A 54308-nucleotide genomic window follows, 5' to 3' on the forward strand; every position below is an offset into this window, starting at 1 on the left:
CGAAAAAAGCCATCGGACCGAAAAGTGGTTTCCGGTTTTCGGGCCATCCGATGCGCGAAAAAAGCCATCGGACCGAAAAGTGGTTTCCGGTTTTCAGAGGTATAAGATGCCGGTCCAAGAAACGAAAGCGGGTGCGCTTTCCTATCCGCAAGCGCACTTCCATTCCTTTTCCGCGTCAACTGACGGACAGTCGCCATGAACTTTTCCGCCTGGTCCATCCGCAATCCGGTTGCTCCGCTTCTCGGTTTCTTTCTATTGATGGTTCTGGGCATCCAGTCCTTCAACAAGCTGCCGATCACCCGCTTTCCGAATATCGATGTGCCCAGCGTGTCCATCACTGTGAAGCAGAGTGGTGCTTCGCCTTCCGAGCTGGAAATGCAGGTGACAAAGGAGATCGAGGATGCAGTGGCCTCGATCAACGGGGTGGATGAAATTCAGTCTATCGTGACCGATGGCGTATCGACCACTGCGGTCGTCTTCCGGTTGGAAGTCCCCACCGAACAGGCGGTTCAGGATGTGAAGGACGCCATCGACAAGATCCGCGGCAATCTTCCCGCCGATGTCGATGAACCCATTGTCTCAAAGGTGAATGTCGAGGGGCAGGCCATCCAGACCTATGCTGTGACCGCACCCAGCATGTCACTGGAGGAGCTGTCCTGGTTCGTGGACGACACCATCAAGCGCGCGCTTCAGGGCGAACGCGGCATTGGCCGCATCACCCGTATTGGCGGGGCCGACCGCGAGGTGCGGGTGGAGCTGGACAGCGACCGGCTGAACTCCTACGGCATCACCGCCGCCGATGTCTCGCAGCAATTGCGCGGCACCAATGTGGATATAGGCTCAGGCCGCGGCCAGATTGCCGGGGCCGAACAGGCCATTCGCATTCTGGGCGATGCCCGCGACGTGCGCACGCTTGGCGACACCACGATTGCGCTGAAGAATGGCCGTTTCGTCAGGCTGGCCGATCTTGGCCGCATCTACGATACCTATGAGGAGCAAGAATCTTTTGCGAACTTCAACGGCCAGCCCGTCGTGACCTTCGCCGTGTTCCGCGCCAAGGGCGCATCGGAAGTCTCGGTGGCCGAAACCGTCACCCAGACGCTTGACAAAATACGGGCCGACAATCCCGAAGTCGGTATAAGCCTGATTACCGATGCCGTCTATTTCACCCACGGCAATTACGAGGCCGCCATCGATACGCTGCTGGAAGGCGCGATCCTTGCGGTGATCGTGGTGTTTCTCTTCCTGCGCAATTGGCGGGCCACGCTGATCTCGGCTATTGCGCTGCCGCTTTCGGCCATTCCCACCTTCTGGATCATGGACCAGATCGGCTTTTCGCTGAACCTCGTCAGTTTTCTCGCGCTGACGCTGGCCACCGGCATTCTGGTGGATGACGCCATTGTCGAGATCGAAAACATCGCCCGCCATATCAAGATGGGCAAGACGCCCTACCGCGCCGCCATCGAGGCAGCCGACGAAATCGGGCTGGCGGTGATTGCCACGACATTTACCATCATCGCGGTATTCGTGCCGGTCTCCTTCATGCCGGGCATTCCGGGGCAGTATTTCATCCAGTTCGGCCTGACGGTCGCCTTCTCGGTTTTCTTCTCGCTGGCCGTCGCACGGCTCATCACGCCGCTCATGGCAGCCTATCTCATGCGGGCGGAAGATGCCGCCGGCGACCACGAGCATGACGATGGCCGCTTCATGCGCGGTTATAACCGGCTGGTGGCCATGACCACCCGCCGCCGGTCTGCGCGCTATCTCACGCTTGCAGGCGCCTTTGCCTTTCTCATCGGCTCGGTCATGCTGCTGGCGCAGGTGCCCGGCAGCTTCCTGCCGCCGGAAGATGCCGGACGCATCGTGCTGAACGTCGAACTGCCGCCCAATGCCACACTTGAGGAAACCGACAGGCGCACTACAGCTATTTATGAGGCGGTCAAGGATCTCGACGGCGTGGAAAGCGTGTTCGTTCTGGGCGGGGTCTCTGCCAAGGGCGATCCCGAATTGCGCCGTGCAACCGTCACCCTCAATCTGGTGAAGATCGAGCATTCGCTCGTCAAGACCCTGGTCAATTCTACGGTCAACGCCATTCCGCTGCTTGGGACCCATCTGCCGAAACTGCCGGTGCATGGCCGCACGCGCCCGCAATGGGCGGTGGAGGGCGATGTCTTTAACCGCTTGCAGCATATTCCCGATATTCGCGTTCAGAAGCTCAATGATCGCGGCGAGCGGGATCTCACCTTCAACTTCCTGTCAAAAAATACCGATGACCTGAACGAAGCAGCCAGCCTGCTGGTTGCAAAACTGAACACTCGCCCGGAACTGGCCCATGTCCGCTCCGACGGTTCACTGCCGCGCCCGGAACTGCAAATCCGGCCGAAGGGAGATGAAATGGCGCGTCTCGGCATCACGCCGCAGCAGGTTTCCCAGACTGTGCGTGTCGCAACGATTGGCGATAACGATGCGCAATTGCCAAAAATCTCGCTGGACGACCGGCTGATCCCGATTCGCGTACAACTTTCGCTGGATGTACGGCGCGATCTTGCCGCAATCAGGGCATTGAAGATCCAGACCGCCAGCGGCGCGACCGTGCCGCTCTCCACCATTGCCGACATCGATTACACCGAAGGCGTCAGCTCGATCAATCGTAACAATCGCAACCGGGTGGTGTCCATCGGCGCGGATCTGCCCCAGGGTGGCGCTCTCGATACCGCCACCGCCGCCTTCCGTCAAACAGTGGCCGAAGCCAATCTGCCCCCGACGGTGAAGCTCGCCGAAAGCGGCGACACCAAGATCCAGAACGAAATGCAGCAAAGCTTCGTGAACGCCATGATCATGGGGCTGTTGCTGGTGCTGACCGTGCTGATCCTGCTGTTCAAGGACGTCATTCAGCCCTTCACCATCCTGTTTTCGCTACCGCTGGCCATTGGCGGCGTGGCGGTCGGGCTGATCGTCACCAACAACCCGCTCTCCATGCCGGTGCTGATCGGCATTCTGATGCTGATGGGCATCGTGACCAAAAATGCCATTCTGCTGGTGGATTTCGCCATCGAAATGCGCCGTCACGGCATGGACCGGGTGGAGGCGATGATCGAGGCCGGCCGCAAGCGCGCCCGCCCGATCATCATGACCTCCATTGCCATGTCGGCGGGCATGTTGCCCTCGGCGCTGGGCGTGGGCGAAGGCGGTTCATTCCGCTCGCCCATGGCCATTGCCGTCATTGGCGGCATCATCGTTTCCACCATCATGAGCCTGATCGTCGTGCCCGCCTTCTTCCTCATCATGGACGATTTGTCACGGCTGCTTGGCTTCCTGTTCAGCCGCTTCGTGGGTAAGAAGGAGGAGGAGCCCGAAACCCTCGACAGACCGGAACTGACGGCACTTGCCAGAGAAAATGCCCACCGGATCGACAGGATCGACCAAAAGCTGCGCAAGCTGAACGAAAAGGGCATCCGCCCCGGCGCGGCAGCCGAATAGAGGATTTCCAGAAAAAGTGGAAGCCAGCCCCTATACTGGCAGGCTCGCCCGTGTGTTTTTTTTAGAAAATCATTCATTTTGCATGGTGCGTTGATCGAAATCAACGCACCATAAAGGGCTGCTTGTAGGCTAACCTCGTCGAACAGGCGGCGAAACCGGAAATCGGGCATTGAGCAGGACTGTCAGGGAAGAGTGCTCCACCAGGCGCGGTTTCAGGTATTCCGGCAGGTTTTCCTACCGGAAAGGCCGTCTGGTCGGCAACGGTCTTGAAGCGTGATACGCTTGCAAATGGACCGTCGGTCACAGGCATTCCGGAAAAGGGAGGATGACTTTCCGCCGGAGCCCAAACGGAAAACGAAGCCTCCGCCACAGATCAGCACGGAGGATCCGAAAGGAGCTGGCAAGCCGTGAACAAGGTTTTGAACTTTAACATGCGTGATCGCAACACTCTCATTCGATCGCCGCTCGTCTCCTGCCTCAGCCCCAATTCCATGGCGCGCATGATGGAGCTGGCGACGGTGTTGAACTTCGAGTCGCGGGATATTCTCTTTCGCGAGGGTGAACGCGCCGATTTCTTCTATTGTGTGCTCACCGGCTATGTTCGTCTTTACCGGCTGAACCGCGAGGGCCGCGAAGCCGACATCCGGGTTTGCGGCAGCGGCGATACCTTTGCCGAATCGCTTCTGGCCGTGGGCGGCACCTATCATTACAACGCACAAGCAGCCGAAAACGTGACTTTGGCCCGCTTCGACCTGCAAAAGGTGCGCGCGCTGGCCGAAAAGGAACATGACGTCGCCAACGCCATCATCCAGTGCCTCTCGGCCTGCCTGCGCAGCACCATGGATTGCGTGGCCAATGACCGGCTGCAAACGGCGCCGCAGCGGGTGGCGCAATATCTGCTGGACAATTGTCAGGAGGGTGCCGGAACCGCCTCCCTTCGCCTGCCCTTCCAGAAAAGCCTGCTGGCCGGCAAGCTGGGGCTTGCACCCGAAGCCTTGTCACGCGCCTTTTCCACGCTCCGAACCTGCGGCGTGACGGTTCGCGGACGCATGATCCAGATCAGCGACGTCAGCGCCCTGCGCCAGATCTGAGCATGGCCCTATGACTGTGAAGTGGCGCAAGAATGGGCCGCTTCACAGTCATTTTACAATCCGCCATTTTGCCGGAGGAAGGCAACGACCTCCGCCACGCCATCGCCGCGCTTGAGGTCGGTGAAAACATGCGGCTGGCCAGCGCGCATCCGGTTGGCGTCGCGCTCCATGATCTCCACATCCACACCGACATGCGGGGCGAGATCCTTCTTGTTGATAATCAGCAAATCCGATCTGGTAATGCCCGGACCACCCTTGCGCGGAATTTCCTCCCCCTGACAGCAGGAAATCACATAGATCGTCAGATCGGCCAGATCGGGGGAAAAGGTCGCGGCGAGATTGTCACCGCCCGATTCGATGAACACGACATCGAGATCGGGAATGCGGGCGGTAAGGTCGGCAATCGCCTGAAGGTTGATCGAGGCATCCTCGCGAATGGCCGTATGCGGACAGCCGCCCGTTTCAACGCCGACGATCCTGTCCGAGGTCAGCGCCTGCATCCGGATCAGCGCATCGGCATCCTCGCGGGTGTAAATGTCGTTGGTGACGACGGCCACCGAATAATCATCCCGCATGGCCTTGCACAGCTTTTCCGTCAACGCCGTCTTTCCGGAGCCGACAGGTCCGCCAATCCCCACCCGAAGCGGTCCATGTGCCGATTTCATCTTGCCTTCCTTTTCCTTGCTCACGAGCGAAAAAGCCGCGTCGCCTGCGTTTCATGCCGTGCCGATACCATGTCGGCCATGACCGTTGCGCTGCCGAGAGCGTCCAGAGTGGTTGTAGCCGCCCGCTCAGCCATGCGCCCCATGTCATTTTCCAGCCCCGCCAGCACGGCAAGACCTTGCCTCTGCCCCATCACGCCAAGCCTGATGGCGGCAGACACCATCTGTGAAACAGCCGCATGAAGATAGGCGGCAATGGTGGCCGCAACCTCGATGCCGTTCAACGCGGCAACAGCCCCGACCGCGACCGGATAGGCCAGCCGAAGGGGCAGCCCCTCCAGTCCCGCCACCGGCCAGGCGCAAGCCGCATCGCGAAACGCCATGCCAAGCCCCATGGTTTCCTGATGCCGCTCCTTCGAGCCCGAAAGCGCTTCGGCAAGCTCGGCAATGGCGGCAAGCTGTGCCGGACTTCGAGCGCTGCGATGGGCTTGCGCCAAAAGCACGGCATCGTTCCACAACAGGCCATGACAAAGCGCGGTTTGGGCCCAGGCGTGAAGGTCCTGCGCCCTCACGACAAGGCCATCATGCACGGCGCGCTCCAGCCCGCCCGACCAGGCAAATCCGCCCACCGGAAAAGCAGGGGAAAGCCAGGCCATCAGGCGAAGCAAGGCGTGATGATGAGGGGCCGTGGACGACATTGCGCCGCCGTCAGTGGGCGTGGCCATGATAGGCGCCGCGAACCGGCTGGAATGGCTCGCTGACCTCACGAACCGCCGCGCCCAGACCCTCCAGCATGGCCCGAATGACCGGGTCACGGGGAATGAGCAAGCGTTCCGCCGCAATCTGCGCGGGAAGATGGCGATTGCCCAGATGCCAGGCAAGCTCAAGCAGATGCAGCCCGTCGCGGCCCTCCACGGCGTAGAGTTTCTCTTCTGCCGCCTTTACCTCGATGAGATCACCGTTTTCGAGAACCAGCCGGTCGCCATCTGTCAGTGTCACCGTCTGGGCGAGGTCCAGCATGATCATCTCGCCATTGTCGAGATGCAGCAGCTTTCGGCGCAGATGGCGCAAATCATGGGGAAGCACGACACGATCGACCGGCGGATCGGATGGCTCGCCGACGGGCAGGACAGAAAGGACGCGTAGCATATGCACTCCAAAATAGCTGCTGGAGACATTGCACAAAATGGCGGCATTTCGCAAGCTGCGAATTGCCGCGAACCTCTCTTCATCGGCCCGCCTGGGCGCGGCAGGGCCACTCTTTCACGTCATCCTCATGCACCACGAGATTCCGGCCTGCCGCCTTGGCCCGGTAGAGGGCGCGGTCGGCGGCTGCATAGACGCTTTCCATGCGGCGATCCTTCTCGAATTCCGCAACGCCTGCCGAAATCGTCACACCGATGCTCTGGTTGTCGTAATGCAGCGGCAGGCTGGCAACACGGTTGCGCACCGCCTCAATAACCTGAAGACGCTCCTTGCGCGCTCCACCGTGCAGCAGCACACCAAACTCCTCGCCGCCCAGTCGCGCACAGACATGGCCGGCGCGACACAGCTCCTCCAGCACGGCGGAAACGGCGCGGATCACAAAATCGCCCGCACCATGGCCATGACAGTCATTCACCGACTTGAAATGATCGAGATCGATGATGGCAAGGCTGGCCTGCCCCCTGGTTTCGTCCAGCACCTCGGAGAATGCCCGCCTGTTCAGCAGGCCGGTCAGACCATCGACGCGACTGAGATGCTCGTAGCGCGCCTTGGCCACGGCAAGACTGCGCACCTGCGAGCCGACACCCGCCCCGACCACCGCCGACACGAAGCCACAGATCAGCCAGGACATGGCAACGCCCAGCTTGAAGGCTTCTCCCAGCGGCATGTCGAGCAGGCCCAACGCGCGACAGACCGGAATGGCAAGCAGCTGAAGCATCAAAGCGAGCGAAATGGACAGGAACATCAATCGCAAGACAAAGTTAAAGACATTCCCGCGCCGGGCAAGGTCTTCAAACCCCTGGCGCAGACCAAGCCAGTCTTTCAATCGAATCACCATCGCCCCCTGCGTTATTAACCATTGGGATAGGGGGATTTTCTTGGTGCATTGCTAAAATGATAGTTAGAAATCTCTTAAAATTAGAAGGAATGCGGGCAGCCGTCGAAAACGGAAGATTGTGCCCGAGCTACATCAGACTCAAAACCCGGCGATTTTCCGCAAAAATACGCAGACCCAAAGCGCTTGAACGGCTGATCCGCACTGAAAATCCCGCCACCGGACCGAAATGCGCAAGTCGATGCTGCATCCAATTGTCGCGACTGAAATTATTGGGCTCACATCAAGTTGATGGCCCGCATTGCGACACGCAGGCGTTTATCAGGCGAAGACGGAAAATAATTACTCAACCATAAGTCTATGACTCTTATCGGAAAATTTGCAAGCGCCAGATCGTCGAGGCGATCGATGCCCAAAAAAAGCCGGATGCCGGGGTTGAAGTAGGAAGCCGCTCGGACCTAAATGCAATCTATTGGCGAATTAATCTTTTCGTAACCAAAAAAATGCGCATCCGGCTGAGGGAGGAAGGCCGATACCGTTTTTCTCAAGCCTGGAGATGAAGTCCATGGTCAGCAAAACATCCGTGCCTGACGAGACAGTGAAGCAAAGCAGCCCGAAATCAGACGACGCAACCTGTCTGTCCATTCTCGCGCCCACCCGCTACCCGTGGCGTTTCAACGCCCCGCGATCCAGCCGCCACAAGATTGAAAACCGCAATTTCGCGCCGATGAACTATGTGTCGCCCAAGCTTGAGGGCATCACAATGTTTCAGCCATGGCCCTTGAAGCGTTTCGATCTTGTCCACGCCTTCAACCGGATTCCCTTGACGCAAACGCCCTTTGTCATTTCCTTCGAATCCCACATGCCGCGCGGCTTCGGAATCGAACATACCGGCTTTTACCGCTTCATGACCAACCGCCTCCTCAGCGACCGCTGCGTCGGGATCGGGGCGATTTCCAACCATGCCCGGCGGATTTTCCTGCAAACCCACCGCAACCATCCCCAGCTTGATATTTTGCGCCGCAAGCTTTTCCTGCGCTATCCCAATATTCCGATCGAGAACCGCCGTGACGATCATGACAACGCTGTCATGGACCCGATCAAACTGGTTTTCGTCGGCAATCACTTCGGTCGCAAGGGCGGCTGTGTGGGCTTGCGCATGGCGGAACTGGCGCTGGAGCGGGGAATTTCGCTTGAAGTGTCGATCATTTCCAGCATGGAAACCGGCGCTGCCTCCTGGACAGACCCGCTGACACCGGGCTATTTCGACAGATACCTGCAAATGCTGCGCCTGCCCAATGTGCGACATTACCAGAACCTGCCGAATGGCGAGGTGCTGGCCATTCTCAAGCGCTCGCATTTTTCGCTGCTGACGACGTTTTGCGATACATTCGGCTTCAGCGCGATTGAATCCATGGCCAATTACGTGCCGGTCATCGCAACACGGCAGGCAGCCCTTCCGGAATTCATCGCTCACGGCAAGAACGGCATTATGCTGGATATGGAAACCAACGCCATCGGCGAATGGAAACATATCGGCGCCAACCGTTCGACGCCTGAATTTGCCGATGTCTTTTCCCGCGAGATCGAGAGAATGGCAGAGCAAAGCCTTGAGGCGGTCACGACGCTGGCCAGAGATCGCAACCGTTATGCGGCCATGCGCGAAGCGGCCTATGCCACGGCCCGGACGATGTTTTCCGCCGATGACGCAAACCGCTTCTGGGACGACTTCTACGTGGAGGCCTGGCAGGCCTACCACCACCATGCCGGCGCCCATGGCTACTCGCAGGGGCCATTTACAGGATCGCGCTGATCTAGAGCATGTCGCGCAAAAGTGTGCAGCGGTTTTGCGATAACGACATGCGACAAAACAATGACTTACTGCATAATTCCTTAAATCGGACACAGTACACGACGCAGAGGAATTTGGCGTGGCCTACCCCCCTCTGCCTTGCCAGGCATCTCCCCCTCAAGGGGGGAGATTGCAATGCCGACAAAGCGCCATCCTTCAAAGACTATTGGCGATGACGGCCTTTTTCAGGAATTCAGGCAAGGCCTTTATCTTGCCGATCTCCCCCCTTGAGGGGGAGATGTCCGGCAGGACAGAGGGGGTAAGCCACACGCAAAACCGTAGCGTCGTGTACTGTGTAAATCGGAATCGATTTAAGGTGAAAATTATGCAGCAGATTTAAAGTGTTACAGCGTCCGTTGTGCGTTTGATAAAACGCACGGCGCTGTAAGGTTAAAACAGGAAATAGCGCTGGGCCATGGGCAGAACCGTGGCCGGTTCGCAGGTCAGCAATTCGCCATCGGCCCGCACTTCATAGGTTTCGGGATCCACCTCGATATGCGGCATCAGGTCGTTATGGATCATCGAGCGCTTGGAAATGCCGCCCCGCGTGTTCTTCACCGCCAGCAATTGCTTTGAAACGCCGAGCCGGTTGGCAAGCCCGCCATCGATTGCCGCCTGGGATACGAAGGTGACGGAGGAGTTGGTGCGCGCCTTGCCGTAAGCCCCGAACATCGGCCGGTAATGCACCGGCTGCGGCGTGGGAATAGAGGCGTTGGGATCGCCCATGGGGGCTGCGGCGATCACGCCGCCCAGCAGCACCATATCCGGCTTGACGCCGAAAAAGGCCGGGTTCCAGATGACGATGTCGGCCCGCTTGCCGACCTCCACCGAGCCGATCTCATGGGAAAGCCCATGGGCGATGGCGGGGTTGATGGTGTATTTGGCAATATAGCGCTTCACGCGGACATTATCGTTCTCGCCGGTTTCCTGCGGCAGGCGGCCGCGCTGGCGCTTCATCTTGTCTGCCGTCTGCCAGGTGCGGATCGCCACCTCCCCCACCCGGCCCATGGCCTGACTGTCGGAAGAGATGATCGAAAAAGCGCCGATGTCATGCAGAATATCTTCCGCCGCAATGGTCTCCTTGCGGATGCGGCTTTCGGCAAAGGCAATGTCTTCAGGGATCGACGGCGACAGGTGATGGCAGACCATCAGCATGTCCAGATGCTCGGCCAGCGTATTGACCGTATAAGGCCGCGTCGGATTGGTGGAAGAGGGAATGACATTCGGCTGGCCGCAGATCTTGATGATGTCCGGCGCGTGACCGCCGCCCGCCCCTTCCGTGTGGAAGGCGTGGATGGTGCGGCCATTGATGGCCTTGATGGTGTCTTCCACAAAGCCGCTTTCGTTCAGCGTATCGGTGTGGATCATCACCTGCACGTCATATTGATCGGCCACCGACAGGCAGCAATCGATGGCGCCGGGCGTGGTGCCCCAGTCCTCGTGCAGCTTCAGCGAGGTGGCGCCGCCCAGCACCATTTCCTCCAGCGCGCCGGGTAGCGAGGCATTGCCCTTGCCCGCAAAGGCAAGGTTCATCGGAAAGGCGTCCGCCGCCTCGATCATCCGGGCAATGTGCCAGGGGCCGGGCGTGCAGGTGGTGGCCAGCGTGCCATGCGCCGGGCCGGTGCCGCCGCCCAACATGCAGGTCAACCCGCTCATCAGCGCCTCTTCGATCTGCTGCGGGCAGATGAAATGGATATGGGCATCCATGCCGCCGGCGGTCACGATCTTGCCCTCGCCGGCAATGGCTTCCGTGCCGGGACCGACGATGATGTTGACGCCCGGCTGCGTATCGGGATTTCCCGCCTTGCCGATGGCGACGATCCGGCCGTCCTTGAGGCCAATATCGGCCTTGACGATGCCCCAGTGGTCAAGGATCAGCGCATTGGTGATGACGGTATCCACCGCGCCATCGGCGCGCGTCACCTGGCTCTGGCCCATGCCATCGCGAATGACCTTGCCGCCGCCGAATTTCACTTCCTCGCCATAGGAGGTGTAATCCTTTTCCACCTCGATGAAGAGTTCGGTATCGGCAAGCCGGATCTTGTCGCCGGTGGTGGGGCCGAACATGCTGGCATAGGCAGCGCGGGACATTTTGTAGGGCATGGGTCAGACATCTCCGTGCAAGGTGGAGGAATGGGAGGAAGAAGAGTGAGTGGAGCCGAGGCGCGACAGGCGGCCTGCGGCAACAAGCGCATCGATCAGGCGCTTTTCGGCGGCAAAGGGGTGGCCCTCCCAGCCTTCATGGGAAAAGCCGGTGAGCATGATTTTATCCTGCCGATAGGCGGGATCGTTCAGCAAATGGGTAATGACGATCATGCCGCTGCTTGGCACGACGCCGGGATCGCCATCATGGAGGCGCAATTGCGCCACGGCCTCTCCATGGATCGCACCCGGTATCACCACATGCTGCTTGCCCTGGCTGGCGCAAAGACCGGCGAAGGCCGCGGTATAATCGTCGAAGAAGTCGTCGAGTTCGGGGTGACGGGCCAGAATGCCCGTCCGCAGGGCTTCGAAATGGGCGGGATCGCGCACCATCCACAGGGCGCTGGCCGCTTTCACCGCTTCGCTGGCGCGCCACGTCTCGTCCTCAAGCATGGCCTTCGCCGGGCGGCCGGTATTGCACAGCGCGACAATGTCGGTGCGCCGACCGGCGAGACCGAAATTGCGGCAGCCATTGAAGCGGATGACCATGTCGCAGGCATCGATGAAAGGCGCGGCATCCGCTGCCACCTCGCCATTGCCAACAATCATGATCCGTCGAGAATGCCTCACCCTAGCGTCCCGTTTCCTTGTAGAGTTCCTGCAATTCGCGGGTCCGCGCCTTGGTCAGGTCGGTCAGGCAGCTTGCCACCAGCTGCGGCTCCATGCTGCCGCCACGGGCCTGGAAGCCATAGGTATCGCAATGGCCATCGCGATAATCGATCCAGGCGCGCTGCGCCTTTTTCAGCGCATTGACCGCGCCCACCTTGTCCTCGTCGGTATCCTTCCAGTAGGTATCCTGCTCCTCAGCCCAGGCCATGGCGCGCTTGTAGATGCGGTTCAGATCCCGGTCAGCCCGGTTATAGTCTTCACCGGCGCAGAAATTCATATCCTGCTGGGTCTGCGGATCGGTGCAGTTGAACTTCGGCTGCTGAGCGCCTGCATCCACCGGAAGGACGAGACCGGACAAAACCACCGCGAGCGCGGGCAACAGGATTTTCATCACAGCTTGCCCATGACCTGCTGGCGAAAGCCATAAACCGCGCGTTTGCCGGAGAGTGGAATGAGTGTCACCTCACGCGCCTGCCCCGGCTCGAAGCGCACCGCCGTTCCTGCGGGAATGTCGAGGCGCATTCCCCGCGCCTTTTCCCGCTCGAACACCAGGCCGGCATTGGTTTCGAAGAAATGGTAATGGCTGCCCACCTGCACCGGGCGGTCGCCGGTATTGGCCACCTTGAGGGTCACGGTTTCAAGACCGGCATTCAGTTCGATCTCGCCTTTGGCGGCAATGATTTCACCGGGGATCATGCTTTTCTCCTTCGGATCAGGTGGCAGTTTTCGGCAGGCAGCCTTGCGCCTTGAAGACGCGAAGGGTGGACGCCGGATTATTGACGAGCTTGGCCTCAGGCCGGACGGGACGGCGCACCAGTTCACCGCCGCAATTGGGGCACAGGCCCTTCAGTTTGCCTTCGGCGCAATCGGCGCAGAAAGTGCATTCGAAACTGCATATCACCGCATCCCGGCTTGCGGGCGGCAGGTCACGGTCACAGCATTCGCAATTGGGTCTGAGCGCCAGCATGAACCTCACCGGATCGGTTCGTGAACAGTCACCAGCTTGGTGCCGTCGGGAAAGGTCGCCTCCACCTGCACGTCATGGATCATCTCGGCCACGCCCTCCATGACTTGAGCACGGGTGATGACATGGGCGCCAGCCTCCATCAGCTCGGCCACGGCCCGGCCGTCGCGCGCGCCTTCCACCACGAAATCGGTAATCAGCGCAATGGCTTCCGGGTAATTGAGCTTCACGCCGCGCTCCAGACGGCGACGCGCCACCATGGCTGCCATGGAAATCAGCAGCTTGTCTTTCTCTCTCGGGCTGAGGTTCATAATCGCTCCATTTCAAACCACGGAGGGAAAGCCGTGCTTTCAACACTCCGCATCAACACCATATCCTGCCGCGCTTTCAAAGATGCCAGACCTTCGGCACGGCACCCCCATCGCGCAGCACCGAAAGCATCGGCACCAGAAGCTTGCGCAATGCAAAACCGTCGGCTGCGGCCAGCCGCGCCACCAGCTTGCCGTTCCACTGGCTGATCCCGGCATCGCCGTCACCGGCGAGCCGCCGCAGCGGCTCCAGCCAGGCTTCCGCCTTGTCGCCAACATAAAGCAGGGTTGCGAAGGCGGCATGACCCTTCAGCACAGCCGGTTGCGCCGCAAGTTCGGCTACCGGCCCCGCCTCTTGCCCCGGCAGGGCCAGATCCTCGGCATGGATCAGCCTGCCATCGCGGCGAATGCGCCAGCGATCCCGCACCATGCCGTTTATCACGCTTTCACCGCGCGCCGTGCGGCCGAGAAGAATGGCCTCGACGGCAACAAGCTCCGCGTCACCTTCCAGATCGACCTCCAGACGGCGGGTTAGCGAGGCCTGATCGAAGAGGATGGATTCCTGCGGCAGCCAGTGAACCGCCGCGCCCGCACCGGCCCTGATGGCGGTGTTGACCTCCGCCGTATCGGCGGCGGCCCTGTAGATTTTCTCGCAGGCCTGCGTGGTCAGCGTCAGATGGGTTCCCGGCCCGGCCTCGAAGGTCCAGTCCAGCCGGTCGCCGCCGGTCAACCCGCCGGAGGAATTGATCAGCACCGCCTCCATGCGGCCATCGAAGCTTTCGGGAATGCGGATTTTCGCGCAGCCTTCCTGATAGAAGGTCGCAAGGCGCGTTCGGCCATCCAGAGCTTTTGTATTGAGCCGTCCGCGCCCGCGGGCCCGTTGCGGCTTGATGTCAATGGCGTTTTGCACTGCGTTCCCCGTCTGCCGTGGACGGGGCTTTGCGCCCTTCTGACCCGGCAATTGCTTGACCGCGATTTTCCACGAAAATCAAGCTGTTTCAAGCAGAAAGGAACGCGAAACAAAAAAGACCGGCACCACTGCCTAATTCCTTAAATCGGAATCGATTTAAGGATAAAATTATGCAGCAGATGTAAAACCCTACAGCGCCGTGCGCCATATATGGTGCACGGCGCTGTAGGGTGCCATTCTTTGAATTGTGGGCAGAAATGCTCAGAGCGCGCGCGCGGAAATCGACTCTTCCGCCTTGGCAGGCTGCGGCTTGGCCTTGGCCGTAGAGGCTTCACAGGCTGCCGTGGTGGCGGCAATCGCCGCATCTTCCTTAGCCTTGGCCTTGGGCGCTGTGGCGCAATCATCGCTCCTGGCAACGGCATTGGCGACAAGATTGCCGTCCCGCTGGTCGAAAAAGGCCCACATGCGCCGTGCGGCAAAGACCTGCCGCTGCGGCTCGCCGGCATTGGCCGAAGCAAGGGAAAAGCCGATATTGGCAGACGGCCAGTCATGCGTCTGATCGGCAATGGTATAGGAAAGAATGCGCGCGCCGCTCTTGCAGCCGGCAAATTCCATGGAGGAGACGCCCGCCCCCTTCGTCAGCCGTGCCTGCTTTTCGCAACCCTCGAGATCGGCCCAGCGGCTGAGCGCGGTTTCCCCGCCATATTGCCAATAGGGCTTGCCGCCGCCCGCATAAGGGTTGGTATTGTCCTTGAGCCCCCAGAAGGCGATGATCGATACCGGCTTTGCCGGATGGCAGCTTTGCGGATCGGGCAGCCACCGGCCAGCTTCCTGCCGTGGATAGCCAGCCCTGAGGCTCATGACGAAACCGGCGGCGGAAAAATCCGCATTGCCGTTGCAGATATATTGCGACAGCATTCTCCCGCCGCCGGAATAGCCGGAGGCATAGATGCGGGTGGCATCCACGCAGAATTTCGCCTTCACCTGCGCCACGGTATCGCTGAGATAGGCGGCATCGTCAGGCCCGTCCGCATTGGTCACGCCGGGCACGTTCCAGGCATGGGTGCCCTCCAGCTTTCCCGCAAGACCGCCTTGCGGCGCAACAACGATGAAACCGGCTTCCTTCGCCACCTCCGGCCACTGGCTGCGGCCCATCTGGTCACGCGGGAAACTGTTCGATCCATGCAGATCGAATACCACGGGAACCCTGGTCTTTGCGGTGTAGTTCGGCGGAATGAAGACCACCGCCCGGCGCTCGATGCCGCCGGACTGGAAGGTCAGATCCTGAAAACCGGCCCGCACCGTCACGCCGCAGCCGGAGGCCTGCGCCTGAGCCATGGAGAGCCCAAGCCCCAGCGAAAGGCAGGTAAGGATGGAGAAGAGACACGCACGCGAAAACGCCGCCAGCGCCAGCCGGCTGGAAATTGCAGTCACTGTCATTCGAAGGTCCGTTGCCAAAAGCAGTTTCAAACCGGCAGCTCTCTTTATGGAGCTGCCGAACCGTCGCGAAGCCTTTCCGCCTGAGCGGTGTCTATGGCCGAACTTCGCAGTTGCGGGAAAATACCACATGATCCCATATTAGCAACGGCAGGCGCCCAAGAAAATATCAATGCTGTCTTGCAGCCTTCACAATCCGTGAAGAGATGACAAAATGCCTTGTTCACACCGTCAGATGCCGCCTGGCTTCCTCGGTATCCAGCACGTCGGCAGGCCCTTCGTGAACGATCTCGCCACGATCCATGATATAGACGTGATCGGCAAGCTCGCGGCAGAAATCCAGATATTGCTCCACCAGCAAAATGGCCATGCCGGTGCTGTCGCGCAGATAGCGGATGGCACGGCCGATGTCCTTGATGATCGAGGGCTGGATGCCCTCCGTCGGCTCGTCCAGCACCAGAATTTTCGGGCGTGTCACCATGGCGCGACCGATGGCGAGCTGCTGCTGCTGACCGCCGGAAAGATCGCCGCCGCGCCGGGAAATCATGCTTTCCAGCACCGGAAACAGGCTGAACACGTCATCGGGAATGCTGCGCTCCTTGCGCGAAAGCGGGGCATAGCCGGTTTCCAGATTTTCCTTCACCGTCAGCAGCGGAAAGATCTCGCGCCCCTGCGGCACATAGCCCACGCCATGACGCGCCCGGTTGAACGGCGCCATGCCGTTCAGCAGCTTGTCTTCGAAGCGGATTTCACCGCCAGACACCGGATGCTGGCCGGTAATGGCCCTGAGCAGCGAGGATTTGCCCACCCCGTTGCGGCCCAGAACACAGGTGATCTTGCCCATCGGCGCGGTGAGGCTCACGCCCCGCAGGGCCTGGGCGGCACCGTAATGAAGATTGACGTTTTCGACATTCAGCATGATTACCGCCCCAGATAATTCTCGATGACCTTCTGGTCGGAAGAAACGAAATCGATCGATCCTTCCGCCAGCACGGAGCCTTCCGCAAGGCAGGTGACTTTCACGCCAAGATCGCGGATGAATCCCATGTCGTGTTCCACGACGACAACGGAGCGCGTCTTGGCGATCTCGCGCAGCAGAATGGCGGTTTCCGCCGTTTCGGCGTCGGTCATGCCCGCCACCGGCTCATCCACCAGCAGAAGCTTCGGTTCCTGCGCCAGCAACATGCCGATTTCCAGCCATTGTTTCTGGCCATGGGAGAGGTTGGCTGCAAGGTCGTTCCTGCGGGCGGTGAGCCGCACCGTATCGAGAATGGTCTCGATGCGGTCGCGATCTTCCGCCGTCAGCCGGTAGAACAGGGTGGAGAAAACCCCGCGCGGACGGTTCAGCGCCAGTTCCAGATTGTCCCAGACGGTATGGCTTTCAAACACCGTCGGCTTCTGGAACTTGCGGCCAATGCCAAGCTGGGCGATTTCCGCCTCGTCCTTCTTCGTCAGGTCGATCTTGCCGCCATCGAAGAAAACCTCGCCGCTGTCAGGTCTTGTCTTGCCGGTGATGATGTCCATCATCGTCGTCTTGCCCGCCCCGTTCGGGCCGATAATGGCGCGAAGCTCGCCGGGCTCGACCGTGAAAGACAAGGAATTCAGAGCCTTGAACCCATCGAAGGAGACGGAAACGCCATTGAGGTAAAGCAGGCTGTTGGTGGTCTTGTCCGACATGGGTCTACTCCGCGGCCTGTGGTTTTGCGTCAAGCACTGCCCGATGCTCGCGGCGCGAGCGCATGGCCTGCGTTATGGTGCCGACAATGCCCTTGGGCAGGAAGAGCGTGACGGCCACGAACAGCCCACCCAGCGCAAACAGCCAGAATTCCGGGAAAAGGCCGGTAAACAGCGTCTTGCCGCCATTGACCAGCACCGCACCGATGATCGGGCCGATCAGCGTGGCGCGTCCGCCCACCGCCGTCCAGATAACGACTTCGATGGAATTGGCGGGCGCGAATTCACCCGGATTGATGATGCCGACCTGCGGCACGTATAGCGCGCCCGCCACGCCCGCCATCATGGCCGAGACCACGAAGGTGAAGAGCTTCATATGCTCCACCCGGTAGCCGAGAAAGCGCGTGCGGCTTTCGGCGTCGCGTATGCCGACCAGTACCTTGCCGTATTTCGATCTGACGATGGCCGAAGCCAGCAGGAGCGACAAGGCCAGCGTCAGCGCGGTGATGGCGAAAAGAGCGGCGCGCGTGCCATCGGCCTGCACGTTGAAACCGAGAATATCCTTGAAATCCGTAAGGCCGTTATTGCCGCCAAAGCCCATATCGTTGCGAAAGAAGGCCAGAAGCAGCGCATAGGTCATGGCCTGCGTGATGATCGACAGATAAACGCCGTTGACACGGGAGCGGAAGGCAAACCAGCCGAAGACGAAGGCCAGCAGGCCGGGAGCAACCAGCACCATGAGGGCGGCGAACCAGAACATGTCGAAGCCGTGCCAGAACCATGGCAGTTCCTTCCAGTTCAGGAAGACCATGAAATCCGGCAGGATCGGATCGCCATAGGTGCCGCGCGGGCCGATCTGGCGCATGAGATACATGCCCATGGCATAGCCGCCGAGCGCAAAGAAAGCCCCGTGCCCCAGCGAAAGAATGCCGCAGAAACCCCAGACGAGATCGAGCGCCAGCGCCAGCATGGCATAGGTGAGATATTTGCCGAACAGCGCCACCAGATAGGTGGGCATGTGCAGCGGGCTCGTTTCCGGCAGGGCCAGAGACAGCACCGGCACCACCACGGCAAGCGCCACCAGAATGGCGATGGCCACCAGGATCCTGCGATCGAGTGCGCGAAGAAGAAACGCCGTTATCATGCGTCCACCGCCCTTCCCTTGAGCGCGAAGAGACCGCGCGGTCGTTTTTGAATGAAGAGAATGATCAGCACCAGCACGAGGATCTTGCCCAGCACCGCGCCCGCATAGGGCTCCAGGAACTTGTTGAGAATGCCGAGCGAAAAGGCCCCGACCAGCGTGCCCCAGAGATTGCCCACACCGCCGAACACCACCACCATGAAGCTGTCGATGATGTAGCTCTGGCCGAGATTGGGCGAAACGTTATCGATCTGCGACAGCGCCACCCCCGCCATGCCGGCAATGCCGGAGCCGAGCGCGAAGGTGAAGGCATCCACCCAGGGGGTGCGAATGCCCATGGAGGAAGCCATGCGACGGTTCTGGGTAACGGCGCGCATTTGCAGACCGAAGGCGGAGCGCTTCAGCAGCATCAGCAGCGCCACGAAAACGGAGAGCGAGAATGCCAGAATCCACAGCCGGTTCCAGGTAATGGCCAGCCCGCCGAGGTCGAAGGAGCCGGACATCCAGCCCGGATTGCCCACTTCCTGATTGGTGGGGCCGAAGATGGAGCGCACGAGCTGTTGCAACATCAGCGAAATGCCCCAGGTGGCCAGCAGCGTTTCCAGCGGACGGCCATAGAGAAAGCGGATGACACAGCGCTCGATGGCAAACCCCACCGCGCCTGTCACCAGAAAAGCCACCGGCAGCGCAATGGCCAGCGACCATTCGAACAGGCCGGGTGCGTGCGCCCGGATCATCTGCTGCACGACAAAGGTGGAATAGGCCCCCAGCATGACCATTTCGCCATGCGCCATATTGATGATGCCCATCACGCCGAAGGTAATCGCAAGACCAATGGCCGCCAGCAGCAGCACCGAGCCCAGCGACAGGCCATAGACGATGTTCTGCACCGCCTCCCACAGGCTCAACTTCGTCTCGATCCGGCCAATCGCCTTGTCGATGGCGCTCGCAAGCGCCGGGTCCGCATTGGCCCTGAGCGGCTGGAGAACGGCCAGCGCATCCTGCCCGCCAAGCCCTTCCACGGCCTCCACCGCTTGCAGCTTTGCCTCCAGCGGGCGGTCGGAGCCCAGAATGGAAACGGCGCGGGCCTGTTGCAGCAGCTTTTTCACCTCGCCATCCTGCTCGGAGGCAAGCGCGGTTTCCAGAAGGTCGAGATTATCGGCGCCCGGCGATTTCAAAATGGTGGCGGCGGCTTCCAGACGCTTTGCCCTGTCCGGGCTCATCAGCGTCAAGCCGCCTTCAGCTGCGGTGATGGCGCGGCGCAGCGTGTTGTTGACCTTGATCTTGGTCAGCGCGCCCTTGGCTTCCTCGCCGGTTTTTTCGCCCGTCAGCGGATCGATCAGCATCAGACTGGAGCCCGCCGCCTTGCCGATGAAGACATTGCCATCGGATTTGCGCAGATAAAGGTCTCCGGCGCCGAAGGCTTCCAGCGCAGGCACCACGCGCGCATCGCCCGTCTTGCCCAGTTCGCCGACGATCTTCTCGGCCTCGGTGAAATTCGCCGTGCCGAGCGCCTTGATGAGGGCAGCCGGATCATCCCCGGCGCTGGCGGGAAGGCCGCCGAGCATGACGCCCAGCACCATCACCAGTATCTGGATCGATCGAGAAAACATCTTTGCCCTTTCAGGATCAAGAAATGCCACCCTCCGCTTCCAACGGGAAAAGGCTGCGGGCAGAGGCCCTGCCCGCAGCACGTCGGTTGGGGGTGGAACGGGAAACGTGGATTACTGACCCTTGCCGCCGCACTTGCCGGTGGCAACGTTGAAGTTGCCGCAATTCATCGGCATCCGCCAATCGGAGATCAGGTCCTTGCTGTCGGGCAGGAAATCGGACCATTCGTCGCCCACCACTTCCGGCGTCTGGGAAACGACTTCGAACTGGCCGTTTTCCTGGATTTCGCCAATCAACACCGGCTTGGTGATGTAGTGGTTCGGCATCATGGTGGCATAGCCGCCGGTGAGGTTCGGCACGGACACGCCGACCAGCGCGTCGATTACCTTGTCCTGATCGGTGGTGCCTGCCTTTTCGACCGCCTTTACCCACATGTTGAAACCGAGATAGGCGGCTTCCATCGGATCGTTGGTCACGCGCTTTTCATTCTTGATGAAAGCGTGCCAGGTTTTGATGAACTCGGCATTGACGGGGGTATCGACGCTCTGGAAATAGTTCCAGGCGGCAAGGTGCCCCACCAGCGGCTTGGTGTCGATACCGGCCAGTTCTTCCTCGCCCACGGAAAAGGCGACGACCGGAATATCCTGCGCCTTGACGCCCTGGTTGCCGAGTTCCTTGTAGAAGGGCACGTTGGCATCGCCATTGACGGTGGAAACGACGGCGGTTTTCTTGCCAGCCGAGCCGAATTTCTTGATCGCGGCCACTTCCGTCTGCCAGTCGGAGAAACCGAAGGGCGTGTAATTGACCATGATGTCTTCTTTCTTGACGCCCTTCGACAGAAGATAGGCTTCAAGAATCTTGTTTGTCGTGCGCGGATAGACATAGTCCGTGCCTTCCAGCACGAAGCGCTGCACGCCTTCGTTCTGCATCAGGTAATCCACGGCGGGAATAGCCTGCTGGTTGGGAGCAGCACCCGTGTAGAAAACGTTGCGCTCGCTTTCCTCACCCTCGAACTGCACGGGATAGAAGAGCAGCGAATCGAGTTCCTTGAAGACCGGCAGAACCGACTTGCGCGACACCGACGTCCAGCAGCCGAACACGGCGGCAACCTTGTCCTTGGAAATCAGCTCGCGGGCCTTTTCGGCAAAGAGCGGCCAGTTGGAGGCCGGATCGACCACCACGGGTTCCAGCTTCTTGCCCAGAACGCCGCCCTTCTTGTTCTGCTCGTCGATGAGCATCAGCATGGCGTCCTTCAGCGTCGTTTCCGAAATCGCCATGGTACCGGAGAGCGAATGCAGGATGCCGACCTTGATGGTGTCATCGGCAGCAAAAGCGCCGTGGAAAGCGGTGGAGGACATGATGGCGGCAACCAGCGCGCCGCCAAGCTTGGCCTTGAAAGTCATGATGGACCCCTCTTGTCGTTAAAGCATACCGTCAGCCCTTGTGGATGGGCCTTAACCGTTGCTTCACCAACTATGCTGCGCCGCCGCAGAAAACGGCATACGTCAATTGACGTATGGCGAGGGGAAATGCGGATTACCAGACGAAGCTTGGATCGGGACCGATCTCCAGATGCACGCTGATGCCGAGATATTTCTCCAGCCGGTCGTTCAGCGCCGATTCCATCTCGTCGAGCTTCTTCACGCCCTTGACCATATCCCAGATGCCAAGGCCCATGCCCGCCAGCGAGGCAACGAGCCCCGTGACCGTGCCTGCCACCGACAGCCCGACCTTGAGGGCATTGGTCGCCTGGGCGATGAATTCCGAGGAGGTGACGGCAGCGGCACTGAAGACGCGCGGCACGACATTCGTCAGCTGGATCGCCACCTCGGAAAAGCCGATGAGGCTGTTGGCCACGGCCGCCGCGCCGGTGAGAATTTCCAGCGCCGCGCGCGGCTCCTCCCCGGCCTTCAGCGAGCGCGAGGCGGAAAAGAAGCTGAGGCCCGCCGTGGCAAGACCGCCAATGCCGCCGATGATCTTGCCGCCTGCCTCGAGGTTCTTCGGATTGATGAGCGAGGAAACCGTCCGCCCCCAGCTGCCGGAGCCGGTGCCGAACATGCTGAACGGCTTGCCAGCGGCATCGAGGTTTTTGGCAAGGCCTTCCGTGGTGAGGCCAACGATCTGAACCGCATTGGCCATGGCGCCGGCAATATCCTGCGGCTGCCAGGTCTGACCGGTGCCAAGGCTGCGCGACACCAGAACCGCGCTTGAGGCCAGCGCCTGCACGGCGTGCGCAATGCCCGCCTTGTAGATGTCATTGTCCAGACCGAGGGGGGCCGGGCGTTCGGAAAAGCTCCTCTGCACGCTTGCCAGCGCATCGTCCACCTTCATGCCCGAACGCATCAGGGTGATGACGGAATTGAAATTGCGGGTGATGTCCTGCGCGTAATTGCTCTGGATCGCGGGGCCGAACATCTTGGAATTTCCGGCATTTTCGCCAAGGAAGGTCAGCAGCATGGCCTTGACCACCGGCTCGATGGCGGCATTGGTGCCGTTCGCACCGGCCGCAAACGCCGAAAGATCGCCCGCCGTGCCGTCGCCAATCAGCATGTCATTCGTCATGCTTGCCAGCGTTGCATTGGCCGCCCCCATCATATCACGGGTGAAATCCTCAGGCAGAATACTCGTCAGCGTCTTCAGTTCCGAGCTGTAATCCACCAGCGCGTCCTCTTTGGACTTGCCCGCTGCAAGCGCCCGATCGACCGCCTTGCCGCCAACGATGTCTTCCATGAAGGTCATTTCAAGCCGCGTTTTCATTTCGGCATTTTCCGGGCGCGCCACGTAATCCTTCAGCACCCTGGCGGTCAGTTCCTCCATATAGGAGGCGGTGGCGCTGTCCTTCGAAAGCGCATCGATCCGTTCGTCGATCGCCTTGCCCGCCGATTCGCCATCGGGGACGCTATCGCCATACTGGTCCATATAGGCGTTGAACTGGGCCTTGATTTCCGAGAGGTCGATCAGCAGGGCGGCCTTCTGCTCGGTCGTCAGACTGGCAATATCCTTGACGCTTGCCGGATTGACGAAAGCGCGATCGACACCCGCCATCGCATCCTTGAGCAGCGAGAATTTCGTATTTTCAAGTGTTGCAAGGTCGGTCGTATAGGTATCGGAGGCTTTTGCCCGGCCCATCCAGTATTCGCTGAGCTTTACGTCCGCCTGACTGACCGAGGTCGGCGCGACCGTATCGGCATAGGCGCTTGCATCGACGCCGGGCAAGGCATCGCCAGCCGAGCGGTCGCGGTCGAGATAGCGTTTCGTCAGCTGGTCGGCCGCAGACAAACCTTCATATCGATTGTTGGGATCGACCTTGCGTGTGGACGTTGCGGCATTATCATTTTTAACGAGATCACTATAATTTAGAAAATTTGAAGATGAATCCGTTTCCACCTTGCTCGAAGAGGAGCTTTCGACAGAATTGACCATGGCACGCCCCACACGTAAATAAGGGCATTTCCAGCAAAGCCACGTCAAGCCCTGCCGGAAATGCGTTAAAAAAAGACGTCAGAGCATTGCAATTGAACCAATGTTCGCGAGGCAGCCCTAACGTAAAGAGAATTTTACGTGGCCGTTATTGCCAGCATTTTGCAACAGAGGCATGACAGCGCCCTTATCGCGCGGGATCGAACCCCGCCCGCCCGGTTTGATCTTGCTTTCCGCAACCAAAACGCAAGCGTGCCGACTTCCGCTCTGCCGCAGCTTGCAATGCGCGCTTACAACAGGGATTTCTTAATAAAAATCCGCGAAATTATTGTCATTTCCTAAAAATGCGCCATATGACGACGGTAAAGAGCATATATTGCATTGTCGCATTCGGCAGGAAGCCGGGTTTGCGCCGCGGGGAAAATGAATGGATTTTTCGCCTGTCAGGCAGTTCTTGCGCCGCGAAACGGCCAGTCTGCATAAGGACCTGGACCGGCTCGTGGGGGAGTTTTCATCCCGATCCGCCTATCAGGCCTTTCTTGCCGGTTCGGCCGGGTTTCGCCTGCCGCTGGAGGCTGTGATCGCCGCCCATGACCTGCCCGACGCTTTCGGCCAATGGCGGCCAGCGCTTGTGGGGTCCGACATCATGGCCGATCTTGGCGATCTCGAGATGACGCCCCGGCCTGTCTCGCAGACAGAGCCTGCACCAGAGCGCACCGAAAACTGGCTTGGCATGATCTATGTTCTGGAAGGCTCCAGCCTTGGAGCGCAACTGCTTGCGCGCCGTGCAGCCGAGCTTGGCCTGTCGCAAACCTTTGGCGCGAGGCATATTTTCGCGCAGGCCAGGAACATTTCCAACTGGAGGGCGTTTTCGGGAATTATGGACGGAATGCAAATTTTGGACTGGCAGGCCTTGTCCGACTCAGCGATCCGAACCTTCCGTTTCGCCTATCGCGCCTATGAAAGTAGTCTGGAATGCCGCCTAGCATGACCGTCGATCTGACCAACTGCGATCGGGAGCCGATCCATATACCCGGCAGCATCCAGCCGCATGGATGCGTGCTTGTCTGCGACGGCGAAATGCTGACGGTCCTGAGCCATTCGGCCAATATCGGCGAAATTCTCACAATTACGGGGCAGGTCAACACCCGGCCCCTGCACGATATTCTCGGCGACGAGGTAACGCATGACCTGCGCAATGCGCTGGCGGCGGCGCCAGACGCCTCGCGTCCGGCCGTCATCGCGCATATCCGCCTGCCGAACGGACGTTTTTTCGATGCCGCCGTGCATCGGCTGGGCAGTATCGCGATCATCGAATTCGAACCCTCGCGCGGACGCACCCAGCCCTTGCAGCTTGCCCGGGAAATGATTGGCCGGATCAAGGACATAGACGATATAGACAGGCTGATCCTCACCTCCACGCGGCTCGTGCGCGCGGTGCTCGGCTATGACCGGGTGATGATCTATCAGTTCGAAAATGACGGCTCCGGCAAGGTGGTCAGCGAGGCGCGCCGCGCCGATCTCGAAAGCTTTCTCGGCCAGTATTTTCCCGCCTCCGATATTCCCCAGCAGGCCCGCAGGCTTTATGTGCAAAACCCGATCCGGGTGATTTCCGATGCCCGTGGCCAGCGTGTGCCGCTAATGCCCGATCATGATACGGGCGGCGCGCCGATCGATCTTTCCTATGCGCATCTGCGCAGCGTTTCGCCCATCCATCTGGAATATCTTCGCAATATGGGGGTTGCCGCCTCCATGTCCATTTCCGTGCTGGTCAATGGCAGCCTGTGGGGGCTGATTGCCTGCCACCATTATTCCCCGAAAACCCTGACCATGTCCGAGCGGATCGCGGCGGAAATTTTCGGAGAATTCTTCTCGCTGCATCTGCTTGCCCTCAAGCAGAAGCGCAAGCTGGACCTGGCCAACGACGCGCGCCGCTCGCTGGACCGTTTCCTGCAAACCGCCTCCCACTATGCCAATGTGGAGGAGCTGTTTGCCGCCTCGCTCAACGATTTTCAGACCCTGTTTTCCTGCGATGGTGTCGGGCTTTGGATGAACGACGCCTGGACGGGCGTGGGCAGTACGCCGCCACAGGCCGAAGTGGAGCCGTTGATGCGCTTTATCAGCGGCGTCGCCGATGGCCGTATCTGGGCAACCCATATGCTCTCGCGCCAGTTTGCCCAGGCCGAACGGTATCATGAGGCGGTTTCCGGCGTCATGGCCGTGCCGCTCTCGCAGATCCCGCGGGATTACCTGCTGTTTTTCCGCAAGGAGCGCCTCCAGACGCTGAACTGGGCGGGCAACCCCGACAAGTCCTACGAAACAGGACCGCTGGGCGACCGTCTCACCCCGCGTAAAAGCTTCGCCATCTGGAAAGAAACGGTCCACAGGCAGGCCGATGCCTGGACGGACAGCGACCGCGAGATTGCCGAAGCCGTCCGTTCGGCCACGGTCGAAATCGTGCTTCGCCATAACGAACTGATGCGCGAAGAGCGCAACAAGGCCGATATTCGCCAGCGCATGTTGAACGAGGAACTGAACCACCGCGTCAAGAACATTCTGGCCGTCATCAAGTCGCTGGTGGGCGCGCCGACCAAACCGGAACAGATATTGACCGATTATGTCGGTTCGTTGCGCGGGCGTATCCAGGCGCTATCCCACGCCCATGACCAGGTGATCCGCGGCAGCGGTGGCGGGCAATTGCGCGAATTGCTGAATGCGGAACTCAGCCCCTATCGTGAAAGCGTTATTTCCATTTCCATGCAGGGACCAAGCATTCTTCTGGACAGCCGCGCCTATGCGGTGACGGCATTGGTCATCCACGAGCTTTCGACCAATGCCGCAAAATATGGCGCGCTATCACGCCCAACCGGCAAGCTGGAGATTGAATGGGCCTGGACCGAAGGCGGCGATTGTGAAATTCACTGGCGCGAAAGCGGCGGGCCGGAAGTGCGCCCTCCGCGTGCCAAGGGTTTTGGCTCCGCCCTCATCGATCGCTCCATCCCCTACGACCTTGGGGGCAAAAGTACCGTAAACTATGAGGCTGACGGCTTGAAGGCGCAGCTCATCGTGCCTGCACGCTTCCTGTCCGGCTTCCTCGAAAGAGAAGAGCAAACCGCAAATCCGATGCTTGCAAAGGAAAAAGCCAGCATGGTCACTGCCGATCCACAGACCACCATTCTTCTCGTCGAAGACCAGATGCTGATTGCCATGGATGCCGAAATGATGCTGGCCGATGCCGGATTTTCCCACATCGTCACCGCCGGTTCCGCCAACGAGGCGCTCAACGAAATCCGCAGCAGGCTGCCGGATGTGGCCGTACTGGACATCAATCTCGGCAACCATACCTCCGTGCCCGTGGCCGAGGAGCTGCACCGGCGCGGCGTGCCCTTCATTTTCGCCACCGGCTATGCCGAACGCAGCATCATTCCCGAAGAGTTCGCCGACGTGCCGGTCATTGCCAAGCCTTACGAGGGCAACGCCCTGCTGCACGCGCTTCTGGCGCGGCTGAAGGAAAGCAGAAACCGCACGGATGCCCTGCCCGACAGCGTTTAGAGCATTCCTATGAAAATGCTCTACTGCATAATTCCTTAAATCGGAATCGATTTAATGTGAAAATTATGCAGCAGATTTAAAGTGTTACAGCGTCCTTTGTGCGCTTGATCACAGTACACGACGCTACCCATTTGCGTGTGGTTTACCCCCCCTCTGTCCTGCCGGACATCTCCCCCTCAAGGGGGGAGATCGGCAAGATCAAGGCCCTGCCTAAATCCTTGAAAAAGGCCGTCATCACAAATAGTCACTGAAGAATGACGCTTTGTCCGTATTGCAATCTCCCCCCTTGAGGGGGAGATGCCTGGCAAGGCAGAGGGGGGTAGGCCACGCCACATGCCTAAGCGTCATGTACTGTGGCGTTTGATAAAACGCACGGCGCTGTAAAAGCGGTTCGTTTCAAATGTCCGGGCCTTTCCGTTCGATGCGTTAAGACGCCCGGCATCACGCCTTGCTGTTTCTCAGCTTTTCGGCTTCGGCATAGAACTTCTTTTCCCACTCATTATGGTTATCCAGCCCCTCGCGGATGAAGGGCGTGAAAATGGCAAGGTTCATCAGGCACCAGTTCACGAAACGTGCCGGAAATTTCATGGGCTTGACGAAATCCACGAACAGCACCACGCGGGTCTGATCGGTATGGTTCCAGGCCTCGTGTTCATAGGCATCGTCGAAAATCAGCACCTTGCCCTCTTCCCAGTGGCAGATCTGATCCTTGACGCGAATGGCAAGCTTGTCACGCGGTTCCGGCACGATCATGCCCAGATGCAGACGCAGCACGCCATTATAGGGGCCGCGATGGGCCGGCAGGTGCTTGCCCGGCTCGAAGATCGAGAACATCACCGTCGTCAGTCCCGGAATGGCCTGCATGGCCTTCCAGGTTTCAGGGCAGGCCTTGATATTCGCCTCGGATTTCACGCCGAAACCCAGGAGGAAAAAGGTCTTCCAGTTATTGTCGGAGGAAATCGTCTTCACATCCGTGGAAATGTCCTGAAAGCTTGGAAGCTCGGCCTTGCGCAGCATGATCTTGTCCAGCTCGGCGCGGATGGCGGGATAGGCCTTCTCCACCTCTGCCACCCAGGGAAAGGTCGCATTGTCATAGACCGGCGGATTGCCGAGCTTTGCATATTTGTAATTCAGCGTCTCCGCCCAGGCGACGATGCCCATGAAAAAGCGGGTGATGCGGCTGGGCCGGTCCATGGGCGCAATACCGTCCGTGCCGAAGGATTGCGTATCGGTTTTGGGCATGAGGGTCTTGGAAGGCGTGTCCATGGCAGCACCGTGACTTGAGGGAACAATATTGACGTGAAGTGATGATGGGCGGAATTCGACAAAATCAAGACAAAAACACGTTCCTACAGGATTTTGTCTGTAAACTGCACTTTTGCTTGCTTGCAAAAGCGACTGCTTATCTGAAAAATGCCTCTCGACCTTTTTAACGGCTTTGCTCCAGTCAGAGGCTTCATGGCCGCCCGCCAGCGCATCATTCCCATACGCCGCCAATATAACCGCTGGGTGGCAGACCAGACGCTGGAAGACTATGCCCTGCGTTTTACCGCCAAAAGCGCAAGGCGCTTTTCCTCCAGCCGGATTTCGCAAACCGCGATCGGCGCGATTTCCTTTCTGGCGCTGGAAGCAATCGGCGGCACGATCACGCTGTCCTACGGCACCACCAACGCCTTTTTTGCCATTCTGGTGGCGGCCCTTCTCATGCTGCTGGTCGGCGTGCCGATCAGCCGCTATGCCATCCGCGAAGGCGTGGATATCGATCTTCTGACCCGCGGCGCGGGCTTCGGCTATATTGGCTCCACCATTACCTCGCTGATCTATGCCAGCTTCACTTTCATGCTCTTTGCCATCGAGGCATCGATCATGACCGGCGCGCTGGAGCTTGCCTTCGGCATTCCCGCCTCCCTTGGCTATATCATTTCGGCCATCGTGGTCATTCCGCTCGTCACCTATGGCATTCAGCTCATCTCGCGCTTCCAGCTCATCACCCAGCCCGTCTGGATCGTGCTGAACATCGCGCCCTTCCTGTTCATCGCCCTGATGGACTGGCAGAAATTCGAGCTTTGGCTGAGTTTTGCCGGGATTGCCCACGACAATGCCTTTTCAGGACAAGCCGCCCCCTTCCGGCTGGCCGAATTCGGCGCGGCATCCGCCATCATTCTGGCGCTGATGCCGCAGATCGGCGAACAGGTGGATTTTCTGCGCTTCCTGCCGCCACGGGTGAAGCTGAAACTGCATCACCGCATCGCCGTCTTCCTGGCAGGCGCAGGCTGGGTGGTGCTGGGCGTGCCGAAGCTGCTGGCAGGGTCTTTTCTTGCGGTGCTGACGCTTTCCGCCGGCATACCGGCCAGCGAAGCGGCCGATCCGGCGCATATGTATCTCACCGCCTTTGGCTATATCCTGCCCAACCACACGGCGGCGCTGCTGCTGATGGCCGGCTTCGTCGTCATCTCGCAGCTCAAGATCAATGTGATGAATGCCTATGCCGGGTCGCTGGCCTGGTCCAACTTCTTCTCCCGCCTCACCCACAGCCATCCGGGCCGCGTGGTGTGGCTGGTGTTCAACGTTTCCATCGCGCTTTTGCTGATGGAGCTTGGCATTTACCGGCTTCTGGAAGCAACGCTTGCCATCTTCTCCATCATCGCCATGGCCTGGCTTTGCACGCTTTCCGCCGATCTCTTCGTCAACCGCAAACTCGGTCTGGCGCCCCCCGGCATCGAGTTCAAGCGCGCCCATCTCTATGACATCAATCCCGTGGGCTGCGGCACGCTGCTGCTTTCGGCAGGCATTGCACTGGCGGCGCATTTCGGCCTGTTCGGGCCGCTCGCCGCCTCGCTTGCCACCTTCATCACGCTGATTGCCTTCCTGATTTCCCCGCTCATCGCCTGGGCAACGGATGGCAAATTCTATCTGGCCCGTAAACCGCGCGCCAGCTGGAAAAACGCCACCGCCATCACCTGCTCCATCTGCGAGCACCCTTTCGAGCCGGAGGACATGGCGTGGTGCCCGGCCTATGCCGCGCCGATCTGTTCGCTCTGCTGTTCGCTGGACAGCCGCTGCCATGACATGTGCAAGCCGCAGGCCCGGCTGGATGCACAGGCCGGTTTCGTGGCGCGGCAGGTGCTGCCGGACAGGATCATCGAAACGCTGTCCAGCCGCCTTGGCCGCTACGCGCTCACCGCTGTCATTGCCATCTCGCTGATCGGCACGATTCTGGCGCTGATTGCCCATCAGGTCTCGGCTGCATCACCGGAAACGGCGCTGGTGGTGAACCGCACCATCCTCATCGTCTTTTTCGTCTTTGCTGTCATTGCCGGTATTGCTTCATGGTTCTACGTGCTGGCCCATGACAGCCGGGTGGTGGCGGAGGAGGAATCCTTCCGGCAGAACAGCCTGCTGCTCAAGGAAATCGCCGCCCACCAGAAAACCGATGCCGCGCTGCAAGCCGCAAAGGAAACGGCGGAAGCCGCCAACCGCGCCAAAAGCCGCTATGTGGTGGGGCTTTCCCATGAATTGCGCACCCCGCTCAATGCCGTTCTGGGTTATGCGCAATTGCTGGAGCAGGACGAAACCATTCCGGCGCCGCGCCAATCGGCCATCAAGGTCATCCGCCGCTCCGCCGATCACCTCTCCGGGCTGATCGACGGGCTTCTCGATATTTCCAAGATCGAGGCGGGCAAGTTGCAGGTCTTTTCCAACGAGCTGAACCTCAGCGATTTTCTCGATCAGATCGTGGACATGATCACGCCGCAGGCAGACGCCAAGGGGCTGACCTTCACCCACCAGCGCGCCCGCAACCTGCCGCGCTATGTGCGCGCCGATGAAAAGCGGCTTCGGCAAATCCTCGTCAACCTGCTGTCCAACGCCATCAAGTTCACCGATAGCGGCAGCATCGGCTTCGACATTGTCTATCGCAGCCAGGTTGCCACCTTCACCATTTCCGACACGGGCCGGGGCATTGCCGAAAAGGACCTGTCGCGGATTTTCGAGCCCTTCCAGCGCGGCGAAGCCGATAATATCCGCCCCATGCCGGGGCTGGGTCTGGGGCTGACCATTACCCGCCTGCTCACCAATACGCTGGGCGGCGAGATTGCCGTGGAGAGCGAGAAGGACAAGGGCACGACCTTCCGTGTCCGCCTGCTGTTGTCGGCCGTCGAGCGGCCCTCCACCGCGCCGCAGCCGGAGCGCAAGATCCTCTCCTATACCGGCCCGCGCCGGACCATCGTGGTGGTGGACGACAATGAAGACCACCGCGACCTGATGCGCGAGGCGCTTTCGCCGCTGGATTTCATCGTGCTGACCGCCAATAGCGGCCCCGATTGCCTGACGCTGATCGAGGGCGTGCAGCCCGATCTCTTTCTCGTGGATATTTCCATGCCCGGCATGAATGGCTGGCAACTGGTGGAAAAGCTGCGTGATCTCGGCCAGAGCGCGCCGATCCTGATGCTGTCTGCGAATATCGGCGACAGCAGCGTGCGCGAACCCGGATCGAGCGGCCATAACGATGCCATTACCAAGCCGGTGAATGTGCAGAAGCTGCGCGACAAGCTGGCGCTTCATCTCAAGCTGCAATGGGTCTATGCCGATGCCGCCCCGCCTCAGCCGAAGCCGAAAACCTCCGCGCCGCTGAAAAGTCCGGGCACGGACCACATCGATGAATTGCTGCGGCTGGCGGAAATCGGCTATGTCCGCGGCATAGACGCCAAATTGCAGGATCTGGCCCGCATGGCCGATCACCAGCCCTTTGCCGATCATCTGAAGCCCTTCCTGCAAGCCTTCGACATGGCGGGGCTGATCAGGACGCTGGAACGCTTCCGAAGCGAGAAAGAGGACGACCGTGGCTGACAGCCCTTCCCCCCGCGACATCGTGCTGCTGGTGGATGACAGCCCCGAAACGCTGGGCTTTCTTACCGATGCGCTGGAACAATCCGGTTTTTCCGTGTTGATCGCCACATCCGGTCAGGCGGCCCTTGGCATTGCCGAGCGTATCAGCCCAGATCTCATTCTGCTGGACGCCATCATGCCCGGAATGGACGGTTTCGAGACCTGCCGCAGGCTGAAGGCCAATAATGCCGTGGCGCAGGTGCCGGTGATCTTCATGACGGGCCTTACTGAAACCGAACATGTGGTGAATGCGCTGGGGGCTGGCGGCGTCGATTACCTGACCAAGCCGATCAATATCGACGAGCTTCGCGCCCGCATCCGCGTGCATCTTGCCAATGCCCGCTCCGCCCGGAGCGCGCGCGTGGCGCTGGATGCCGCAGGCCGCCACCTGATGGCGGTAAAGGGCGATGGCGCAATCCACTGGTCCACGCCGCAGGCCACGCGCCTCATCACCACCGCAACCGGCGCGGAAAACGGTCTTGCCGCCGTGACCGCCACCATTGCCGGATGGATGGCCAACCGCGCAACGCAAAACACCAGCCGTGACGCCAGCTTTTCCTATCCGCCGCAGGGACAGGCCAGCCTGACGCTCACCTTTCTTGGCGCCATCGGCCCGGACGAATATCTCTTTCGCCTGACCGCCGCCGACAATCGCCGCCAGGACGAAGCCCTGCGCGACGCCTTTGGCCTTACCTCCCGCGAGGCGGAAGTGCTGCTGTGGATCGCACATGGCAAATCCAACCGCGACATCGGCGAAATTCTGGGGCTCTCAGCCCGCACGGTCAACAAGCATCTGGAGCAGATCTACGTGAAGCTCGGCGTGGAAAACCGCGCCTCTGCCGCCGTCAAGGCCGCGCAAATCATGCATGGAGCGTGACGGAAAAACGAGCACGCTTTTGCGCGAAAACACAGTACACGACGCTTAGGCATGTGGCGTGGCCTACCCCCCTCTGCCTTGCCAGGCATCTCCCCCTCAAGGGGGGAGATTGCAATACGGACAAAGCGCCATTCTTCAAAGAATAGTTGTGATGACGGTGTTTTTCAGGAATGTAGGCAGAGCCTTGATCTTGCCGATCTCCCCCCTTGAGGGGGAGATGTCCGGCAGGACAGAGGGGGGTAAACCACACGCAAAACCGTAACGTCGTGTACTGTGAATACAAAAGCACCGCCCATCCTTGCGAACGGGCGGTTCTGAATGGTCCAATGTGCCGGTGCCGCGATCAGGCAGCCTTCAGGCCGCTTTCCCGCGGGATTTCCACATCGATCTCCAAAAGCGAGACATGCTCGTCGCGATCGACCTTGATGCGCACCTTGTCACTGTCGATTTCGACATGTTTGGCGATCACGGCAAGGATTTCCTCGCGCAGCACGCCCACGAGATCATGGCCGAGATAGGCGCGCTCATGGGCAAGCAGCACTTGCAGCCGCTCCCGCGCCATGGGCGCGGACTGCTGCTTGCGAAAGAGGTTGAAAAGACTCATGCGGCCCTCCGAGCGAAGATCTTGCCGAACAGGCCGCGCTTTTCTTCCGGAATCGAAACCGGCACGCTTTCGCCTGCCAGACGGCGAACCGCTTCAAAATAGGCCTGGGCGGGCGCCGATTTCGGCTCTGCCAGCGTGACCGGCGCGCCGACATTGGAGGCCTTGAGAACATCCATGCTTTCGGGAATGATGCCGAGAAGCGGGATGGACAGGATTTCCAGAACGTCGTCCACCTTCAGCATGTCGCCGCGCTGGGCGCGAATGGCGTCGTAGCGCGTCAGCAGCAGATGCTTTTCAATGCGCTCGCCGCGCTCTGCCTTCAGCGTCTTGCTGTCCAGCAGGCCGATGATGCGGTCGGAATCGCGCACCGACGACACTTCCGGATTGGTGACGACCACGGCAATATCGGCATGGCGCATGGCAAGGGTCGCACCGCGCTCGATACCTGCGGGGCTATCGCAAATGACCCAGTCGAAATGCTTCTTCAGCTCTTCGATGACCCATTCCACGCCTTCTTCCGTCAGATTGTCCTTGTCGCGGGTCTGGGAGGCCGGCAGCAGGAACAGCGTATCGATGCGCTTGTCGCGGATCAGCGCCTGCGGCAGCTTGGCATCGCCCTGAATGACGTTGATGAGATCATAAACGACGCGGCGTTCCGCGCCCATGACCAGATCCAGATTGCGCAGGCCGACGTCGAAATCGACAACCACGACCTTTTCGTTGCGCTGCGCAAGGGCTGCGCCCAAAGCCGCTGTGGAGGTTGTCTTGCCGACCCCGCCCTTGCCCGACGTGACGACGATTACCTTGCCCATCTTGATCTCCTGTGTTCGGCTTGCCGATAGTGGAACGCCCGACCTGCGGGCGAAATTCAAAATTCATTGTCTCAGCCGAAGCTTGCGCGAAACCGCCAAAAGGGGCGCAAAACCTGACCTTGCGTCAATTCAATTTCGTTGCGCGAATCGTGTCTTCTTCCAGCCACATCTGCACGGGCTGGCCGACCAGATCGGCCGGAAGATCCTCCGCCATTTTATAGATGCCATCAATGGCGATCAGTTCGGCCTCCAGCTTGCGGCAAAAAATCCGCGCCTGCGCATTGCCCACCGAACCGGCCATGGCCCGCCCGCGCAGCGTGCCGTAAACATGGATGGAGCCGCCGGCGATGATTTCCGCGCCGGAGGCGACCGAGCCGATCACCGTGACATCGCCCTCGGTAAAAATCACCGACTGACCGGATCGAACCGGTTCTTCGATAATCAGCGATTGCAAGGCAACACGCTGCGGCTCCGGCGTCTCTACGACAGTCGTCTCCGCCTTCACCTCTTCCTTGCTTTCAGGCGCTTCGAAGGAAGGTTCCGACTTCTTGATCTCGATATCGGAAACCGGCCTGCCGCCCTTGAGCACCGGCGGCATACCGGCCTCTACCTGGGCAAAACGGGCGCCTTCCAGCCCCATGATGGAAACCTTGCGACCGGCCAGATCGGCAATCAGCCCCTTCAGCTCATCCTTGCTGATTGGCAGATCCGTAACATCCAGCACCACGGGCCGCCCGAGGAAAAATCCCGCAGAGCGCGAGGCAAGATCGTCCAGCCGCAAAAGCCAGTTGTCCAGCGGCAAATCGGGAGCAAGCACGACCGCCAGAAAGGAGCGGCCTTTTATCCTTATGGAACGCGCGTCGGTCGTCAGCACTGTCTTTTCATCAGGGGGTGCCGCCATTGCGGGCGCACGCCCCTTCCCTGTTGGTTACGCCCTGTCGCGCCGCGTCATGGGCGTCGATTCGGGCCATTGGTAAACAAATCGTTTACAGGGAATTACGGCTGATTTGGTTAACAAATAGTTAACGCCGGGCGATTTCACGCCAAAGTGTTAAAGTTTTTCCGCAGCGCGACAAAATGGATACATTTATATAAAACAGTACCTTAGCAAAGACAGGACAGTGCCAGCCCACAAGCCGCCGTTAACCAATCGACGGCCAAGCCCTTGAAACAAAAAGCCCGGCATCGCTGCCGGGCCTCCATTCGCGGTCTTCGAAAATTATTTGTTTTCGAAGTAGGTGTATTTGCCGTCCGGACCCTTTTTCCAGGTGTACATGACGTAGTCCGGGCGGGTGATGTCACCCTTGGCGTCGAAGCCGATATCGCCGATGACGGTCTTGAACGGACCCTTGGCCTTCATGGTGGCGGCAACCTTTTCCGAATCATTGGTGCCGGCAGCCTTGGCAGCATCGGCAATGATCTGGAGGGCGGCGTAGGAGTAGAGCGTGTAGGCTTCCGGCTCGAAACCGGCGTCGCGGAACTTCTTCACCACATCCTTGGCGTTGGCGTTGTTACGCGGATCCGGCGGGAAGGTCATCAGCGTGCCGTTCACGGCATCGCCCGCGATGGAGGCAAGCTCGTTGGAGGTGATGCCGTCGCCGGACATCAGCGTGGCCTTCAGGCCCTGATCGGCCATCTGGCGCATGATGAGGCCAGCTTCGGTATGCAGACCACCGTAATAGACGATGCCGACACCGGCTTCCTTCATCTTGGCGATGAGGGCGGAATAGTCCTTTTCGCCGGGCGTGATGCCTTCATAGATCACTTCCTTGACGCCAAGCTTGCCCATGGCCTTCCTGGTTTCATCGGCAAGCCCCTGACCGTAAGGGGTCTTGTCATGCACCACGGCAACCTTCTTGTCCTTGAAGTGGTCGGCAATATACTGACCGGCAACCGCGCCCTGCTGGTCGTCACGGCCGCAGGTGCGGAAGGTGTTCCACAGGCCGCGCTCGGTGAACTTCGGGTTGGTGGAAGCAGGCGTGATCTGGAGAATGCCGTTTTCGGCATAAACTTCGGATGCCGGAATGGAGACGCCGGAGTTGAAGTGACCGATCACGTATTTCACGCCGTCGGCGGCGAATTTGTTGGCAACGGAAACGCCCTGCTTGGCGTCGGAAACGTCGTCGCCCAGAACGATCTTGATCTTTTCGCCGTTGATGCCGCCAGCAGCATTGATGTCGGCAGCAGCCTGCTCAACGCCCTTCTGGAGCTGCGCGCCGAAAGCAGCGTTCGGGCCCGTCAGGGGGCCACCGACGCCGACGATAATGTCGGCCCGTGCCGCGCCGCCGAAGGCAACCATGGCGCTCAGGGCCACGGCTGAAAGAAGCGACTTCTTCATTCTGTTACTCCCAATTTTTAGGCGGGTCTGTTTCAAGCTCCGGTGCAACGCCCACCATGACTGCATCGGAAAACCGTTCCACTCTCGATCTTCGCTCCTTGCGCGCCCTTGCGGACAAACGCAAAAATGAAGACGTTTTCTTCCACCGTGAAAGGCAGAATTCAAACATAGCCATGGCGTTAAGCCTTCAAAAGAAAACCTTCGCCAGTTATTTTTCTTCGTTGTCTGCCATAATCTTTCGATCAGGCAATTGTTGATCGATGATTTTTCAAGCACCATTCTTACAGCAAGGGAACATTACTTGAGAAGTGCATTCCCGCGCTGCGCCGAAGCATGATTGATCGCCATCAGAGGCGATAATCATCACGCTGTCAATCTTTCTTCTTCCAGGAAAACGGTGAGGTTTTTTCATAAAGCCAGTAATAGTTATGCACCATTTGACCCGTGCGCCGCACCCGATAGCCTGCCGTGGCAAAAGCCAGCAGTGTCACGGCATCGATAAGGTAGTAGAAGCCGTCCAGCATGGGCCCCTGGAACAGGGCATAATGCAGGAATCGCATGGCCAGGCACAGAAGAAGCGTATAGATCACTGCCTGCGCATAGACGCCCCAGCCTTCGGCCACGGCCTTGCCCGTGCGCCACGCAGTCCAGAAACCCAGCAAAACGACGAGCAGGCGCAGCACCATGCGCACCCCGGTATCCGTCTCGAAAAACAAACCCTGCATTTTTCTTCTCCCGCCGCCCCGACGGCGTTTTGGGGGACTTTGCGTCCCTTTCTTGTCGATGGAGAACCGCCGCCAGGCCTCATGGTAGCAGAGGCCGAAACGCCGGTCCTTGCGTTTGTGCAAACCCGGTTCAGGCCCGCTCAGTGACGCCCGCCCTCCAGATAGGCCGCACGCACCTGCGGATCGGCCAGCAATTCGCGCCCGGAACCGCTCATCGTCACCTGGCCATTGACCATGACATAGGCGCGGTCCGAAAGCTTCAGCGCCGCAAAGGCGTTCTGCTCCACGAGGAAGACGGTCAACCCCTCTTCCTGGTTCAGCTTCTTGATCGCCTCGAAAATGCCCTTGACGATCAGCGGCGCAAGCCCGAGCGACGGCTCATCCAGCAGCAGCAGCTTTGGCCGGGCCATGAGCGCGCGACCGATGGACAGCATCTGCTGTTCACCGCCGGAAAGCGTGCCGCCGCGCTGGGCCTGACGCTCCTTGAGGCGCGGAAAAAGCTCGAAGATCTTGGCCACATCCTCATCGAAATATTTGAGGTTGTCGAGCCCTGCCCCCATCTGCAAATTTTCCAGCACGGTCATGCGCGGAAAGATGCGCCGCCCTTCCGGCGACTGGGCAATGCGGCGGCGGGCGATCATATGCGTCGGCATTTTGGTGATGTCCGTGCCGTCGAAAATGATCTTGCCGGAGCGCGCCTGCGGGCTGCCGCAAATGGTCATCATCAAGGTGGACTTGCCGGCCCCGTTGGCGCCGATCAGCGAGACGATCTCGCCCTTGTGAACATCCACATCCACGCCGCCAAGGGCGCGGATATTGCCGTAATAGGTCTCGACACCCTGTACTTTCAGAAGCGGTTCGCCAGACATTATTGCTCGCCTCCCGCAACGGCTTCCACGTCGGAAATTGCCTCGTCCAATTCTTCATCCTCGACACCCAGATAGGCCGCGATGACCTTCGGGTCGTTCTTCACATGATCCGGCGTACCGTCGGAAATCTTCTTGCCATATTCCAGAACCACGACGTGATCGGAGATTTCCATGACCACGGACATGTCATGCTCGATCAGCAGGATGGAGGTGCCGTTATCGTCGCGAATGCCGTTTAGCAACACGTTGAGCGCCAGGCTTTCCTTGGGGTTGAGACCTGCCGCGGGTTCGTCCAGGCACAAAAGCTCCGGCCCGGTGCACATGGCGCGGGCAATTTCCAGCCGCCGTTGGGCGCCATAGGGAAGATCGCCCGCCGGATCATCGGCACGATCGATGAGATCGGCCTTTTCCAGCCAGTAGCGGGCCTTTTCGATGGCTTCACCTGCCGCCCTGCGGTATCCCGGCAGGCCGAGAAGGCCAAGCACGGTATAGCCCGAGGCGCGCATCAGCTCATTATGCTGGGCCACCAGCAGGTTCTCCAGAACAGTCAGGCCGGAAAACAGCCGGATGTTCTGGAAAGTACGGGCAACCTTGGCCTTCTTGGTGATCTCGAAATCGGTCAGACGCTCCAGCAGGAACTCCTTGCCGCCGCGCTGTTTGAGCGTGATCATGCCCATGGTCGGTTTGTAGAAGCCGGTGATGCAGTTGAACACCGTCGTCTTGCCCGCCCCGTTCGGGCCGATCAACGCGGTAATCTCACCGCGTTTTGCCTCGAAGGAGAAGTCGTTGATCGCCATCAGGCCGCCGAATTTCATCGACAGGTGATCGACCGTCAGGATTGCGTCTTTGCTCATGGTATCGGTTCGCGAGGTCATCAGCCGTGACCTTCCTTGGTGAAGCTACCGGAGACTGCCTTGCGTTCTTTCAGGAAGGCGGTCGGCTCTCTGCTGCCCACAAAGCCGCGCGGCTTGAACAGCATGACGATGATCATCGCCAGTCCGAAGAGCAACATGCGGTAAAGCTCGGGCGTGAAGTCCGGCCCGAACACATGCTTGAGGAACTCCATTTCGCGCAACAGTTCCGTGCCGCCCACCATGACAACGGCAGCAACCGCGATGCCCGTCAAGGAGCCCATGCCGCCGAGAACGACAATCGCCAGAATGACGGCGGACTCGAGGAAAACAAAGCTTTCCGGCGAAACGAAGCCCTGACGTGCGGCAAAGAAGGAGCCCGCAAAGCCGCCGAACATGGCGCCGATGGCAAAGGCCGTCAGCTTTGTCTTCACCGTGTCGATGCCGAGAGAACGGCAGGCGATCTCGTCTTCGCGCAATGCTTCCCATGCGCGCCCGATGGGCATACGCCGCAGGCGGATGGTCACATAGGCCGTCAGCAGGCAAAGCGCCAGAATGAGATAGAAGAGGAAGATCTTGTAATAGGCCGAAGACATGGGCAGGCCGAAGGTCTTGGCAAAGCCATGCGCGGAGGCATCGAAGGGAATGCCGAACAGCGTGGCCTTGGGAATGCCCGAAACGCCGAAAGTGCCCTGCGTGACATCCGTCCAGTTGATCAGCACAAGCCGGATGATTTCACCGAAGGCGAGCGTGACGATGGCCAGATAGTCGCCGCGCAGGCGCAGCACCGGAAAGCCCAGCATAATGCCCCAGAAGGCGGCCAGAATGCCGGAAATCGGCAAGAGCAGCCAGAAGGACAGGCCGAAATGCTGCGACAGCAGCGCATAGGAATAGGCGCCCACCGCGTAGAAGGCGACATAACCCAGATCCAGCAGACCCGCCAGACCCACGACGATGTTCAGCCCCCAGGCCAGCATCACGTAAATGAGGATCTGGATGCCGAAGTTATCGACATATTTCAGCGAGCCCTGCGGCCCGGTGATCGAAACGACGATCAGCGGATAGAAGATCAGGGCCAGAAGCGCGAGCTTCAGAAAATGTTTCTTGAAGAAGGACGGATTGGCATCCGCCTCGGAAACCGGCATGGCGGCGGCCCGCGCCTTGCGCGCCCGCGACCATGGCTGGAAAAACGCCACGATGGAAAAGCGGCCAATTGCGGCGATAGCCACGAAAATGGCCAGAAGGCCCCAGCGCGGATACCAGATCAGGGTATTGGAAATATCCTGATCCGTCTTGATGCCGATATAGAGAAGGAAGAGGCCGAAAGCGAGGACGCCTGCGAACACGCCTTCCTTGATGGCCCGGCCGAAAGTGGCGGACGGCGCTTGATTGATAGCGTTGCTGGACATCGATCAGACCTTTTCGACTTCCGGACGGCCCAGAATACCTGTCGGCTTGAAAATCAGCACGAAGGCGAGAATGGCGAAGGTGGCGACATCCTTGTAGGCAATGGTGAAATAGGCGGACCAGAGCGACTCGATCAGGCCGATGAGCAGACCACCGAGAACCGCGCCCGGAAGCGAGCCGATGCCGCCAAGAACCGCCGCAGTGAAGGCCTTGACGCCGGGAATGAAGCCATCGTTGAACGAGGCAACCCCATAATACATCAGATACATCGTGCCCGCCACGGCAGCCAGCGCCGCACCCATGATGAAGGTGACGGAAATGGTGCGATCAACATCCACGCCAAGCAGAGCGGCCATCTTGCGGTCCTGCTCGGTGGCGCGCTGGGCGCGCCCCAGCGGCGTCTTGTTGACGATATACCAGAAGGCCGCCAGCAGCACCGCCGTGACCAGCACGATGATGATCTGCTTCAACGAGATGGTGATGTCACCGAAATGATAGACATCGCTGACCAGCGCCGGGATCGGCTTGTTGCGCGGGCCCTGGCTGACCTGGATAAAGTTGGAAAGCGCAATCGACATGCCGATGGCGGTGATGAGGGGCGCCAGACGGAAGGAGCCGCGCAAGGGGCGATAGGCCACGCGCTCGATGGTCCAGTTCCACAGGCCGGTCATCAGCATCGAAACGACGAGCATGATCAGCAGCGCGAGCGCCACCGGAATGCCGGCAAAAAACGAGGTGAGTATCAAAAAAACGATGAGCGCGGCGAAGCCGCCAAGCATGAAAATGTCACCATGGGCGAAATTGATCATGCCGATGATGCCATAGACCATCGTGTAGCCGATGGCCACGAGGCCATAGATAGATCCAAGAGTCAGCCCGTTTATGAGCTGCTGGACGAAATACTCCATTTGCCAATCCCCCGGACGACCGCTTTTTGCGGCCTCCATTTTATTCCCCGCCGGGTATGCCCCTTTCGGGTTCTTGATCTTGGGGCGATTTGATAGCCTTTTCGACAAAAATGTGAAGCCTGAAAAGCCTTGTACGGCGCACTTTTCTGTCAAATGCTCATTAATTGCACATTTACACTGTGAAACGATCAAAAACAGTCACAAAATGCTTTTAAAATGCGCATTTGGCTAAAGTCTAAACAAATAGAATCGCCAGAATTGAAGGGTGAGGCCGTTTCAATTCAGGCGAGGAAACCAGCCGTCAGACCGTGGACGCGCCCTGCCGCCATGATTTCCTCATAGACGTAGGCGGCAAAGGATCGCGGCACCAGAAGATCGAAACCATCGCCACCACGCGCCAGCAGCACGACCGGAACCTGATGGAACAGGCTGCACGCCGATTGCCCCGCGCCAAAAGCGTCCGGATGCAGATCCAGCGCCAGTGCGCTATTGAGCAGCCTGCGGCTGTGCGGCCCCGTCAACCGCAGCACGGCATAGGCATCGCTCTTTGCAATCACCGCCACCTCCGGCCCAGATGCCTGCCGCAGCAGCGCAAAAAGCGCCTCAGGCGTCAACTCGGTCGAAAAAGCCACCCACTGGCCGGGAGAAAGCGGCAGAAAATCAACCTTATCGAGCAGCGCGGGCGAAATATCCGAAAGCACCGCAAAAATTGCCGGACGCACTGGAACAGCAAGATGATTGACGCCCGCAACAGCCGAAAACCCGGCAGCAAAATCCTCCAGCGGATGACGCTCGACAAACAACATGACCTCTTGACCCTTCTCATCAGACCCGCGATGGCGTCGCGGACATCACGGAATCCGAAAACCGAAAACCACTTTTCGGTCCGATGCTTTATCCCACGCATCGGATCGCCCGAAAACCGGAAGCCACTTTTCGGTCCGATGCTTTATCCCACGCATCGGATCGCCCGAAAACCGGAAGCCACTTTTCGGTCCGATGCTCTAAACCCTCATTTTCCTGTTCTCCGGATCCACGAACGCCGGGCTTACCACCTTGGCCAGCACTTCGCTGCCGCCCAGGCCGTCCCATACGAGAATGGTCTCGCCCATGCGTTCGCGGCCGGATTTCAGCAAGCCAAGCCCGATGCAACTGCCGATCACCGGGGAATGGCAGGCGGAGGTGACATGGCCCTGATTGTTGACGGCTGAGGCGCGCGCACCTTCTTTCAGGAGCTGGGCACCGGCGCGAAAAGCCTGTTCGGGGTTGAGAGGCTGCAAGCCGATCAGTTGCGGCCGGTCGGCTGCCGTCAGCCCGAAGCGCGCCGAGAGGCGTTTACCGATGAAATCCGGCTTCTGCGCGCGAAAAAGCCGCCCCATGCCAAGGTCGTCCGGCGTCGTGCGCCCATCCATCTCGGCATGGGTGAGAAAGCCCTTTTCGATGCGCAGCACATTCATGGCCTCCACGCCGTAAGCGGCGATACCCTGCGGCGCGCCAATCTCCAGCAGCGTATCGGCCACCGCCTCGCCGCAGCCTGCCGGAACGGCCAGTTCGAAAGCAAGCTCACCGGAAAATGACAGGCGGAAGAGCCGCGCCGCAAGCCCTCCCTTCAGCGTGACATCGGCGGCGCTCATTGGCGGGAAGGCTGCGTTGGAAATATCGTCTTCCACCAGATCTTCCAGGATCAGCCGTGATTTCGGCCCCGCCAGCGCCATCATCGCCCATTGGTCGGCCACGGAAAGCAAGGAGACCCGAAGCTCTGGAAACAACACCTGCGCGGCAAATTCCAGATGGGCAAGCACGGCCTCTGCATGGCCGCTGGTGGTGGTGATGAAGAAATGCTGTTCTGTGAGCCGCGACACCGTGCCATCGTCGAGCACCATGCCATCTTCCCGCAGCATCATGCCATAGCGGGCCTTGCCAACCGGCAGGCCCGAGAAGCTGTTGCAATAGACCCGGTTGAGAAATTCCACCGCATCCGGGCCGAAGAGTTCGATTTTTCCGAGCGTGGAAATATCGCATAATCCGGCATGGGCGCGGACCGTCAGCACTTCGCGGTCCACGCTCTGGCGCCATTGCGTCTCGCCCTCGCGGGCAAACCAGGCCGAACGATGCCAAAGCCCCGCTTCCACGAAGCGCGCACCATTCTTGCGCGCCCAACCGGCCAAAGGCGACTGACGCAGCGGCCTTGCCCTTTCGTCCCGGAAGCGGCCTGCCATGGCGCCGAAGGAAACCGGCGTATAAAAGGGCCGGAAGGTGGTGGTGCCGGTTTCGGCAATGGAGGTGCCGCGCATTCCTGCCAGAATGGCGGCGGCGTTGACATTGGAAAGCTTGCCCTGATCGGTGGCCATGCCGCTGGTGGTGTAACGCTTGGCATGTTCCACGCTGCCGAAGGCCTCCCGCTCCGCAAGGCTGAGATCGGCCACATGGACATCGTTTTGAAAATCCACGAAGGCCTTGCCGCGGGAGCCCGGCACATACCAGAGGGGCATGTGGTCCGGCAGGCTTTCCGCCTCGATGGTGGGCAAGGGCGTGCCATGGGCCTTGAAGCCCAGATCGGCAAGGGCGTGAACGGCCTCGGCCTGTCCGGAGGCAAGGCAGGCGGAAAGCGTCGTCTCACCGGCGGCGGCACCGGCAATGCGCAGTTCCGACGTGGCGGATTGCACCAGAAACGCCTGTTTTTCTGCCGACCAGACCGGCTTTGCGCCACGCTGGCAGGCCAGATGGATGATGGGAGAAAAGCCGCCGCTCATGGCCAGCGCATCGCAGGCGATTTCCTGTGCGTGGCCCATGCGCTCGGCCAGCACCGCGCGGATGCGTTTCCGGCCGAACGTGCCCGTCACGCTGGCCCCCTTCAGCACCGGCACGCCGGGCGGGGCCTGATCTGGCGCATCAGGACGGGGATCGATCAGCGCGGCAATGCCGATGCCGCAATGGCTCAGCGCGCTGGCCAGACGGTAGCCGGCACTGCCAGTGGCAAAGATCGCGACATTTTCTCCCGCCGCCACGCCGAAGCGGTTGAGATAGGTGGTCATGGCGGAGGCCGTCATGATGCCGGGGCGGTCATTGCCGCCGAAGACCAGCGGCCGTTCCTCAGCACCGCTGGCCAGCACCGCCCGGCGCGCGACAATGCGCCACAACCGTTCCACCGGCACCTCCGGCAGCATCTGCCCGCCCTGGGGCTGCACTTTTTCGACAGCGCCGAAGACATTGTCGTCATACCAGCCGAACACGGTGGTACGCGGCAGAAGCGTGACATTGGGGCTTGCGCCTAGTTCCTCCAGCGCCTGCCGCAGAAATTCGCCAGCACTTTCATCGCCAATCGCGCGGCTTTCGCTCAAAAGCCAGCCGCCCAGGCGAAAATGCTCATCCGCCAGCACCACGCGCGCGCCTGCGCGTGCCGCCGTCAGCGCAGCACTCAGCCCCGCCGCACCCGCACCGATAACCAGGAGATCGCAATGCAGCCAGCACTTCTCGTAGGAATCCGGATCCGCCTGCATTCCGGCCCGGCCAAGACCGGCAGCACGGCGGATGAGCGGTTCATAGACCTTTTCCCAGAAGGGCTTGGGCCACATGAAGGTCTTGTAATAGAAGCCCGCCCCCAGCAAGGGCGAAAAAAGCCCGCTGACAGCTCCGAAATCATGGGCAAGCGTTGGCCAGCGGTTCTGGCTTGCCGCCGTCAGCCCCGCCTGCAATTCCACCATGGTTGCCCGCGCATTGGGTTCGCTGCGGCCATCGCGGCCAAGCGTTACCAGTGCGTTCGGCTCTGCCGATCCCGCCGTTACCACGCCGCGTGGGCGGTGATATTTGAAGCTGCGGCCAAGAAGCAGCACATCATTGGCCAGCAGTGCCGAGGCAAGACTATCACCCTCCACGCCCTGAAGGGATTTGCCGTCAAAGGAAAAACGAAAATGGCGGGCGCGATCCACATGGCCGCCGGTGGCCAGCCGAAAGGCGCTCATGGCTTGCCTCCCCGGCGCTGGCCCGCATCGGTCACGGCATGAACGGCGTGGGAAAGATTATCCCGCTCGACCACCAGCCAGCGGCGGCAGCCGCCCGCATGGTGCCAGAACTCCCGCATCAGGCCCATGGAATTTCGGCGTTGATAGACATAATCGTGCCATTCCTCATCGGGTGCGGCCGAAGCCGGGCGACGAGGATCGGCATCGCCACGAATGGTGAATTCCTGGCTGGGGCGGATGCCGCAATGCGGGCAGGCGATAAGGCTGGCCATGAGGGTACTCACTGAAGGTTGGGCTGCGGCCCGTGGCCGGATTCATCGAGCGCAAAGCCGCGGCGAAACCGGTCCAGACGGAAGGCGCGCGCCAGATGGTGCGGCTCGTTGCGGGCAATGAGATGAGCAAAGCAATAGCCGGACGCTGGCGTGGCCTTGAAGCCGCCATAGCACCAACCGGCATTGAGATAGAGATTGTCGATCGGCGTGCGGTCGATGATGGGAGAACCGTCCATGGTCATGTCCATCGCCCCACCCCAGGCCCTCAGCGCTTTCAGCCGGGACAGGCCGGGAATGAGGGCAATTCCCTCCTCCATGGTTTCCTCCACCGTGGCCAGATTGCCGCGCCGCGCATAGGAGGAATAGTGATCGATGGCCGCGCCGAAGACGAGGCCCCCCTTGTCCGATTGCGATATGTAGAAATGCCCCGCCCCATAGACCAGCACGTGATGGATGACTGGCTTGACCGCCTCGGTAACAAAGGCCTGCAAGACATGGGTTTCGATGGGCAATTGCAGGCCCGCCATGGCGGCCGTGACGGAACTGTGGCCGGCCGTTGCCAGCGCCAGCTTGCCGCAACCGATGAAGCCGCGGGAGGTTTCAACGCCTGTCACCTCGCCGGCTGCGTTGCGGCGAATGCCCGTGACCTCGCAATTCTGGATGAAATCGACACCGCAGGCATCTGCCCCCCGCGCATAGCCCCAGGCGACGGCATCGTGACGGGCCGTTCCGCCGCGCCGCTGAATGAGCCCGGCCAGAATGGGAAAGCGGGCATGGGAAAAGTTCAGATAGGGCATCTGCTTTTGCAGATCCTCGCGGGTGAGCATCTCCCCATCCACGCCGTTCAGCCGCATACGATTGCCGCGCTGCACCAGCGCATCGCGCTCGCCGTCGGAATGGGCCAGAAACACCACGCCGCGCTGCGAGACCATGGCATTGTAGTTCAGCGTCTGTTCAAGCCCCTCCCACAATTGCATGGACATTTCATAAAAGGGAATATTTCCATCCAGCAGATAGTTGGAACGAATAATCGTGGTGTTTCGCCCGACATTGCCGGAGCCCAGATAGCTTTTTTCAAGAACCGCCACATTGGTAATGCCGAATTCGCGGGCAAGATAATAGGCCGTGGCCAGCCCATGCCCGCCGCCACCGACAATCACCACATCGTAATGCGGCTTTGGCTGCGGATCCCGCCACTGGCGCGGCCAGTGCCGATTGCCCGAAAATGCTTGCCGGAAAAGCGAGAAAGCCGAATAACGCATAAAGAACCCTGCCAATTTCAAGGGGATAATGCCACAGCTTCGCCCCCTTCGGAAGATCGGCCCTCACGCAAGAGCAAGCTTCCCCCAGTTCCGCGCATGAACACCCCCACACAAGCTCCATCTGCGACGATAGCGGGCTGAGGCGTCGGCTCTACACCTCGTCTCCGGAAATTTGACAGGGGCTGAACAGGCAATTAACAATACCAAGGCTGATAAAAGGGAAAATCGTGGACAGGGAAACCTTGAAAGAAGGACAGGACCAGTCTTTCGCTCATCCGGACAGCAATGTGATTGCCCAGCCTCTGCTCGTCAGCCGGGAGGCGCGCATTCGGCTGAAGGGCCATGATCCGAAGGTTTTGTGGTTTACCGGGCTTTCCGGTGCTGGCAAATCCACCATCGCCAATGCGGTGGAAACCAGCTTGAACGATTGCGGGGTCCATACCTACATGCTCGACGGCGACAATGTGCGCCATGGGTTGAACAAGGATCTCGGCTTTTCCGACGCCGACCGCGTCGAAAACATTCGCCGGGTGGCGGAAGTGGCCAAATTGATGGCCGATGCGGGACTGGTGGTGATCGTTTCCTTCATCTCGCCGTTCAAGGCCGATCGCGATCTGGCGCGGAGCATGATGCGGGAGGGCGAATTCGTCGAGGTCTTCATCGATACACCGCTGAAGGAATGCATCCGCCGCGACCCGAAGGGCCTGTACCGCAAGGCAATTTCAGGAGAAATCAAACATTTTACCGGCATCAGCTCGACCTATGAGGCGCCGGAAAACCCTGAACTGCGCCTTGTCACCGCCAACGCTTCGCCACGCGAACTCGCCCGCAAGGTGGTGGACCTGATCTGCCCGCAAAACTGAGCGGATGGCCGGTTTCCACTTTTCTAACGACAATGCATTATCAGCCGTGCGGGCGCTCACGGTTTTTTCCTGGAAATGCTCTAGGTTTCGAAACAGAATTGAACAGGACCGTAGGCACAAGCGCCGTCCTGTTGCCGCATGGCGGTGGAAAGGCATTGTAGATGTTGGAGATTTTTGAGCAGGCCGCGCTTCTTGCCGGGCGGGAGATCATGGAGGTTTTTCATCGCGGCGCCACCATCCGCAACAAGGAAGACGCCTCCCCCGTAACCGAAGCCGATGAGCGCGCCGAAGCCATCATCATCGCCGCCTTGGCCGAAGCCTTTCCAGATCTTCCCGTCGTGGCCGAAGAGGAAGTGGCGGCAGGCCGCATTCCGCAAACCGAAAGCGGACGCTTCATTCTTGTCGATCCGCTTGACGGAACCAAGGAATTCATTCGCAAAAGCAACGATTTCACGGTCAATATAGCGCTGGTGGAAAATGGTGTTCCAATGTGTGGCGTGGTTTACGCTCCCGCCAGCGGCACGCTTTACAGCGGCATGGGCGAAGCCGCCAGCCGCCTTGCCGTCAGCGCCGATTTCAAGCCGCTCGACCGACAGCCCATCCGTGCCCGCTCGCCCCAGACCGGGCTGGTGGCCGTCGCCAGCCGCGCCCATAGCGGCGCAGAAACCGAGGCTTTCCTGCAAAGCCGCGCCATTGGCGACACGCGCTCGGTGGGCTCATCGCTGAAATTCTGCCTTGTGGCCGAGGGCGAGGCCGATGTTTATCCCCGTTATGGCCGCACGATGGAATGGGATACCGCCGCCGGAGATGCCGTTTTGCGCGCCGCAGGCGGCATGACGCTGACCCTGGATGGCAAGCCCCTGCTTTATGGCAAGCGCAATCAGGCTGATGACAGCGACTTTGCCAATCCCTTCTTCATCGCCTGGGGCGCCAACTGGCGCGCGGAAGTCTGCGGGTGATTTTCATTTAAAATCAGCAGGGGTGCAGCCAATTGCTTCACCCCTGCCCGCCATGACCGATAATTCAACCTCGACGCAGCATCCATTCGAGGTTGAAACCCATGAGCGATACCAGCGCCCGCCTGAGCCTTCCCTTCATTCTGCCCTCGCAGTCGCAGAAGCATGTGACCCATAACGAAGCTCTGCAAATTCTCGATGCCGTCACGCAGCTTGTGCTGGAAAGCAGCCTTGCCGATCCGCCCGCAAGCCCCGCAGAGGGCGCCGCCTATGCCATTGCTACTGGCGCCACCGGCGCCTGGGCCGGGCAGGATGGCAAGATCGCCGCCTGGCAGGATAGCGCCTGGACCTTCCTTGCCCCGCAAGCAGGCTGGCTTGCCTGCCTGCGCTCCACCGGCAAGGTCATGCTTTATGGCACGAACGGATGGCAGGATCTGCCGCTGCCGTCGATTGTCTCGGTATCACAGCTCGGCGTCGGCGCCACACCGGACAGCACCAACCGTTTCAGCATTTCGTCTCCGGCAAGCCTGTTCAACAATGCCGGCGGCGATCACCAGCTCAAGATCAACAAGGCCGCTGCCGGAAACACCGCCTCGCTGCTCTTCCAGTCCGGCTGGTCCGGGCGCGCCGAAATGGGCCTTGCCGGTTCCGACAGTTTCGCAATCAAGGTCAGCCCGGATGGCGGCACCTGGCTCACCGCCCTCTCCGTCACAGGGGCAGGCCAGATCACCCAGCCCAACAAGCCCGCCGCCCGCGCGCAACTCAGCGCATCGACCCTTGCCATCACCAATGGGCTGGCCACCGGCTTCGACAACCTCGCCCTCACCCAGGGCGGCGTAGCACTCAGCGGCAGCATTGCCGGTGGCGGGCAGGCGCTGGCGGCGCCGGTGGAAGGCCTCTACGCCGTCAGCCTCTCCATCGCAGGCACCAGCGCCAGCAGCTATGCCGCCTCGCTGGTGAGCGATGCAGGCACGGAATTGCTCAAGCTTTCCCCCGGCACGGCATCGGCTTTCGACAGCAACCGCATGGTGCTGGCCAAATTGTCGGCCGGAACACTTCTCAGTGTCAAACATTCCGGAACGGCCACTCTCGGCGCCTCTGGACGCACGGTGGCACTGGATATGTTTCTGCTTTAACCCCCGCAACCGGCTGCACCAAAAGCAGAAACAGTATCGTTTTCGTACAAATAGTCCCAAGAATGGCGTTTCATTCAGAGAGGTTAACCATTGGTTAAGATTAAGAATGACGATAAGACACTTCCGTAATACATCACTGGGTGAGGAGTTACGGTGAGGGAGGATTTTTATCCCTTCGCGCCGTCAATGCGTGAATTTCCGCGTCGGGGGCCGGCGGGGGCGCTTGCGCATCCTGGAACATGGCGGGGAAACGGCGGAAAGGCGTCAGCATTTTCGGCCGGGCATCAAAGGTCACATTCCCGCACAGGCTTTCGCGTTGTTCTTGTTTCTGGAGGCTTGGATGGTTGTCCCGCATGTGCAGCAAGGCTTTCGCCCGGAGCGGGGCGTCCGGCGCAAGGCCCGGCAGCATATTTCCAACCGTCAGAACGGCGCCACCGGCCATCCGCGCCACAGCGCCCTGCATCTGATTGCCAAACGCAGCCTCGATATTGGTGTGTCTGCAATGGCGCTCGTCATTCTGCTGCCCTTGATGCTGATGATCGCCCTTCTGATCCGCCTGGACAGCCCCGGCAACGCGCTTTTTACCCAGGCACGCTGGGGCAAGGGCATGAAGACCATCCGCATCTTCAAATTCCGCACCATGTATATCGAATGTTGCGACGCCAGCGGTATACGCCAGACCGTGGCCAACGATCCCCGCGTGACCCGCGTGGGCGCTGTCCTGCGCCGCACCAATCTCGATGAACTGCCGCAATTGCTGAATGTGCTGCTGGGCGACATGTCGCTTGTCGGCCCGCGCTGCCATGCAATCGGCATGTTGGCGGCGGGGGTGCCCTACGAGCACCTCGTGCCCGATTATCACCATCGCCACCAGATGCGCCCTGGCATAACCGGCCTTGCGCAAATGCGCGGCCTGCGCGGCCCAACGGATCGCCCCGCCCGCGCCCGTGCCAGAATTGTATCCGATCTTTATTATGTGGAAAACTTTTCCTTCTGGCTCGACCTGAAAATCATTGCCGGAACGCTGAAAGCCGAATGTCTCAACAGCTCCGGTTTTTGAGCAAGCTGTCGGCGGGCCGGAGAAAGAATCCAAACCTGATGCATCGAAATGGAACATCGACCCTCGCCAACCGCGAGGCATGGCGGCACATTGCGTCAGGAATGTTTTCCACACAGCAGGCCTTCGAAATCGCTTTAACAGAATATTGCCAGTTAAACGGGAAAATCGCAGGCATATCTCAGGTCTTCTGCCAGCGTAACGGTATCTATCTCTTGGAAAATCTTTAAAAATTTGCGCCAGTAGAATGAGATGATGTTGGGCTGTTTCGGTAAAATTAAAGATATAATCTTTAAAGTCCATTCACCCATCCCCCTGCTTTACATGCGGGTGCGGTTGGCAGGGGGCGAGCCAAGGCTAGAGCAGCACTTCAGCGACACGCGCCAAATCCCTCAAATTCTTATTAAATTGTTACCGACAGCTTAGGTAATTTTTAAAGGTGCGGCGCTAAAGTCGCGCTCTGTGGTCTTGAGTTTGTATTAGAGAGTCCAATGACCGAAGCGATACGCCCGCGAGTTAAATACGTTATCGGCCCGGATGGCAGCCCGTTGACGATTGCCGATCTGCCGCCCGCAAACACCCGCAGGTGGGTTATCCGCCGCAAGGCGGAAGTTGTTGCTGCCGTGCGCGGCGGCCTTCTGAGCCTCGAAGAAGCCTGCGAACGCTACACGCTGACCGTGGAAGAGTTCCTGTCCTGGCAGTCCTCCATCAACGATCACGGCCTGCCGGGCCTGCGCACAACGCGCATTCAGCAATATCGCCACTAAGGCATTTGACCCCGGAAGGCGGAAGCCTTGGCAAATGTCACACCAACACGCCGGGCTTGATGTGCCGGGCGTTGCTGCGCGTGAAAGCCATGATCGGTTATGAAAGCGGAAACGTCACAGGGTTTCCGCTTTTCTTGTGTCTGAAGCATGGTTCTGCCTCCCGACACGGATAGGCGCGAGAACCATCGTGGTCGTCCAGCCCCTCCCCTGCAAGGCGATACGCCCGGCGCTCAACTCCTCAACAGCCTGCCCGCACCGCACTTTGGCAAGGATCAAAATCAATTCCGGTTTGTGGAATTACAGCGCCGTGCGTTTTATCAAACGCACGAAGGACGCTGTAACACTTTAAATCTGCTGCATAATTTTCACCTTAAATCGATTCCGATTTAAGGAATTATGCAGTAGAGCCTTCCCAGGAAAAGTGTCGTCACGGTTTTCCGTCCGGAAATGCGGGAAAAAAGCCTGGAAACGCCGTTCGAGCGGGATCGCTCGTTCAAAACCCGCATTCAACCTTTGAGCCAGGGCCGCAGGTCACCAAGGCTCGAAGATGCTCTCGCATCCTCGCCCTGGAAACATATCGATAATCCTGATTGGAACGACGCCGTGAAATTTCCACGAAAGACATCCAAAGCGCATCTGCGATGATCTTTGGTTCGGGGTGTCGGCGTCGATAAACCTGCCGGCGAAGTCGTGCCGACAAGACGAAATCCTGCCATCAGGCGCGAGCCCTCTGGCCTCCATCCCGTTCCTCGAGAGCCGCAGCTTTCGAGTATTCGGCTTCCGCCTCCTCAAGCGCGAGTTCGGCAGCATCCTGCTGAACCTTCAATTCCCGAATGGAAATCTGCAAATTATCGGCCCGCTGACGCGCCGCCTTTGCAAAGGTCGGATAGGCAAAATGAGAGGGGTCCGTAATACCCGATTTCTTTTCCTCAACGGAGATCTGCGTCTCCAGCTCCTTCGCCATTCGTTCGAATTCACTCATCATCAGCTGCAACTGCTGCAACTGCCGACGCTTCTCCGTGACCTGAAATGCCTTCAGGCGAACTAGGCTCTCACGCGACTTCATACGCAATACTCCCGAGATGCGAGCAGCCCCGCTTTTACTCAGATTTCAACATCGCCCGTGCGCATACAAACGAATCAGCCCCGAAAAATCTCGCGGCGTTAACAAAAAACTACCTTTAGTAACCTTTCGTTTACGGGCATCGTTAATGATAAGGACGATCCTTTAAGGGTCGGTAAATGCCAAGGTCCAAAATTCAGGACACTGACAATGATGAGTCAATTGAATCGCTTGGGCGGGTTTCCTCCCAGATCGATTCATCTGTGGCGATGGGAATTAACAGAGGAATCAGGAGGCTAGCCTTTTTGCTTAATAAATTCGATACGCCTTGCCAGAGTGAATCAGAATTTGTTAACCATTTGGTGGCAGCCTTCAAATCAGGCAACGACTGGATCCGTATCGCGTAGGGGGCCATTCTTGACCTTTCGGCGGCGGTAAAGGGGATAATTATGCGGGTTCTACTCATCGAAGACGACAGCGCCACAGCGCAGAGCATCGAACTGATGCTCAAGTCCGAAAGCTTCAACGTCTACACCACCGATCTTGGTGAGGAAGGCGTCGATCTCGGCAAACTTTACGACTACGACATCATTCTTCTCGACCTGAACCTGCCCGACATGTCGGGCTATGAAGTGCTGCGGACGCTGCGCCTCTCCAAGGTCAAGACGCCCATCCTCATCCTGTCTGGCATGGCGGGCATCGAGGACAAGGTGCGGGGCCTGGGCTTCGGCGCGGACGACTACATGACGAAGCCTTTCCACAAGGACGAGCTTGTTGCCCGTATTCACGCCATTGTCCGCCGCTCTAAGGGCCACGCCCAGTCGATCATCGTCACCGGCGAACTGATCGTCAATCTCGACGCCAAGACGGTTGAAGTCGGTGGCCAGCGTGTTCATCTGACCGGCAAGGAATATCAGATGCTGGAGCTGCTGTCCCTGCGCAAGGGCACGACGCTCACCAAGGAAATGTTCCTGAACCACCTCTATGGCGGCATGGACGAACCGGAACTGAAGATCATCGACGTCTTCATCTGCAAACTCCGCAAGAAGCTTGCCAATGCTGCCGGTGGCGCCAATTATATCGAAACCGTCTGGGGCCGCGGCTATGTGCTGCGCGAGCCGGATGGCAGCGAATATATGGAAACCGCCTGAGCCTGAGCCTGAGCCGCCCCGACCGCCCGTTTGAAAAGCCCCGCAAGGGGCTTTTTGATTGCCATGCGCCCAAACCGGCAAACGCCGCCCGTCATGGTCACAGGACAGAACGCTACTGCATAATTCCTTAAATCAGAACCGATTTAAGGTGAAAATTATGCAGCAGATTTAAACTGTTACAGCGTCCGTTGTGCGTTTGATCACAGTACACGACGCTTAGTCATGTGGCGTGGCCTACCCCCCTCTGTCCTGCCGGACATCTCCCCCTTGAGGGCAGGGGAATCGCATATGGGTTTCAAGCTATTGAATGATTGAGGCAAATCGCTTCATCTTCCTCCGACTGATTCGGAGGGTTTGATGAAAGGATTTGCCTCTTTGTTTGGATCTGTTCCTGATCCTCGTGCTGCCAATGTGCGCCATCCGTTGAACAGTATTTTGTTCATTGCGCTTGCGGCGGTGCTGTGTGGTGCAGAGACGTGTCAGGACATGGCTGATTTCGGCGTTTCCAAGCGCAAGCTCTTAAAAGAGATCATACCCCTGCCTTATGGCGTCCCAAGCCATGATGTGTTTTCCAATGTGTTCAGGCA

The 54308-nt window shown here is 59.6% G+C and carries 48 protein-coding genes and 1 pseudogene; 15 read left to right on the forward strand and 34 right to left on the reverse strand.

Annotated elements, in window-relative coordinates:
• A partial coding sequence (locus T424_RS23270; RefSeq protein ID WP_210164403.1) for a hypothetical protein occupies window positions 1–197 on the reverse strand: 197 nt, incomplete at its 3' end.
• On the opposite strand from T424_RS23270, the gene T424_RS0115995 reads away from it, so the two are divergent.
• Together T424_RS0115995 and T424_RS0116000 are read left to right on the forward strand one after the other, a co-directional pair.
• On the forward strand, window positions 196–3480 hold the full coding sequence (locus T424_RS0115995) for an efflux RND transporter permease subunit (protein ID WP_027488616.1): 3285 nt from the start codon (window positions 196–198) through the stop codon (window positions 3478–3480). The genes T424_RS23270 and T424_RS0115995 overlap by 2 nt on opposite strands.
• Before the next feature lie 431 nt (window positions 3481–3911).
• Window positions 3912–4571 (forward strand): Crp/Fnr family transcriptional regulator, encoded by a 660-nt coding sequence (locus T424_RS0116000; RefSeq protein ID WP_037068050.1) that lies wholly within the window; start codon window positions 3912–3914, stop codon window positions 4569–4571.
• Between the two features lie 53 nt (window positions 4572–4624).
• Here T424_RS0116000 and ureG read toward each other — a convergent pair whose 3' ends face one another.
• The 4 genes from ureG to T424_RS21310 form a co-directional block, all read right to left on the reverse strand.
• Complete coding sequence (ureG, locus tag T424_RS0116005; protein WP_027488618.1) at window positions 4625–5236, reverse strand: urease accessory protein UreG; 612 nt, start codon at window positions 5234–5236, stop codon at window positions 4625–4627.
• 20 nt (window positions 5237–5256) lie between these two features.
• Window positions 5257–5958 carry an urease accessory protein UreF gene (locus T424_RS0116010; RefSeq protein WP_245269603.1) on the reverse strand — a complete coding sequence of 234 codons (702 nt, stop codon included), beginning with the start codon at window positions 5956–5958 and terminating at the stop codon, window positions 5257–5259.
• A complete protein-coding gene (ureE, locus tag T424_RS0116015) occupies window positions 5942–6382 on the reverse strand; it encodes an urease accessory protein UreE (protein WP_027488620.1) in 441 nt (146 codons plus the stop codon). Before ureE ends, T424_RS0116010 begins: the two co-directional genes overlap by 17 nt.
• A gap of 79 nt (window positions 6383–6461) precedes the next feature.
• Window positions 6462–7274 (reverse strand): GGDEF domain-containing protein, encoded by an 813-nt coding sequence (locus T424_RS21310; RefSeq protein WP_210164404.1) that lies wholly within the window; start codon window positions 7272–7274, stop codon window positions 6462–6464.
• A gap of 565 nt (window positions 7275–7839) precedes the next feature.
• Between T424_RS21310 and T424_RS0116025 the strand changes: the two genes are divergently transcribed.
• A complete protein-coding gene (locus tag T424_RS0116025) occupies window positions 7840–9087 on the forward strand; it encodes a glycosyltransferase family 4 protein (RefSeq protein WP_161712601.1) in 1248 nt (415 codons plus the stop codon).
• A 429-nt stretch (window positions 9088–9516) separates the two neighbouring features.
• Here the strand turns inward: T424_RS0116025 and ureC are convergent, their stop codons facing one another.
• From ureC to T424_RS21320, 14 genes are all read right to left on the reverse strand, one after another.
• Complete coding sequence (gene ureC, locus T424_RS0116035; protein WP_027488622.1) at window positions 9517–11229, reverse strand: urease subunit alpha; 1713 nt, start codon at window positions 11227–11229, stop codon at window positions 9517–9519.
• Between the two features lie 3 nt (window positions 11230–11232).
• Window positions 11233–11877 (reverse strand): hypothetical protein, encoded by a 645-nt coding sequence (locus T424_RS0116040; protein WP_027488623.1) that lies wholly within the window; start codon window positions 11875–11877, stop codon window positions 11233–11235.
• A 22-nt stretch (window positions 11878–11899) separates the two neighbouring features.
• Window positions 11900–12328, reverse strand: a complete 429-nt coding sequence (locus tag T424_RS0116045; RefSeq protein WP_027488624.1) for a lysozyme inhibitor LprI family protein — start codon at window positions 12326–12328, stop codon at window positions 11900–11902.
• A complete protein-coding gene (locus T424_RS0116050; protein ID WP_027488625.1) occupies window positions 12328–12633 on the reverse strand; it encodes an urease subunit beta in 306 nt (101 codons plus the stop codon). The genes T424_RS0116045 and T424_RS0116050 overlap by 1 nt, the downstream gene beginning before the upstream one ends.
• Window positions 12634–12649: 16 nt before the next feature.
• Window positions 12650–12904, reverse strand: coding sequence for a DUF1272 domain-containing protein (locus T424_RS0116055; RefSeq protein WP_027488626.1), 255 nt, complete (start codon window positions 12902–12904; stop codon window positions 12650–12652).
• A gap of 5 nt (window positions 12905–12909) precedes the next feature.
• Window positions 12910–13212, reverse strand: a complete 303-nt coding sequence (locus tag T424_RS0116060; RefSeq protein ID WP_027488627.1) for an urease subunit gamma — start codon at window positions 13210–13212, stop codon at window positions 12910–12912.
• Between the two features lie 76 nt (window positions 13213–13288).
• Entirely contained in the window at window positions 13289–14119 is an 831-nt protein-coding gene (locus tag T424_RS0116065; protein ID WP_027488628.1) for an urease accessory protein UreD, read from the reverse strand.
• Window positions 14120–14380: 261 nt separating this feature from the next.
• Window positions 14381–15559, reverse strand: coding sequence for an alpha/beta hydrolase family esterase (locus T424_RS21315; RefSeq protein WP_051559084.1), 1179 nt, complete (start codon window positions 15557–15559; stop codon window positions 14381–14383).
• 220 nt (window positions 15560–15779) lie between these two features.
• Window positions 15780–16475, reverse strand: a complete 696-nt coding sequence (gene urtE, locus T424_RS0116075) for an urea ABC transporter ATP-binding subunit UrtE (protein WP_027488629.1) — start codon at window positions 16473–16475, stop codon at window positions 15780–15782.
• A gap of 2 nt (window positions 16476–16477) precedes the next feature.
• A complete protein-coding gene (urtD, locus tag T424_RS0116080; RefSeq protein WP_027488630.1) occupies window positions 16478–17233 on the reverse strand; it encodes an urea ABC transporter ATP-binding protein UrtD in 756 nt (251 codons plus the stop codon).
• Window positions 17234–17237: 4 nt separating this feature from the next.
• Window positions 17238–18374, reverse strand: coding sequence for an urea ABC transporter permease subunit UrtC (gene urtC / locus T424_RS0116085; RefSeq protein ID WP_027488631.1), 1137 nt, complete (start codon window positions 18372–18374; stop codon window positions 17238–17240).
• Entirely contained in the window at window positions 18371–19954 is a 1584-nt protein-coding gene (urtB, locus tag T424_RS0116090; RefSeq protein WP_161712603.1) for an urea ABC transporter permease subunit UrtB, read from the reverse strand. The genes urtC and urtB overlap by 4 nt, the downstream gene beginning before the upstream one ends.
• Before the next feature lie 141 nt (window positions 19955–20095).
• Complete coding sequence (gene urtA / locus T424_RS0116095; RefSeq protein ID WP_027488633.1) at window positions 20096–21385, reverse strand: urea ABC transporter substrate-binding protein; 1290 nt, start codon at window positions 21383–21385, stop codon at window positions 20096–20098.
• 133 nt (window positions 21386–21518) lie between these two features.
• Entirely contained in the window at window positions 21519–23405 is a 1887-nt protein-coding gene (locus T424_RS21320) for a hypothetical protein (RefSeq protein WP_051559086.1), read from the reverse strand.
• Window positions 23406–23543: 138 nt separating this feature from the next.
• Between T424_RS21320 and T424_RS21325 the strand changes: the two genes are divergently transcribed.
• From T424_RS21325 to T424_RS0116115, 3 genes are all read left to right on the forward strand, one after another.
• On the forward strand, window positions 23544–23744 hold the full coding sequence (locus T424_RS21325; protein ID WP_037068052.1) for a hypothetical protein: 201 nt from the start codon (window positions 23544–23546) through the stop codon (window positions 23742–23744).
• A gap of 85 nt (window positions 23745–23829) precedes the next feature.
• On the forward strand, window positions 23830–24393 hold the full coding sequence (locus tag T424_RS22675; protein ID WP_027488659.1) for a biliverdin-producing heme oxygenase: 564 nt from the start codon (window positions 23830–23832) through the stop codon (window positions 24391–24393).
• A complete protein-coding gene (locus tag T424_RS0116115) occupies window positions 24390–26954 on the forward strand; it encodes an HWE histidine kinase domain-containing protein (protein ID WP_245269605.1) in 2565 nt (854 codons plus the stop codon). The genes T424_RS22675 and T424_RS0116115 overlap by 4 nt, the downstream gene beginning before the upstream one ends.
• Before the next feature lie 441 nt (window positions 26955–27395).
• On the opposite strand, the gene T424_RS21330 is transcribed toward T424_RS0116115, so the two are convergent.
• Window positions 27396–28220, reverse strand: a complete 825-nt coding sequence (locus T424_RS21330; protein WP_084268554.1) for an aspartyl/asparaginyl beta-hydroxylase domain-containing protein — start codon at window positions 28218–28220, stop codon at window positions 27396–27398.
• Between the two features lie 192 nt (window positions 28221–28412).
• Between T424_RS21330 and T424_RS0116125 the strand changes: the two genes are divergently transcribed.
• Both T424_RS0116125 and T424_RS0116130 read left to right on the forward strand, forming a co-directional pair.
• Window positions 28413–31802: a hybrid sensor histidine kinase/response regulator gene (locus T424_RS0116125; RefSeq protein WP_027488635.1), complete on the forward strand. Its 3390-nt coding sequence runs from the start codon at window positions 28413–28415 to the stop codon at window positions 31800–31802.
• Window positions 31795–32718, forward strand: coding sequence for a response regulator transcription factor (locus T424_RS0116130; protein ID WP_027488636.1), 924 nt, complete (start codon window positions 31795–31797; stop codon window positions 32716–32718). The genes T424_RS0116125 and T424_RS0116130 overlap by 8 nt, the downstream gene beginning before the upstream one ends.
• Before the next feature lie 343 nt (window positions 32719–33061).
• On the opposite strand, the gene minE is transcribed toward T424_RS0116130, so the two are convergent.
• The 13 genes from minE to T424_RS0116195 all read right to left on the reverse strand — a co-directional run bounded on the left by minE (window position 33062) and on the right by T424_RS0116195 (window position 46728).
• Window positions 33062–33322, reverse strand: a complete 261-nt coding sequence (gene minE, locus T424_RS0116135; RefSeq protein ID WP_027488637.1) for a cell division topological specificity factor MinE — start codon at window positions 33320–33322, stop codon at window positions 33062–33064.
• A complete protein-coding gene (gene minD / locus T424_RS0116140) occupies window positions 33319–34134 on the reverse strand; it encodes a septum site-determining protein MinD (RefSeq protein ID WP_027488638.1) in 816 nt (271 codons plus the stop codon). Before minD ends, minE begins: the two co-directional genes overlap by 4 nt.
• 124 nt (window positions 34135–34258) lie before the next feature.
• Window positions 34259–35035, reverse strand: a complete 777-nt coding sequence (minC, locus tag T424_RS0116145; RefSeq protein WP_027488639.1) for a septum site-determining protein MinC — start codon at window positions 35033–35035, stop codon at window positions 34259–34261.
• Window positions 35036–35353: 318 nt separating this feature from the next.
• Window positions 35354–36472: a branched-chain amino acid ABC transporter substrate-binding protein gene (locus T424_RS0116150; protein WP_027488640.1), complete on the reverse strand. Its 1119-nt coding sequence runs from the start codon at window positions 36470–36472 to the stop codon at window positions 35354–35356.
• 371 nt (window positions 36473–36843) lie between these two features.
• On the reverse strand, window positions 36844–37197 hold the full coding sequence (locus T424_RS0116155) for a DUF6867 family protein (protein ID WP_027488641.1): 354 nt from the start codon (window positions 37195–37197) through the stop codon (window positions 36844–36846).
• Between the two features lie 140 nt (window positions 37198–37337).
• A complete protein-coding gene (locus tag T424_RS0116160) occupies window positions 37338–38066 on the reverse strand; it encodes an ABC transporter ATP-binding protein (protein WP_027488642.1) in 729 nt (242 codons plus the stop codon).
• Window positions 38066–38941, reverse strand: a complete 876-nt coding sequence (locus T424_RS0116165; protein WP_027488643.1) for an ABC transporter ATP-binding protein — start codon at window positions 38939–38941, stop codon at window positions 38066–38068. Before T424_RS0116165 ends, T424_RS0116160 begins: the two co-directional genes overlap by 1 nt.
• Entirely contained in the window at window positions 38941–40326 is a 1386-nt protein-coding gene (gene livM / locus T424_RS0116170) for a high-affinity branched-chain amino acid ABC transporter permease LivM (protein ID WP_051559096.1), read from the reverse strand. The genes T424_RS0116165 and livM overlap by 1 nt, the downstream gene beginning before the upstream one ends.
• A gap of 3 nt (window positions 40327–40329) precedes the next feature.
• Window positions 40330–41232 carry a branched-chain amino acid ABC transporter permease gene (locus tag T424_RS0116175; protein WP_027488645.1) on the reverse strand — a complete coding sequence of 301 codons (903 nt, stop codon included), beginning with the start codon at window positions 41230–41232 and terminating at the stop codon, window positions 40330–40332.
• A gap of 281 nt (window positions 41233–41513) precedes the next feature.
• Complete coding sequence (locus T424_RS0116180) at window positions 41514–42038, reverse strand: sarcosine oxidase subunit gamma (RefSeq protein WP_027488646.1); 525 nt, start codon at window positions 42036–42038, stop codon at window positions 41514–41516.
• Window positions 42039–42236: 198 nt separating this feature from the next.
• The gene (locus T424_RS0116185; protein ID WP_027488647.1) at window positions 42237–45194 is read right to left on the reverse strand and encodes a sarcosine oxidase subunit alpha family protein; all 2958 of its coding nucleotides are present in this window, start codon (window positions 45192–45194) and stop codon (window positions 42237–42239) included.
• Entirely contained in the window at window positions 45191–45466 is a 276-nt protein-coding gene (locus T424_RS0116190; protein ID WP_027488648.1) for a sarcosine oxidase subunit delta, read from the reverse strand. The genes T424_RS0116185 and T424_RS0116190 overlap by 4 nt, the downstream gene beginning before the upstream one ends.
• Before the next feature lie 8 nt (window positions 45467–45474).
• Window positions 45475–46728 (reverse strand): sarcosine oxidase subunit beta family protein, encoded by a 1254-nt coding sequence (locus T424_RS0116195; RefSeq protein ID WP_027488649.1) that lies wholly within the window; start codon window positions 46726–46728, stop codon window positions 45475–45477.
• Between the two features lie 224 nt (window positions 46729–46952).
• On the opposite strand from T424_RS0116195, the pseudogene cysC reads away from it, so the two are divergent.
• From cysC to sciP, 5 genes and pseudogenes are all read left to right on the forward strand, one after another.
• Window positions 46953–47591, forward strand: a pseudogene (gene cysC / locus T424_RS0116200) (adenylyl-sulfate kinase); the annotation flags it as partial.
• Between the two features lie 161 nt (window positions 47592–47752).
• Entirely contained in the window at window positions 47753–48550 is a 798-nt protein-coding gene (cysQ, locus tag T424_RS0116205; RefSeq protein ID WP_027488651.1) for a 3'(2'),5'-bisphosphate nucleotidase CysQ, read from the forward strand.
• A 101-nt stretch (window positions 48551–48651) separates the two neighbouring features.
• Window positions 48652–49683 carry a DUF2793 domain-containing protein gene (locus tag T424_RS0116210; RefSeq protein WP_027488652.1) on the forward strand — a complete coding sequence of 344 codons (1032 nt, stop codon included), beginning with the start codon at window positions 48652–48654 and terminating at the stop codon, window positions 49681–49683.
• Window positions 49684–50023: 340 nt separating this feature from the next.
• Window positions 50024–50743, forward strand: a complete 720-nt coding sequence (locus T424_RS0116215) for a sugar transferase (RefSeq protein ID WP_084268558.1) — start codon at window positions 50024–50026, stop codon at window positions 50741–50743.
• Between the two features lie 488 nt (window positions 50744–51231).
• Window positions 51232–51507, forward strand: coding sequence for a CtrA inhibitor SciP (gene sciP / locus T424_RS0116230; RefSeq protein WP_027488655.1), 276 nt, complete (start codon window positions 51232–51234; stop codon window positions 51505–51507).
• A gap of 715 nt (window positions 51508–52222) precedes the next feature.
• Here the strand turns inward: sciP and T424_RS0116240 are convergent.
• Window positions 52223–52573 carry a hypothetical protein gene (locus tag T424_RS0116240; RefSeq protein ID WP_027488657.1) on the reverse strand — a complete coding sequence of 117 codons (351 nt, stop codon included), beginning with the start codon at window positions 52571–52573 and terminating at the stop codon, window positions 52223–52225.
• A gap of 446 nt (window positions 52574–53019) precedes the next feature.
• On the opposite strand from T424_RS0116240, the gene ctrA reads away from it, so the two are divergent.
• Window positions 53020–53721 carry a response regulator transcription factor CtrA gene (gene ctrA / locus T424_RS0116245; RefSeq protein ID WP_027488658.1) on the forward strand — a complete coding sequence of 234 codons (702 nt, stop codon included), beginning with the start codon at window positions 53020–53022 and terminating at the stop codon, window positions 53719–53721.
• A 357-nt stretch (window positions 53722–54078) separates the two neighbouring features.
• On the forward strand, window positions 54079–54308 hold a 230-nt coding region (locus tag T424_RS22250; RefSeq protein WP_027487634.1), incomplete at its 3' end, for a transposase family protein.

Source organism: Allorhizobium undicola ORS 992 = ATCC 700741 (genome assembly GCF_000621665.1).
Taxonomy (GTDB): Bacteria; Pseudomonadota; Alphaproteobacteria; order Rhizobiales; family Rhizobiaceae; genus Allorhizobium; species Allorhizobium undicola.

Excerpts from the sequence above, each read along its gene's own strand:
- T424_RS0115995 (WP_027488616.1), top strand. The coding sequence starts at position 196 with ATGAACTTTTCCGCCTGGTCCATCCGCAATCCGGTTGCTCCGCTTCTC.
- T424_RS0116000 (WP_037068050.1), top strand. The coding sequence starts at position 3,912 with ATGCGTGATCGCAACACTCTCATTCGATCGCCGCTCGTCTCCTGCCTC.
- ureG (WP_027488618.1), bottom strand. The coding sequence starts at position 5,236 with ATGAAATCGGCACATGGACCGCTTCGGGTGGGGATTGGCGGACCTGTC.
- T424_RS0116010 (WP_245269603.1), bottom strand. The coding sequence starts at position 5,958 with ATGGCCACGCCCACTGACGGCGGCGCAATGTCGTCCACGGCCCCTCAT.
- ureE (WP_027488620.1), bottom strand. The coding sequence starts at position 6,382 with ATGCTACGCGTCCTTTCTGTCCTGCCCGTCGGCGAGCCATCCGATCCG.
- T424_RS0116025 (WP_161712601.1), top strand. The coding sequence starts at position 7,840 with ATGGTCAGCAAAACATCCGTGCCTGACGAGACAGTGAAGCAAAGCAGC.
- ureC (WP_027488622.1), bottom strand. The coding sequence starts at position 11,229 with ATGCCCTACAAAATGTCCCGCGCTGCCTATGCCAGCATGTTCGGCCCC.
- T424_RS0116040 (WP_027488623.1), bottom strand. The coding sequence starts at position 11,877 with ATGATTGTTGGCAATGGCGAGGTGGCAGCGGATGCCGCGCCTTTCATC.
- T424_RS0116045 (WP_027488624.1), bottom strand. The coding sequence starts at position 12,328 with ATGAAAATCCTGTTGCCCGCGCTCGCGGTGGTTTTGTCCGGTCTCGTC.
- T424_RS0116050 (WP_027488625.1), bottom strand. The coding sequence starts at position 12,633 with ATGATCCCCGGTGAAATCATTGCCGCCAAAGGCGAGATCGAACTGAAT.
- T424_RS0116055 (WP_027488626.1), bottom strand. The coding sequence starts at position 12,904 with ATGCTGGCGCTCAGACCCAATTGCGAATGCTGTGACCGTGACCTGCCG.
- T424_RS0116060 (WP_027488627.1), bottom strand. The coding sequence starts at position 13,212 with ATGAACCTCAGCCCGAGAGAGAAAGACAAGCTGCTGATTTCCATGGCA.
- T424_RS21315 (WP_051559084.1), bottom strand. The coding sequence starts at position 15,559 with ATGACAGTGACTGCAATTTCCAGCCGGCTGGCGCTGGCGGCGTTTTCG.
- urtE (WP_027488629.1), bottom strand. The coding sequence starts at position 16,475 with ATGCTGAATGTCGAAAACGTCAATCTTCATTACGGTGCCGCCCAGGCC.
- urtD (WP_027488630.1), bottom strand. The coding sequence starts at position 17,233 with ATGTCGGACAAGACCACCAACAGCCTGCTTTACCTCAATGGCGTTTCC.
- urtC (WP_027488631.1), bottom strand. The coding sequence starts at position 18,374 with ATGATAACGGCGTTTCTTCTTCGCGCACTCGATCGCAGGATCCTGGTG.
- urtB (WP_161712603.1), bottom strand. The coding sequence starts at position 19,954 with ATGGTGCTGGGCGTCATGCTCGGCGGCCTTCCCGCCAGCGCCGGGGAT.
- urtA (WP_027488633.1), bottom strand. The coding sequence starts at position 21,385 with ATGACTTTCAAGGCCAAGCTTGGCGGCGCGCTGGTTGCCGCCATCATG.
- T424_RS21320 (WP_051559086.1), bottom strand. The coding sequence starts at position 23,405 with ATGGTCAATTCTGTCGAAAGCTCCTCTTCGAGCAAGGTGGAAACGGAT.
- T424_RS22675 (WP_027488659.1), top strand. The coding sequence starts at position 23,830 with ATGGATTTTTCGCCTGTCAGGCAGTTCTTGCGCCGCGAAACGGCCAGT.
- T424_RS0116115 (WP_245269605.1), top strand. The coding sequence starts at position 24,390 with ATGACCGTCGATCTGACCAACTGCGATCGGGAGCCGATCCATATACCC.
- T424_RS21330 (WP_084268554.1), bottom strand. The coding sequence starts at position 28,220 with ATGGACACGCCTTCCAAGACCCTCATGCCCAAAACCGATACGCAATCC.
- T424_RS0116125 (WP_027488635.1), top strand. The coding sequence starts at position 28,413 with ATGGCCGCCCGCCAGCGCATCATTCCCATACGCCGCCAATATAACCGC.
- minE (WP_027488637.1), bottom strand. The coding sequence starts at position 33,322 with ATGAGTCTTTTCAACCTCTTTCGCAAGCAGCAGTCCGCGCCCATGGCG.
- minD (WP_027488638.1), bottom strand. The coding sequence starts at position 34,134 with ATGGGCAAGGTAATCGTCGTCACGTCGGGCAAGGGCGGGGTCGGCAAG.
- minC (WP_027488639.1), bottom strand. The coding sequence starts at position 35,035 with ATGGCGGCACCCCCTGATGAAAAGACAGTGCTGACGACCGACGCGCGT.
- T424_RS0116150 (WP_027488640.1), bottom strand. The coding sequence starts at position 36,472 with ATGAAGAAGTCGCTTCTTTCAGCCGTGGCCCTGAGCGCCATGGTTGCC.
- T424_RS0116155 (WP_027488641.1), bottom strand. The coding sequence starts at position 37,197 with ATGCAGGGTTTGTTTTTCGAGACGGATACCGGGGTGCGCATGGTGCTG.
- T424_RS0116160 (WP_027488642.1), bottom strand. The coding sequence starts at position 38,066 with ATGTCTGGCGAACCGCTTCTGAAAGTACAGGGTGTCGAGACCTATTAC.
- T424_RS0116165 (WP_027488643.1), bottom strand. The coding sequence starts at position 38,941 with ATGACCTCGCGAACCGATACCATGAGCAAAGACGCAATCCTGACGGTC.
- livM (WP_051559096.1), bottom strand. The coding sequence starts at position 40,326 with ATGTCCAGCAACGCTATCAATCAAGCGCCGTCCGCCACTTTCGGCCGG.
- T424_RS0116175 (WP_027488645.1), bottom strand. The coding sequence starts at position 41,232 with ATGGAGTATTTCGTCCAGCAGCTCATAAACGGGCTGACTCTTGGATCT.
- T424_RS0116180 (WP_027488646.1), bottom strand. The coding sequence starts at position 42,038 with ATGTTGTTTGTCGAGCGTCATCCGCTGGAGGATTTTGCTGCCGGGTTT.
- T424_RS0116185 (WP_027488647.1), bottom strand. The coding sequence starts at position 45,194 with ATGAGCGCCTTTCGGCTGGCCACCGGCGGCCATGTGGATCGCGCCCGC.
- T424_RS0116190 (WP_027488648.1), bottom strand. The coding sequence starts at position 45,466 with ATGGCCAGCCTTATCGCCTGCCCGCATTGCGGCATCCGCCCCAGCCAG.
- T424_RS0116195 (WP_027488649.1), bottom strand. The coding sequence starts at position 46,728 with ATGCGTTATTCGGCTTTCTCGCTTTTCCGGCAAGCATTTTCGGGCAAT.
- cysQ (WP_027488651.1), top strand. The coding sequence starts at position 47,753 with ATGTTGGAGATTTTTGAGCAGGCCGCGCTTCTTGCCGGGCGGGAGATC.
- T424_RS0116210 (WP_027488652.1), top strand. The coding sequence starts at position 48,652 with ATGAGCGATACCAGCGCCCGCCTGAGCCTTCCCTTCATTCTGCCCTCG.
- T424_RS0116215 (WP_084268558.1), top strand. The coding sequence starts at position 50,024 with ATGGTTGTCCCGCATGTGCAGCAAGGCTTTCGCCCGGAGCGGGGCGTC.
- sciP (WP_027488655.1), top strand. The coding sequence starts at position 51,232 with ATGACCGAAGCGATACGCCCGCGAGTTAAATACGTTATCGGCCCGGAT.
- T424_RS0116240 (WP_027488657.1), bottom strand. The coding sequence starts at position 52,573 with ATGAAGTCGCGTGAGAGCCTAGTTCGCCTGAAGGCATTTCAGGTCACG.
- ctrA (WP_027488658.1), top strand. The coding sequence starts at position 53,020 with ATGCGGGTTCTACTCATCGAAGACGACAGCGCCACAGCGCAGAGCATC.